General features: G+C 38.3%; 53 protein-coding genes, 3 tRNA genes and 1 rRNA gene (1 of these 57 running past the window's edge). 16 read left to right on the forward strand and 41 right to left on the reverse strand.

Annotation, left to right across the window (positions count from 1 at the left end; genetic code table 11):
* A 16S ribosomal RNA gene (locus BM146_RS13690) occupies positions 1 to 161 on the reverse strand; the annotation flags it as partial.
* Positions 162 to 1,054: 893 nt separating this feature from the next.
* Between BM146_RS13690 and BM146_RS13695 the strand changes: the two genes are divergently transcribed.
* The 9 genes from BM146_RS13695 (at position 1,055) to BM146_RS13735 (ending at position 8,053) form a co-directional block, all read left to right on the forward strand.
* Entirely contained in the window at positions 1,055 to 2,011 is a 957-nt protein-coding gene (locus tag BM146_RS13695; RefSeq protein WP_074890188.1) for an SH3 domain-containing protein, read from the forward strand.
* A gap of 476 nt (positions 2,012 to 2,487) precedes the next feature.
* On the forward strand, positions 2,488 to 2,889 hold the full coding sequence (locus BM146_RS13700; RefSeq protein WP_074890193.1) for a hypothetical protein: 402 nt from the start codon (positions 2,488 to 2,490) through the stop codon (positions 2,887 to 2,889).
* Entirely contained in the window at positions 2,886 to 3,281 is a 396-nt protein-coding gene (locus tag BM146_RS13705) for a hypothetical protein (RefSeq protein WP_074890197.1), read from the forward strand. The genes BM146_RS13700 and BM146_RS13705 overlap by 4 nt, the downstream gene beginning before the upstream one ends.
* 5 nt (positions 3,282 to 3,286) lie before the next feature.
* Positions 3,287 to 3,670 (forward strand): hypothetical protein, encoded by a 384-nt coding sequence (locus BM146_RS13710; protein WP_074890202.1) that lies wholly within the window; start codon positions 3,287 to 3,289, stop codon positions 3,668 to 3,670.
* Positions 3,667 to 4,167, forward strand: coding sequence for a hypothetical protein (locus tag BM146_RS13715; RefSeq protein WP_074890206.1), 501 nt, complete (start codon positions 3,667 to 3,669; stop codon positions 4,165 to 4,167). The genes BM146_RS13710 and BM146_RS13715 overlap by 4 nt, the downstream gene beginning before the upstream one ends.
* A gap of 354 nt (positions 4,168 to 4,521) precedes the next feature.
* Positions 4,522 to 5,172 (forward strand): sigma-70 RNA polymerase sigma factor region 4 domain-containing protein, encoded by a 651-nt coding sequence (locus tag BM146_RS13720; protein ID WP_074890209.1) that lies wholly within the window; start codon positions 4,522 to 4,524, stop codon positions 5,170 to 5,172.
* 54 nt (positions 5,173 to 5,226) lie between these two features.
* Complete coding sequence (locus BM146_RS13725; RefSeq protein ID WP_074890212.1) at positions 5,227 to 6,270, forward strand: hypothetical protein; 1,044 nt, start codon at positions 5,227 to 5,229, stop codon at positions 6,268 to 6,270.
* A gap of 13 nt (positions 6,271 to 6,283) precedes the next feature.
* Positions 6,284 to 6,697 (forward strand): hypothetical protein, encoded by a 414-nt coding sequence (locus BM146_RS13730; protein ID WP_074890215.1) that lies wholly within the window; start codon positions 6,284 to 6,286, stop codon positions 6,695 to 6,697.
* A 36-nt stretch (positions 6,698 to 6,733) separates the two neighbouring features.
* The gene (locus BM146_RS13735) at positions 6,734 to 8,053 is read left to right on the forward strand and encodes a tyrosine-type recombinase/integrase (RefSeq protein ID WP_083413555.1); all 1,320 of its coding nucleotides are present in this window, start codon (positions 6,734 to 6,736) and stop codon (positions 8,051 to 8,053) included.
* An 89-nt stretch (positions 8,054 to 8,142) separates the two neighbouring features.
* Here the strand turns inward: BM146_RS13735 and BM146_RS13740 are convergent.
* From BM146_RS13740 to BM146_RS13860, 25 genes are all read right to left on the reverse strand, one after another.
* Positions 8,143 to 8,230: transfer RNA gene (locus BM146_RS13740), tRNA-Ser, on the reverse strand.
* 120 nt (positions 8,231 to 8,350) lie between these two features.
* Positions 8,351 to 8,968: a methylated-DNA--[protein]-cysteine S-methyltransferase gene (locus tag BM146_RS13745; RefSeq protein WP_074890345.1), complete on the reverse strand. Its 618-nt coding sequence runs from the start codon at positions 8,966 to 8,968 to the stop codon at positions 8,351 to 8,353.
* A gap of 33 nt (positions 8,969 to 9,001) precedes the next feature.
* A complete protein-coding gene (locus BM146_RS13750) occupies positions 9,002 to 9,562 on the reverse strand; it encodes a Fe-S-containing hydro-lyase (protein WP_074890348.1) in 561 nt (186 codons plus the stop codon).
* A 100-nt stretch (positions 9,563 to 9,662) separates the two neighbouring features.
* Entirely contained in the window at positions 9,663 to 10,505 is an 843-nt protein-coding gene (locus BM146_RS13755; protein WP_074890222.1) for a fumarate hydratase, read from the reverse strand.
* Between the two features lie 112 nt (positions 10,506 to 10,617).
* Positions 10,618 to 11,022: an HIT family protein gene (locus tag BM146_RS13760; RefSeq protein WP_074890226.1), complete on the reverse strand. Its 405-nt coding sequence runs from the start codon at positions 11,020 to 11,022 to the stop codon at positions 10,618 to 10,620.
* On the reverse strand, positions 11,022 to 11,654 hold the full coding sequence (locus BM146_RS13765; RefSeq protein WP_074890230.1) for a rhomboid family intramembrane serine protease: 633 nt from the start codon (positions 11,652 to 11,654) through the stop codon (positions 11,022 to 11,024). The genes BM146_RS13760 and BM146_RS13765 overlap by 1 nt, the downstream gene beginning before the upstream one ends.
* Before the next feature lie 14 nt (positions 11,655 to 11,668).
* Positions 11,669 to 12,688 carry an SCP2 sterol-binding domain-containing protein gene (locus BM146_RS13770; RefSeq protein WP_074890235.1) on the reverse strand — a complete coding sequence of 340 codons (1,020 nt, stop codon included), beginning with the start codon at positions 12,686 to 12,688 and terminating at the stop codon, positions 11,669 to 11,671.
* A gap of 38 nt (positions 12,689 to 12,726) precedes the next feature.
* Positions 12,727 to 14,091 (reverse strand): DUF6382 domain-containing protein, encoded by a 1,365-nt coding sequence (locus tag BM146_RS13775; protein ID WP_074890238.1) that lies wholly within the window; start codon positions 14,089 to 14,091, stop codon positions 12,727 to 12,729.
* 8 nt (positions 14,092 to 14,099) lie between these two features.
* The gene (locus tag BM146_RS13780; RefSeq protein ID WP_074890241.1) at positions 14,100 to 14,528 is read right to left on the reverse strand and encodes a hypothetical protein; all 429 of its coding nucleotides are present in this window, start codon (positions 14,526 to 14,528) and stop codon (positions 14,100 to 14,102) included.
* The gene (locus BM146_RS13785; protein WP_074890244.1) at positions 14,521 to 14,946 is read right to left on the reverse strand and encodes a prepilin peptidase; all 426 of its coding nucleotides are present in this window, start codon (positions 14,944 to 14,946) and stop codon (positions 14,521 to 14,523) included. The genes BM146_RS13780 and BM146_RS13785 overlap by 8 nt, the downstream gene beginning before the upstream one ends.
* 7 nt (positions 14,947 to 14,953) lie before the next feature.
* Positions 14,954 to 15,847 (reverse strand): hypothetical protein, encoded by an 894-nt coding sequence (locus tag BM146_RS13790; RefSeq protein ID WP_074890248.1) that lies wholly within the window; start codon positions 15,845 to 15,847, stop codon positions 14,954 to 14,956.
* Positions 15,837 to 17,162 carry a DUF5702 domain-containing protein gene (locus BM146_RS13795; RefSeq protein ID WP_074890252.1) on the reverse strand — a complete coding sequence of 442 codons (1,326 nt, stop codon included), beginning with the start codon at positions 17,160 to 17,162 and terminating at the stop codon, positions 15,837 to 15,839. The genes BM146_RS13790 and BM146_RS13795 overlap by 11 nt, the downstream gene beginning before the upstream one ends.
* 94 nt (positions 17,163 to 17,256) lie before the next feature.
* Positions 17,257 to 17,475, reverse strand: a complete 219-nt coding sequence (locus BM146_RS13800) for a Flp1 family type IVb pilin (protein ID WP_330391838.1) — start codon at positions 17,473 to 17,475, stop codon at positions 17,257 to 17,259.
* 55 nt (positions 17,476 to 17,530) lie between these two features.
* Positions 17,531 to 18,937, reverse strand: coding sequence for a type II secretion system F family protein (locus BM146_RS13805; RefSeq protein WP_207649930.1), 1,407 nt, complete (start codon positions 18,935 to 18,937; stop codon positions 17,531 to 17,533).
* Between the two features lie 73 nt (positions 18,938 to 19,010).
* Positions 19,011 to 19,775, reverse strand: a complete 765-nt coding sequence (locus BM146_RS13810; RefSeq protein WP_083413556.1) for a type II secretion system F family protein — start codon at positions 19,773 to 19,775, stop codon at positions 19,011 to 19,013.
* Positions 19,720 to 20,955, reverse strand: coding sequence for a CpaF family protein (locus BM146_RS13815; protein ID WP_074890261.1), 1,236 nt, complete (start codon positions 20,953 to 20,955; stop codon positions 19,720 to 19,722). The genes BM146_RS13810 and BM146_RS13815 overlap by 56 nt, the downstream gene beginning before the upstream one ends.
* The gene (locus BM146_RS13820) at positions 20,939 to 21,964 is read right to left on the reverse strand and encodes a P-loop NTPase family protein (protein ID WP_074890264.1); all 1,026 of its coding nucleotides are present in this window, start codon (positions 21,962 to 21,964) and stop codon (positions 20,939 to 20,941) included. The genes BM146_RS13815 and BM146_RS13820 overlap by 17 nt, the downstream gene beginning before the upstream one ends.
* The gene (locus tag BM146_RS20520; RefSeq protein WP_074890267.1) at positions 21,961 to 22,359 is read right to left on the reverse strand and encodes a prepilin peptidase; all 399 of its coding nucleotides are present in this window, start codon (positions 22,357 to 22,359) and stop codon (positions 21,961 to 21,963) included. Before BM146_RS20520 ends, BM146_RS13820 begins: the two co-directional genes overlap by 4 nt.
* A 122-nt stretch (positions 22,360 to 22,481) precedes the next feature.
* Positions 22,482 to 22,958 carry a flagellar export chaperone FliS gene (locus BM146_RS13830; protein WP_074890270.1) on the reverse strand — a complete coding sequence of 159 codons (477 nt, stop codon included), beginning with the start codon at positions 22,956 to 22,958 and terminating at the stop codon, positions 22,482 to 22,484.
* Positions 22,959 to 22,995: 37 nt separating this feature from the next.
* Complete coding sequence (locus tag BM146_RS13835; RefSeq protein ID WP_074890275.1) at positions 22,996 to 24,249, reverse strand: flagellin N-terminal helical domain-containing protein; 1,254 nt, start codon at positions 24,247 to 24,249, stop codon at positions 22,996 to 22,998.
* 32 nt (positions 24,250 to 24,281) lie between these two features.
* A complete protein-coding gene (locus BM146_RS13840; protein ID WP_074890279.1) occupies positions 24,282 to 27,239 on the reverse strand; it encodes a DUF6240 domain-containing protein in 2,958 nt (985 codons plus the stop codon).
* A 91-nt stretch (positions 27,240 to 27,330) separates the two neighbouring features.
* Positions 27,331 to 29,256 (reverse strand): 1,4-alpha-glucan branching protein GlgB, encoded by a 1,926-nt coding sequence (gene glgB / locus BM146_RS13845; protein ID WP_074890284.1) that lies wholly within the window; start codon positions 29,254 to 29,256, stop codon positions 27,331 to 27,333.
* 28 nt (positions 29,257 to 29,284) lie between these two features.
* Positions 29,285 to 32,146, reverse strand: coding sequence for a tetratricopeptide repeat protein (locus BM146_RS19035; protein ID WP_083413558.1), 2,862 nt, complete (start codon positions 32,144 to 32,146; stop codon positions 29,285 to 29,287).
* Positions 32,147 to 32,186: 40 nt separating this feature from the next.
* A complete protein-coding gene (gene rsmA, locus BM146_RS13855; RefSeq protein ID WP_074890287.1) occupies positions 32,187 to 33,065 on the reverse strand; it encodes a 16S rRNA (adenine(1518)-N(6)/adenine(1519)-N(6))-dimethyltransferase RsmA in 879 nt (292 codons plus the stop codon).
* Positions 33,066 to 33,842 carry a TatD family hydrolase gene (locus tag BM146_RS13860; RefSeq protein ID WP_074890289.1) on the reverse strand — a complete coding sequence of 259 codons (777 nt, stop codon included), beginning with the start codon at positions 33,840 to 33,842 and terminating at the stop codon, positions 33,066 to 33,068.
* 185 nt (positions 33,843 to 34,027) lie between these two features.
* Between BM146_RS13860 and BM146_RS13865 the strand changes: the two genes are divergently transcribed.
* A tRNA-Lys gene (locus tag BM146_RS13865) sits at positions 34,028 to 34,100 on the forward strand.
* A 240-nt stretch (positions 34,101 to 34,340) separates the two neighbouring features.
* Here the strand turns inward: BM146_RS13865 and BM146_RS13870 are convergent.
* Positions 34,341 to 35,831, reverse strand: coding sequence for a radical SAM protein (locus BM146_RS13870; RefSeq protein WP_074890291.1), 1,491 nt, complete (start codon positions 35,829 to 35,831; stop codon positions 34,341 to 34,343).
* A 202-nt stretch (positions 35,832 to 36,033) separates the two neighbouring features.
* Between BM146_RS13870 and BM146_RS13875 the strand changes: the two genes are divergently transcribed.
* Positions 36,034 to 36,930 (forward strand): hypothetical protein, encoded by an 897-nt coding sequence (locus BM146_RS13875; protein ID WP_074890294.1) that lies wholly within the window; start codon positions 36,034 to 36,036, stop codon positions 36,928 to 36,930.
* Positions 36,931 to 36,965: 35 nt separating this feature from the next.
* Here BM146_RS13875 and BM146_RS13880 read toward each other — a convergent pair whose 3' ends face one another.
* Genes BM146_RS13880 through sufC form a run of 6 tightly spaced genes read right to left on the reverse strand, consistent with a single transcriptional unit; the run spans position 36,966 to position 42,551 of the window.
* Positions 36,966 to 37,514 (reverse strand): TetR/AcrR family transcriptional regulator C-terminal domain-containing protein, encoded by a 549-nt coding sequence (locus tag BM146_RS13880; RefSeq protein ID WP_074890296.1) that lies wholly within the window; start codon positions 37,512 to 37,514, stop codon positions 36,966 to 36,968.
* Positions 37,515 to 37,528: 14 nt separating this feature from the next.
* On the reverse strand, positions 37,529 to 37,975 hold the full coding sequence (sufU, locus tag BM146_RS13885; protein WP_074890299.1) for a Fe-S cluster assembly sulfur transfer protein SufU: 447 nt from the start codon (positions 37,973 to 37,975) through the stop codon (positions 37,529 to 37,531).
* On the reverse strand, positions 37,965 to 39,185 hold the full coding sequence (locus BM146_RS13890) for an aminotransferase class V-fold PLP-dependent enzyme (protein ID WP_074890303.1): 1,221 nt from the start codon (positions 39,183 to 39,185) through the stop codon (positions 37,965 to 37,967). Before BM146_RS13890 ends, sufU begins: the two co-directional genes overlap by 11 nt.
* 32 nt (positions 39,186 to 39,217) lie before the next feature.
* Positions 39,218 to 40,387: a SufB/SufD family protein gene (locus BM146_RS13895; protein ID WP_074890306.1), complete on the reverse strand. Its 1,170-nt coding sequence runs from the start codon at positions 40,385 to 40,387 to the stop codon at positions 39,218 to 39,220.
* 8 nt (positions 40,388 to 40,395) lie between these two features.
* Positions 40,396 to 41,808 carry a Fe-S cluster assembly protein SufB gene (sufB, locus tag BM146_RS13900; RefSeq protein ID WP_074890309.1) on the reverse strand — a complete coding sequence of 471 codons (1,413 nt, stop codon included), beginning with the start codon at positions 41,806 to 41,808 and terminating at the stop codon, positions 40,396 to 40,398.
* Entirely contained in the window at positions 41,805 to 42,551 is a 747-nt protein-coding gene (gene sufC / locus BM146_RS13905; protein ID WP_074890312.1) for a Fe-S cluster assembly ATPase SufC, read from the reverse strand. Before sufC ends, sufB begins: the two co-directional genes overlap by 4 nt.
* Positions 42,552 to 42,728: 177 nt before the next feature.
* On the opposite strand from sufC, the gene BM146_RS13910 reads away from it, so the two are divergent.
* The 3 genes from BM146_RS13910 to BM146_RS13920 all read left to right on the forward strand — a co-directional run bounded on the left by BM146_RS13910 (position 42,729) and on the right by BM146_RS13920 (position 44,238).
* Positions 42,729 to 42,799, forward strand: a tRNA-Gly gene (locus tag BM146_RS13910).
* Positions 42,800 to 42,872: 73 nt separating this feature from the next.
* Positions 42,873 to 43,769 (forward strand): putative manganese transporter, encoded by an 897-nt coding sequence (locus BM146_RS13915; protein ID WP_074890314.1) that lies wholly within the window; start codon positions 42,873 to 42,875, stop codon positions 43,767 to 43,769.
* Between the two features lie 10 nt (positions 43,770 to 43,779).
* The gene (locus BM146_RS13920; RefSeq protein WP_074890316.1) at positions 43,780 to 44,238 is read left to right on the forward strand and encodes a Fur family transcriptional regulator; all 459 of its coding nucleotides are present in this window, start codon (positions 43,780 to 43,782) and stop codon (positions 44,236 to 44,238) included.
* An 85-nt stretch (positions 44,239 to 44,323) separates the two neighbouring features.
* Here the strand turns inward: BM146_RS13920 and BM146_RS13925 are convergent, their stop codons facing one another.
* From BM146_RS13925 to BM146_RS13935, 3 genes are all read right to left on the reverse strand, one after another.
* On the reverse strand, positions 44,324 to 44,635 hold the full coding sequence (locus tag BM146_RS13925) for a hypothetical protein (protein ID WP_074890318.1): 312 nt from the start codon (positions 44,633 to 44,635) through the stop codon (positions 44,324 to 44,326).
* Positions 44,636 to 44,827: 192 nt separating this feature from the next.
* Complete coding sequence (locus tag BM146_RS13930) at positions 44,828 to 45,598, reverse strand: hypothetical protein (RefSeq protein WP_074890320.1); 771 nt, start codon at positions 45,596 to 45,598, stop codon at positions 44,828 to 44,830.
* Positions 45,599 to 45,626: 28 nt separating this feature from the next.
* Entirely contained in the window at positions 45,627 to 46,793 is a 1,167-nt protein-coding gene (locus BM146_RS13935; protein ID WP_074890322.1) for a DUF3810 domain-containing protein, read from the reverse strand.
* Between the two features lie 166 nt (positions 46,794 to 46,959).
* On the opposite strand from BM146_RS13935, the gene BM146_RS13940 reads away from it, so the two are divergent.
* Together BM146_RS13940 and BM146_RS13945 are read left to right on the forward strand one after the other, a co-directional pair.
* A complete protein-coding gene (locus tag BM146_RS13940) occupies positions 46,960 to 47,634 on the forward strand; it encodes a response regulator transcription factor (RefSeq protein ID WP_074890324.1) in 675 nt (224 codons plus the stop codon).
* 28 nt (positions 47,635 to 47,662) lie between these two features.
* Positions 47,663 to 49,075 carry a sensor histidine kinase gene (locus BM146_RS13945; protein WP_074890327.1) on the forward strand — a complete coding sequence of 471 codons (1,413 nt, stop codon included), beginning with the start codon at positions 47,663 to 47,665 and terminating at the stop codon, positions 49,073 to 49,075.
* Between the two features lie 204 nt (positions 49,076 to 49,279).
* Here BM146_RS13945 and BM146_RS13950 read toward each other — a convergent pair whose 3' ends face one another.
* The 5 genes from BM146_RS13950 to BM146_RS13970 all read right to left on the reverse strand — a co-directional run.
* Positions 49,280 to 51,241, reverse strand: a complete 1,962-nt coding sequence (locus tag BM146_RS13950) for a DUF4214 domain-containing protein (protein ID WP_074890329.1) — start codon at positions 51,239 to 51,241, stop codon at positions 49,280 to 49,282.
* 9 nt (positions 51,242 to 51,250) lie between these two features.
* Positions 51,251 to 52,531, reverse strand: a complete 1,281-nt coding sequence (locus BM146_RS13955) for a DUF6056 family protein (RefSeq protein WP_074890331.1) — start codon at positions 52,529 to 52,531, stop codon at positions 51,251 to 51,253.
* 145 nt (positions 52,532 to 52,676) lie between these two features.
* On the reverse strand, positions 52,677 to 53,372 hold the full coding sequence (locus BM146_RS13960) for a class I SAM-dependent methyltransferase (protein WP_074890333.1): 696 nt from the start codon (positions 53,370 to 53,372) through the stop codon (positions 52,677 to 52,679).
* Between the two features lie 129 nt (positions 53,373 to 53,501).
* Positions 53,502 to 55,886 (reverse strand): DUF4214 domain-containing protein, encoded by a 2,385-nt coding sequence (locus BM146_RS13965; RefSeq protein ID WP_074890335.1) that lies wholly within the window; start codon positions 55,884 to 55,886, stop codon positions 53,502 to 53,504.
* Between the two features lie 56 nt (positions 55,887 to 55,942).
* Positions 55,943 to 57,671, reverse strand: partial view of a DUF4214 domain-containing protein gene (locus BM146_RS13970; RefSeq protein ID WP_074890338.1) — the 3' portion only. 1,535 nt of this gene lie beyond the right edge of the window; the window shows 1,729 of its 3,264 coding nt (coding positions 1,536-3,264); its start codon lies beyond the right edge, outside the window; it ends in the stop codon at positions 55,943 to 55,945.

The raw sequence follows: 57,671 nt of genomic DNA on the forward strand, positions 1-57,671 counted from the left end.
CCCCAGTATGAGGCAGGTTACCCACGCGTTACTCACCCGTCCGCCACTAAGAATATACAATCATCTGCCGAAGCTTCTGAAGCGTATATTCTCCGTTCGACTTGCATGTGTTAGGCACGCCGCCAGCGTTCATCCTGAGCCAGGATCGAACTCTCACGTTTAAAAGTTTGATCAGGCTAGAACTTAAGCTTGGCTTTTGTTCTGTCCGTTATTTACTATTTCTTTGTTCTGAATAAATTCTCTTGGAATTTTTCAGGGTTGCATTACTGTTTATTTGTCAAGGTGCTTTGTTGTTGTGCTCTTCAGCAGCAACTCGTTTAGTATATCGCAGCTCCAGATGTTTGTCAACAACTTTTTTAAACTTTTCTTTTCTTCTTTTGAAAGCCGCTATTTTCCTCAGCTTTCACACCCCTCTCTCGAGCGGGCAAAAATTATTATAGCAAAGCCCCCCTCCAAATGCAACAACTTTTTTGAGATTTTTTATTATTATATCTCCCTACATCATTTAGTGATTATTATCTAATGAACCACTACTCCTCGGTGTCATATAGCACCACAAAAATGATTCACTTCATTAAAATTGCTTCACCGAGCTTATTTATCATAGAATAAAGTGGCCTCAAGGAATAAAACAAAAAAGCTCGCAAAATTGCGAGCTTTTTAAACGGAGAAAGCGGGATTTGAACGAATCTCAGTACGATCTCCAAATATTGAAAGAAAGGAGCTTCGAGCATCTTCTAACGGTTTGAATTTAACCATTTCTTAACCACACATATTATTATAGAAAGAAGAGGAATAATTATATGAACGAAAATAATAATAACGAACAATCATTTTTTGAAAGAACTGTAAACTCAGTTCTCTTGCTAAACATTCTGGTAATAACAAACCTTATACTTTTAATTACCATTTCTGCAAGTCTTTTGCGTATTGCACGTTTGATGGAATATGTAATACTTGGTATCAGATAACTTGAATTTTGATAACTAATAACTTATCATTGTGTAATCCCCTTCAAACATATAGAAGAGGATTACACATAACGGAGATTATTATGAATAAGAAAACTAAAATTATAATAATTGTATTAGCAGTAATGGTTGTTGGAGGAGCAGTCTTTGGTATTTACAAATATAATGCAGCTCAAGTCGAGCAAGTAGCCGAGGCACAGGAGACAATTGATGTTGATGCTCTTGCAGAGACTTATTACAATGAAAACAAAGCCAACATAAAATCAGACACTACATTAGAAGATTGGAAAACTGTCTTTAAAGACTATTGGGCAAGCACAAATGGTAATGAAGCAGCAACAGTTGCAGATTGTTTAAACTATTTTGCACCAGATACAATACTTCCTGGTGATGTAGATGACCCTGAATCAATGGAAGTCAAAGTAGATAAAGAGGATGCTGACATAGTAAATGCTGAAATGCTAGGTGATGATGACAATGCAAGTGAAGAAGAATCAGTTGAAACTGTTGAGGTAGAGGCTAATGAGGCAACTACTGAAGCTTCAACAACAGATGCATCTACTGATACTATTACAAATACAAAAGACTTTGAAGTTGATTATTATGACAAGTCAAAGACAATGTATGCTATTAGAAGTGTCAATGTACGTAAAGGACCAGATGCAAATGACTTTGAAAAGGTATTAACACTCAAAACTAATGATGCAGTAGAAGTCATTGGTGTTGTAGATGAATACAACGGAAAAGAAGTATATTGGACAGCAGTTAAGATAAATGGACAGGAATACTACATCAGCGGAGTTTATTTATCAGATAGTAAAGTTCAGACGACTACTTCTAGTGGAAATAGCAGCACTAGCAATAGTAGCCAGCAACAACAATCAAGTGGAAGTCAACAGCAGTCATCTAATTCAAATACATCATCAGAAAGTTCAGCAGCTGATAAATTAAGAGGTATACAGGAACACCAGTTAGATGTACAGTCAGGTGGTAGTGGTGATGGTGTTGCGGTTGGTGACCAAGGTATTAATTGGCATTAACAAAGCATAATTATTTTTTAAGTTTGGCAGTCACATTTTTGTGGCTGCCAAACTCAACTAAATAAGCTTATAAGTGTGATATAAAAAGACACCTGCTTGCACAGGTGTCCCAAGTAACAGAAGATAAACGCCTATAGCCCGATCAGGTGCGAAGCACACAGCCGATGTTTTCATGCGGAGCAAAGCGAAGCTGCGGAGCTGAAAACTCGAGCGGAGCGTCCTTTGCTCTGGGGCAACTGGCGTAATCTGGAAAGGTGGGAGCTAACATTGCCTCCCACCTTTGTATTTTGTATTTTTCCAATCCAATATCCCACAAAATCTGAATTCAATGCAGATACATCTGTTTCTAAAATGATGTATCTATATTTTTTATGTATTTCTAAAAACTTTTTCTATTTTTTTCGAGCAATCGTCTCAGGATTCTCATTTATAGATAAGAAAATAAAAACTTAACTTATTTAAAAGGAGAACAAAACATGAGCATGGCATTATCACAGTTACATCTTTCCACTTCATCTATTGCAGAAAAGACTTCTGCCAAGGACTTCCAAGCAGTTGAGGCACGTATCAACCATAAGTTTGACGCAGCCACCAACACACAACTTGAGGAAATTGACCGCATCTCTATTACAGTACTTGGCTATAGAGGTTCGACACCTGTAGTCAAACTCCCCATCAACCTTGTCAAAAAGGTCACAGAATTAAAGGAAAAGCTTGATGCAAATAATTCAGTACGCATTGCATTTGAAGGTCTCAAAATCAAGCCATATGCGCTAATTAATGATAAGGGCTCTCTAATCAGTGGTGTTTCCTGCTCTGCTGACGACTTCACAATTACCCAATGTGATGAAGACGACTTGGAAGGTCTCGAATTATGAGGTTCCAGTACAAGGGAGGGGCTAATATGCCCCTCTCCAACTATAAAAGGTCTTATATTCAATTAAAGGATATCAGCCCAACAAAATCTGATATTGCGATTTTAAAATATATCCGTGCAATTTCTAACAATAATAGCGGCATATTGACACATTACATTTATCAAATTGCTATTAAAAATAGTCCTGAGCTTGCCAACGTTTATATCGCGGCTTCTGCCGTAAACAAAGCCGTTACAAGCAAAATAGTTGATGCACTAGAACAGGACAAGCCTTTTCACTTAGCAGAAGTGTCATTTATCAATCTATGTATTTGGCAATATAGCTATTTGAAAAACGGAAAAAACATTGTAGGCATTAAAGGAACCGCAGATTCAGTTAAATTGGAGGTTTAAAAATCATGAAACACTCGAGGTTATTCACTATTCTGACTATATTCTCAGAGGTTACAGACTTCTATTCTACAACATTCTCACTTGAACTAGATAAACGCAGTTTTGATGAAATCATAGATTGCAAAAATAAAGTTGAATATGTATCAGTGCGCCTAATTACTTCTGATACATCTACTTTTGATTCGGAAAAACTACGAGACGCAATGAATGAATTCCTCTGCTTTGTCAATTGCCCTTTCGACAGAGCAATAAAAGGAAAATTATGTCTTTATGTTTCTGCATTAAAAGTCGAATCTAAAACAACTATGCACGCACATCTATTAGTGCTTGAAGATGCTTATTCATGGGAATTGTACAAAAAAATCAACACAGAAGGAGTCAAAATATGAAAAAGGAAATAAACAATTTAATCACCAACATATCTTGTTATGTACAGTCGCTTTATACGGATTATATTCACACTTCAAATGAAGCTGAAGGTGCTAAGGCTGTATATCGCCGTAATATCTGCCTGTATAATTTTATGCTTAAAATGCAGGCAGATTTATTCCAAGCTATGAAGGGAAAGAACTATTCTCGCTTAAGCCCTATCAGTGACCCTTCTCAAATCCGCATAGCTGACTACGTTCAGAAAGACGGAACATATCTATACAAATTCTCTTTATCAAAGAAATCATCCGATGATGAAATTATCGATGTTATCCTTGATAAAATTAGCGCCAATATAAATGCAGATATAAAGCAAGCTGCGTTCTCACTATACACAAGCTGTGGATCTGATATGCAATTTTATTATCCTTACCTTGCGAATGGTCTTTACGTCCTTAAACTTATCGACAACGGCACAGACATTATTATGATCTGCGCCACTCATCTTCAACCATAACAATATCCTCTCCTCTACAAAGGGGCTCTCTGACATCAGGGGGCTCTTTTGTTTTCTATATTTAACTCTTTCGATATGTTAATAAACTGCGCATACATGTAGGTAAATTTCAATACATGTTAGTTGTTTTTCCAAAATATATACATGGTCCACAATCATTAGTCTGCTCCTTTCTTACATTCCGATACAGTGACATACATTCCCAAAAATCAATTCCTACGTTATTACAAGCATTGCTCTTAGTACCTCATATAGAGATTTAAGAGTGATGCGACATCTGAAAAATGATGCACCGACATATAACGATACATTTGTCTATACCTCTTAAATCACAAAATTTTGGAGGTATAAATAATGAACAATATAATTGTCACCAGTTTATCAAGAGTAACAGCAACATCCACATCACTTGACGCAAACACCACACAAGAGCACAGAAGTTTTGGAGCCTCGTTGGCTACGGTTAAAAAAATAAGGAGAGGCGTATTTAAGGATGGCAATAATTACGTATCTTTCTTTAAAAAGGATGGTTATTCCTTTATCCGTTACAATAACACTTGCTGTGAGGTATCCGAATCACTTTTTCGCGAGCTTGAAAAAATATATGAAAACCAATCTTACACATCGTTTTCGCGCACAAAGAATGGTGATGAGCAGGAAAAACAAGATCAAATTACTAGCAAAAAAACAACGCCAAAAGAAAAAAATCCCAATATTCAACCACAAATTGTAATCGGAATTGATGATTCAATGCAAAAAGAATTCGTCGAAAACCATTTTATCAATCCAGAGGATGAAATACTCTTATACGAACTCCGAGATAGTATTGGAAAGTTTAGGGAAACGCTTGATACAAAGGAACTTCTGATTTTTGATTGTCTTATCATAAAAGGCATAAGTCTCGCAGGATATCAGAAAATTGCAGGATGTAGCTCTTCAACTGCCTCATATAGAAAGGCAAAAATTTATGAAAAAATGAAATGCTATTTTACAAAACTCGTTTAATTCTTCGAGCAACCTTCGTGCTTTTCACATTATTAGTCAAAAGGAGGTGCTCACATGCCAGAGACAAAGCCAAAAACTGATACGCAATCAAGGTCATACTCCCTGTGTTTTCATAACTTAGAGGACACAGGGTACACTCACGAAAAAATCATGCAGATACTACAGTCAATACCATCAATAAAGTACTGTTGTTTAGCAGAAGAAATCGGCGTGGAAAGTAAAAAGCTTCATGCGCACGCATATTTTTATTCTTCTAGTCCCATCCGCTTTAGTACTCTTCGAAATAAGTTTTTTGATGCAGATGTTAATATTCAAAAATCCCAAGGCACCGCAGAAGAAAACCGCTCATACTGTTTTAAAGTTGGCAAATGGGAAAATGATCCCAAATCCGATCAAAGGATTAACGGACGGCAATGGGAGTATGGACAACTTCCCGAAAACCATAAAGGGCAACGAACTGACCTTGAACAGCTCTACCAACTGATAAAAGAAGGTTTTTCCAATTCTGAAATCTTAGAGGCTATGCCTGACATAGCTCTAAGAAATATTGATAAGCTTGATAAAGTCAGACTCTCTCTCTTCTATGATAAATATTCAAAGGAGCGTAGACTTGACCTGACTACCCACTATATTTATGGAATAACTGGCGGAGGAAAAACAAGAGGAATTCTCGATATGCATGGAGATGAATCCGTATATAGGGTTACAGATTATGCTCACCCTTTTGATAGTTATGACCCCACTCGTCACTCTGTCATAGTTTTTGACGAATTCAGATCAAGTCTTAAGCTTCAAGATATGCTTTCATATTTGGACGTGTATGCTGTCTTACTACCGGCACGATATTCAAATAAAGTAGCAGCATATACTACAGCATATGTTGTTTCAAATGAACCATTTGAATCTCAATATGCAGATATTCAAAAGGTACCAGATAAGGCGGAAACATATGCAGCATGGGTACGCCGTTTTAATGGCTATGTAAAGCGTTATAACGCTGATGGAACTATAGATACATGGGACACCATGAAAGAGTATCTTGATCGCAATAAGTCTTGGCATACGCCTGAAGCTACAGACAACTTACCTTTCGAATAACGGAGGTTTTAACATGCAAGTTAAGGATTACAAATCACTTATGCAAAGATTCAAAATGTCCCCCAAAACAAAGCTGGCTATTCTGCAGGATATTAGTAACACTTTAACTAACAATAAATACTTCTCTGTGCTCCCTGAATCTATATCCACAGATAATACAAATATCTTTAAAGTCTGCGATGCAAAATGGGTGTACTCAACAGATAAAACATATAAATCGCTTGCTATCTATACAGATACCACATGTGGAAAACGCTGGATTCACGTCTACAGTGATGACAGCGCAATTAAAGACACATCAGAATCAATTTATTCCCAGCGGAAGGAATCTATAATAGTCGCCTTCCCAAACATATACTTCTATCCATATTCCATTGGAGGCAGAGGAATATCTCTTCGCTCCTGCGGAGTATTTATAGTCAAATAAAAAAACAAAAGAATAATAGCAGCCTTCCCCCAAATCATGAATACAGAATTAGGCGCTGCTCTAATAGGAGAAGTCTGTATCGTGAAAAGCATATTGAAATCCCCTTCAGATAAGATTAATATTTCTTTAGAAGATTCTTTAGAAGATGCTCGTAATGAATATATGAAGCACGAAAAAGAAATTATAATCGGTAACTATACTCTTCCTTCAAAACCTTCAAAAGATGGCTATTATAGAGTATATGTATCCGACAAACAGGCAAAGAACGGGAGAAAACAATTAAGCGCCAAAAGTCTAGAATATCTAGCAGATAAGATTTATAAGCATGAAAAAGGAATCGATGGTTGTGCTAAAAAAACTTTTTCAGATGTCTTTCATATTGTCGAAAGCGAAAAGCTTAGATATATAAAGAATACGGAAAAGTTATTATCAGCACAGAACACGGCATCAAAGCACCGCTTCGAATATAACCGCTTTTTCAAGGGTACAATCTTTGAAACATTGTTCATTGATGAAATCGACAAGCGTGATATTGAAAATGTTATTATAACCAACCTTCAAAAGTATGACATAAATAAAAAAGCTTTTAATGGTATGATTTCAATTATCCGCTCGGTATTTAAACTCGCATATTATGAGTATTGGATTACTGACAATGTTTTTCTTAGGATTGATTTACGAAAATTTAGCGGAATGCTTGCAGAAACCACACCAGCTTCAGATAGAGTCTATTCTGAAAAAGAATTATCTCAAATTCTAGATTATATCAGGCAATATCAGCAGGAGAATCCATCATATATGCCTGCATATGCATTAGAATTACAGATTCTTATGGGATTACGAAGGGGTGAAATCCCGCCTTTGATGTGGAGTGATATTCAAAACGGCTGTATTTCCATCAACAAAGAGCAGATCACAGTTAAAACTACTGCCTCTTGTAAACAGCACTGTACTATTGTTAATCACACCAAGACTCACAAGAACCGGCTTTTTCCTGTAACCAATGATATAGAGTCATTTTTGAAAAAGCTTAGGAAAGTACATCTCGTTCATAACCTGAATAGTATGTATCTGTTTCCTTATGCAACATCAACTGGTGTAATATCCAATAGTATCGTGTACTCATTCTATGCTAGAGTAATTGATAACCTCGGTCTGAAAAAGAAGGATTTAATTATGGGGCCTCACTCTTTCAGACGAAATGCTATAACTGATGTTGTTAACGCAAGCAACGGTAATATGACCCTTGCATCGCAGCTCTTTGGCAATAGCCCACTTGTAGCAAATCAAAATTATTATACTGGCGTTGATATGAATTCCGCTATTACTGCATTAAATAGCAGAAAATTGTCTTAACCAAATCTTAACCAGATTTTTAACCAAAATTCAAACCAATAAAAAACGGAAGTCCAGTATTTATCTGAACTTCCATCTTCTTAGCTAAACGGAGAAAGCGGGATTTGAACCCGCGCACCGCGCGAACGGTCTACACCCTTAGCAGGGGCGCCTCTTCAGCCACTTGAGTATTTCTCCATGCCTGAATCCCTCTACCAATATGTGGTTTTGAACTCATGCGTTTATGTTAATTAACCAAAACGCAAGTTTAATTATACAAATACGTGGACCCTTTGTCAATTGTTTTCTCACTATTTATTACATGCCATATTTCTTTAAATCAACTTTCCCATTTATAACTTCCACGCCTTCTTGCATGAGGAGGCGTTCCTGAACCCCTTCACCAAAAGCAAAATTACCCGCGAGTTTTCCCTTGGAATTGACTACTCTAAAGCATGGTATGTTATCCGGATCCGGATTATTATGCAACGCATTACCTACTGCTCTGCACATTCTTTTATTTCCAGCCATCTCCGCAACCTGGCTATATGTAGCAACGTGTCCCGTGGGGATTTTTTTCACAGCTTCATATATTCTTTTAGTAGGAGAATCTGTAATAAGGTCATAACTGTAGCCTATCATTCTTTTTATTTCTTCATCAGGGATTGTGCCATCCAGTATTACAGTGTTCCAGTGTTCTTTATTCTGATGATACGCCGGAATTACAGATTTATATGCTTTTCGCCATAAATCCCGCCAGGCCGGATCGACTTTTAAGTTGATATTTATATATCCATCTTTTTCATAAGTCCATAAAAAAGCCTTCTTACTCCCTTTTACTCTGACAAGCTGCCAATTTTGTTCTTTAAATGGTGCTTCTTTATACGTGTCCGGAAAAGATAAACCATATTGTATAACTTCCTCCCTAGTCTTCATTTCAATTCCTTTCCACATCTTAAGAATCAACTTCTAAAGTATCTTTTTGCCTGCAGTTTCATAGAGATTATTTCCCTTTGAATCAATTACTACAATTGCAGGAAATCGCTCAACTTTGAGTTTTCTGATAGCTTCGGTACCAAGATCATCGTAGGCAATTACTTCGGATTCAACAATTGCTTTAGATAAAAGAGCTCCCGCTCCGCCTATGGCTGCAAAATAAACTGCCCCGTTTCTGATCATGGCATCTATTACTTTATTGGACCTTTTTCCTTTGCCAATCATTCCGCTAAGACCGAGATCAAGAAGAGAAGGGGTATATTTATCCATTCTGCTAGCGGTTGTCGGTCCCGCCGAACCTATTGGGCGGCCTTCTCTAGCAGGTGATGGTCCCATATAGTAAATGAGATTTCCTTCCACGCTAATTGGAAGCGGTTTTCCTTCAGCAAGCGCCTTAGCCATTCGCTTATGAGCAGCATCTCTTGCAGTGTATATCGTCCCTGTGATATAAACCATATCACCAGCCCTAAGCTCCTTCATTTTACTTTTATCTACCGGTGCCTGTAATTCTATATCCATATTATTGTTTTCCATATTCTGTAAATTCATTTATCTCATTTTTTCTTTCAACTTTGTTTAGCAGCGCTTATATACTATATTCTTTTCTCCTATATTGTTCCAAGAACATATGAGATCAGATTGTTTTAGTCACATGCCTGTTCACATGACAGCATATATTTACTGCCACAGGAAGTCCTGCAATATGCGTCGCATAAGTGTTGATATTTACTGCAAGGGCTGTTATTTTCCCACCCAAACCAGCCGGGCCAATGCCTGTCAGATTAATCAAATCAAGTATTTCTTCTTCCATTTCACGAACATATTCTATATCTGAGTGCTCTCCAACAGGCCTTGTCAAAGCTTCTTTGGCCATTTCTGCACATTTCTCAAATGTTCCACCAATTCCAACTCCCACTACCATAGGTGGGCACGCGTTTGGTCCTGCATCTCTCACAGCCCTTACAACTGCTGCTTTGACACCTTCTTCGCCATCAGCAGGCTTAAGCATAAATACACGGCTCATGTTTTCTGAACCAAACCCTTTAGGCGCACAGGTGATTGTAACCTTATCCCCGGCAACTATATCATAATGAATAACAGCAGGTGTATTATCACCTGTATTCTCTCTGATCAGTGGATCGCTAACGACTGACTTTCTAAGATACCCTTTTGTATAGCCTTGGCGAACCCCCTCATTTATTGCGTCATTTAAATTTCCACCAACAAAGTGTACATCCTGTCCCACTTTAAAAAAGAACACCGCCATTCCCGTGTCCTGGCATATTGGAATCTGTTCATTTTCTGCAATCTGAAGATTCTCCTGAAGCTGGGCAAAGATCTTTTTTCCGAGTTCAGAATCTTCATCCTTTTCTGCTTTATCAAGCGCTTTCTGCATATCAGACGAAAGTCTGTAATTAGCACTGATACACATATCTTTTACAATTTGTGTTATTTCTGAAACGTTTATCTCGCGCATTTAAACCTCTTGTACGTTAATCATTTTAGTCTACCTAATGTATCAGCCATATATAATATGTGGATAATAGAAAAATAAGTAGACCCACAGTATGTGAATCTACTTAATATAATCAGCCAATAATTGTATCTTTAATCTTAACAAGCTCTTCAGCCGAAGGACTTGTAGGATTCCAAAGAATCTTTTGTCCGTCATTTTCATATCTTGGAATTACGTGAAGATGAAAATGCATAACAGTCTGACCTGCTACAGGTCCGTTGTTCTGCACAAGATTAAGTCCATCGCATGCAAGTTTCTCTTTCATAAGACCTGCTACTTTTTTAGCAACTTTAATTGCTCCTGCTGCCTTTTCTTCAGGAATTTCAAAAAGATCTGCGTAATGCTCCTTAGGAAGGACCAATGCGTGTCCCTTTGTTGCAGGGCCGTTGTCCAAAATTACTCTGAAATCGTTATCCTCATATATTGTGTTTGATGGAATCTCTCCATTTGCAATTTTACAAAAAATACATCCGTCCATTATGCCAAGCCCTCCATAACTTTATTATTGCTAAATACTATTATATTTATAACCCCCAGCACAAATCCTGTAAGAAATCCTCCCAGATGCGCCGGTGTATTTGCTCCCTTTTGAAAAAAGCACGCTTCAACTATAAAAACTAATAAAAACAACATTCTTACAGCGGTTCCTCTGTTTTTCAGAAAGGTCGTTCTGTTGGCAATGATCCAGGCAGCCAAGAATCCCACAATCCCCATAATAGCACCGCTTGCTCCAATAGAGAACCATGTGAGGTTGTTCTTAACCTCGTAGGCCATAGATAGGATATTGCCAAAAAATCCCGATAGCAGGTAAAGAACTACATAAAATAAATGTCCTGTGTAATTCTCAACAACCGCTCCAACAAGAATTAAAATCGCCATATTGTTGCAGATGTGATCAATATCAGCATGAAGAAACATGGCCGTAAAAATCCTGTAAAACTCTCCTTCACCCAATATTCTCTCTGTTACCATTGCGCCATCAGCATACATCCATTTGGTAATATGCTGACTCAATATATATATGATTACATTCAAAAGAAATATGGCAATACTTACGTAAGCTTGTTTATAGATTTGTTTCTGTCTTTCCCAAAATTCTTCTTCCTGCATATCTGTCCCCAAAATTATGAGCCTTTAGTTTCCATAAGTTCAAAGAGCTGGTCCATGCTTCTAAGGAGTTTAAAATCTCCCTTCATCTTTATACTTCCGGCCATAAAGGCTCTTTGAAATGTCATATGTCCATCAAGAATTTCCTCGAAGATTTTCTGGTCTGTGGAGATTACCACATCGCACCCTTCCTCTTCAGCCACACGACAGCTACACTTTGAATTGTTTATATCTATAATAATAGGCTTAAGCTTGCCACCCTCAACAAAGTTTATTCTATACTTGGCAGTCAGACCTGCTACAGGTGTGAACTTCTTTAAAAGAACTTTTGCATATTCCTCTGAGTTACCTGATGCTGCGCCATCCTGCCCCATCTTATCCCTAAAAATACTGGCAAGTTCCTGAAGATCTTCCTTTTGTTTTTTTACATATTTGTCATCTGACGCATATTCCGAAAGCTGCTCAGACTCCTGCGGTGTAAGATCAATGCTGTTGGCAATTGCCACTTTATTGATAACCGCCTGATTGCTGGCAGGGAAAACAGGCATCTTCTGATTTATAGTCCTGTAAATATTCTCAGCTTTTTTATCTATTATCTTGGAATACTCAGAACTGTTCTCAAGTTTGGTAGTATCCGCTATGTACCCACAGATTCCCTCGCAAGGAAGTCCGCCGAGCATTTCCCAGGCTGCCGCAAGGCTCATCATCCCTTCGCGTTCTCCGTGTGTTGTTGACATAACAACCGGTGACATATAAATCTGCTTTATTTTCTCTTTATCACCGTAAAGCCAGCAGGCATCCAAAAACTGCATCATGTACCCGCCAACGCCGAACCATTCAACTGTAGATGCCAAAATAACTCCATCTGCATCCTTTAAAGTGTTGGGCAAAGCAGTAATGCCGTTTCTCTGCTCATAGAGATTATACTGCTGAACCTTTACATTTAATTCCGTTAAAACTGCTGTAATCTGCGAGATAACGCATAAGGTAGGATCATCAATGATTCCCCTTCCTCCATAATAGATATTAATATTCATGAATACCCCTCCAACCAGTTAAAAATAGTATATCACATTTATCGGAGGTCAAAACATATTCTGCCTAATTTAACCTCGTCTCCTTCATCAATATAAGTCTTTTTCTGAGCCGCTATTTTTAATCCATTAACAAAAGAACCGTTGGTAGAGCCAAGATCGATAAGAGCAATGCCATTCTGGTCTTTAACGATTCTGCAATGCATTCTTGAGATACTGTTGTCGGGAATGATACTATCGACACAGCCCTGCATTTTCCCTATTGTTATAGGAAGTTTATCAAGACATATCCGTATTGTCTTATCAAGGTTTGTACTGTAAAGGGTCATGGCTTTTTCATCCGTATCTGTAAGGACAATTGTCGCTCCATCGCAGCAATCATTCTGATTCTCGTGTGTGTTTTTTTCGGAAAAAGATGAAGTTACTCTTACCGGTGCTTTATAGGCTTCATAATTTTCGTCTTCATAGTCATTGTAGTCTTCATAAGTCTCCTCAGCATCCACATCTTCCAAAGCTTTGTCTCCTTTTGAAATTTTGTGCCCATTCATGGTTTTGATCCCATCTATGAGCGCCACTGCTCCTGTGATTCCTGATACGAGCATAATTCCAATAGATAAAAGGCTCTCTTCCTTTGTGAGAATATAGTTCATCCTCACATACATTATCCCTGCAATGACCGCTATGAACATAAAAAAGAAAAGGATCTGCACTTTTCCACTAAGAACCCTTTTCGAGCGCTCCATTCTGCTCTCTTCCACGACTTCATCTTCCTGTTCTTCAATATCAAAATTCTCATACGCATTGTAATCCTCATTTGTGGTTTCCTTATTGTAAATAACAGGCTTTATTTCCCTGACTCCCTCGTTTTTCCCAAGGATATCTTCCAATATATCAAGAATAAGCATCTCTTTTATATGAGCTTTATCACATAAATCATAGATTATATCAACAGCCCCCTCGTCATCATGATCTACAATATCAAGAAGTTGCTCCGCAAATTCTTCAAAACTCTTTTGTTCCTTGAGATATGGGTAATACATAAAGCAACATTCTCCGGAAGAAAGATTTATGAACACATTTTTTGTATCAAGAACTATGCCCTCTTCTCCCATCAGAAATTCTGAAAGGTTCTCCATCATTTCTTTCATATCTGATAAAAGTTTTATTAGCTGCTCCTTGTTAAGCCCCTTAGCAGAGTATCTGTCTGCAATATTCAACATGGATGTAATGTCGTAATACAGAAAGCTTTCCTGATTGATTGCCCGCACATTACATTTCAAAAGTCTTTTCACTCTTCCACTTTCAAGGATTTTCAGCTGATATCTAGCGTCTTTATTACTATCATCATTGCCGCAATTGCAGACCATATAGCTATGCTTTAAATCTCTGTAAAATTTAAATTCCATTTCTTCTCCTATTCTAAGAATCCTTCCCCAATGTCTTTGTATCTCTTTATTTTTCTAATATGTTTGATGCAGGATAAGTCTTTAGCTTTGCCTGCTGCCATGTAATCCCAGCCAGTCTTGGGCATTAAGAAAAAATTGCCCATGGCGCGTGTTCTTACATTGGCATATCCTCTTACAATCACTTCATTTTCATTAACTTCTGTTTTTATAACAGGTTTAGTGCTCCCAAAATATTTATTTCCCAGCTTTTCATCTGTCTTCGTATATTCTTTTGTGTCTAAAATACTTGTCCTGAAAGCAAGGATATATGTATCTTGTGACAGTATGCACCTTCCATACAAGTAATAGGCAAAAGAAATAATGATAACAAAAACACATATGGCCATAGGCACAATAAGTGAAGCCTCCAATGTCATATATCCTTTTACTTTACGCAAACATGCTCACCACCATTCCTGCCAGTATGAACGGGATAAACGGGAATGTGTCATTTCTTTTGGCTTTCCTGATCACTATAAGAAAAATTGACATCACCCCGCTTGCAAAAAGTGCTATCGCCAGACCTGCAAAGAGCTTACTAATTCCAAAAGCAACACCTATGGCCATAGTTATCAGGCCATCGCCATAGCCTATACTTTGGCGACTTAGGACAGATAACACTACCAGTAAGACTCCCGGAATCAGTGATATAACAAGTTCTGTTACAGTTTTTTTATGCAATACCAAAGAAAGCACTCCATCAATGAGGGATATTCCCGCCATGCTTATGACAAGCCAAATAGAAATTTCTTTTTTCCTAATATCAGAAATAGCTGATATCGCCAGCAAAAAGAGCTGAATTACATTAAAAATCATATCTATCTTATCCGCATCCGCTGCATGGATGCCTTCCTCCTACTTCAGAAATCGGTATTGTATATATCTTTCTTTTTAGGCCCGGGCAGTCTACTTTACTGTGATATCTGTTTCCATAGTCGGTTATAAAAACATTTCCTCTCTTAACCTGCTGCCCACAGTATTCACAAGGGTAATACTTTGAGCCATCTTCATTTCTTGCATTTTTAATTCCGTCAAAATCGATACTTCTTGTACTTAGCTTCAAGTATTTACAGTTTATGTCCCTGTGATAAACTTCTCCATGTTCAGTGACATAGACCATCTCCTCTTCAAATGAGCATTCGCCTTGCTCCCCTTCCAGATCATATCCCGTCCAGGCATGGCCAAAAAATCTTCCTTCAACCGGAAATTCGTTGAATCCCACAATAGGAATCATTGGTTTTACCTTATAAGCAGCAACTATATCTATATAATCATTTCCCTGAAGAATCCTTGATGATAAAAAACTGATTTCACCATCAGAAACAATCCCCTTTTTCAACTCTTCTCCAAGGTAGTTTTCCACATTGTTTTTGGCATAAAGTGTGGATACTGCCCCCACCGCTGTGGAAAGTCCGGTATTTTCTGCTCCGATAAACTGCTCTGCATTTTTTTCATCAAAAGCAAGAAGCATCATTTCACTTCCTGTCTGGTGCAAAGCCGCCTCTATATCACACTGTATTTTAACGATATTAAAGAGCATCAGAATATTAGCAAAAAAGAACAAAAACAATGGTAACGCAATAGACGCCTCAAGGGTCATAGAAGCAGTTAGAGGCACTCCTTTTCTGATCACCTGGAGAAGCGATTTGATTATTCTTTTTATTTTTTTATAAGAAGTGCCTTTAGCTGCTCCTATTCTTCCTGTATTACTCCTCATAGCCGTAGACCCTATCGATTGTTGCGCCATATCCATAACTTGTTCCTATTTCTATCTCAGCCCTAAAGCAGTCAAGGCAATGATCTATTTTGAAATCTGCATTTCCCGATGTTTTCCTGATATCCATTTCCATAATATCCATAAGTCTCTGGGTCTTAATGTTAAAATCTGTCATAAACACTATCATTCTAAGATAATCTTTGTAATATAGCCCTTCTCCACAATCTCCACCATCGTAATCCCTAAAGGAAAACATTGCCTCAAGCCCAAGCTGCCAGGTGTCATCGCTTTTCGCCAAAGGAACTCTTCCACCATTAAACAGTATCTTTAAATCTGAAATACTCTCAGCAAAAGTCCAGGCAAAAAGTATAGAATACTTAACAAGCTCTTTTAGCTCCGGAACCAGCATAACAGCCGTCAAAAGAGATGCCATCATGTCAGCTGCCTCAACTTTTGGCCCGCAGTTAAAAAGGTATAGCATATTTGAAGCCTGTCTCCAGAACAAAAGCGTCCCAGCCACATGTCCGAGATTAGCATAGTCACTATTCTCACCATAGGCCAGATACTCCATCTGATATTTCAAAAGAGATTTCTCCATCTCAGCGCCATAATATCCGCATTTTTCATAGTAGTACTGCTCGATAAGAGCTCTTTTGGCTATAGACATATCAAGGTCATCATTTAGACCTGTCCCTTTATTCTTTTCTCTATGGGATGCGTATTCAGAAAGATTTACCACTGTATCAGATATTTGGGACCTGTCGCTAATTGCAAGATTTAGTGGTCCGATTCCTCTATTGGAATTCACTGTATCTGCCGGATTCCCGAGGCTTACCTGTTCCTCTTCGCCTTCATCATTTATAATTGTAGGAAGCTCTATCTCATCTATCTCTTCCTGATTTTCTCTTGCCATTGCATCAACATCCGTTGTATCAAAACCAGACTCCTGAAGAGTCATTACATTCTCCTCAACATCCGAAACAAGACTACCAATAACATCTGCGCCCATATACGCCAAAATCTGTCTATTGAGAACTGCTCCGTTATTATCTGAAGCAAAAGAATTACCGGTAATATTGGCATCTTTGCAGTACATCCCAAGCATTGTGTTCTGCCCCAGAACTTTGCCAGGAAGCGATAGCTCAAGATTTTTCTGAACATAGTTCCTTAAGTGCTCCTCTGTATTTACGATAGTATGACTTCCTGTTCCATAAGAAGTATCTACCATCAATAGGCCATACTGTTCGTAAAGCTGCCTGCTGTACTCTGCAAGTACAGAATTCATGGAGATGTCTGCCACGCATTCTGTCTTCATTTTTACTGCTCCAATCCTGGCTCCTTCGTACAAAGCCAGGATCAGAGACAGTATTATTGTGATAGATAATGACAAATATACAGTTAGGTAGCCTTTAGTTTGTAACCGCACGGGTTTCCTGTCTGATAGTTTTAAAGACATCTTCGACAATTCCTGAAATCTGTTCTTTGAACACAATTACCAGGCCAATCAGGACAACGATTATCAATATGACTTCAACTGTTCCCATTCCGGATTCATCATTCCAGAAATCTCTAATCCCCGTCATGATTCCTTTTCCAATCTCTTTTGTCTTTTTTACAAGTTTATTCATTTTTCCTCCTTTGCGTTAAACACAATATTTGTAAAAGCAAGTTTCCTGCATTTACTCAAAATGCCATGTATGCCGGGATCATGATCATTACCATGACCACCAGAAGCATAAGTATCATTGGAAGAAGGAGCTTTGTGCCCGCTTCTTCGCCAAGTTTTCGGACCTTGTCCATTCTTTCATTGAAAGCGTTCTTTGATTCATCATTAAGGACCTTTAAAAGCTCTCCGTTGCCCTTTCTCAAGTTTTGAGCAAGCAGTGTTGATAGTCTTGAATACTGCTGACTTGAGCACCTTGATCCAAATCTTTCATAGGCTTCAATTTCAGATATTCCACTTGCAAGCTCTCTACAGGCTCTCACAAGCTCTTCATACACAAAATGTTTTTCATCTCCTTTTTCCCTGCTCTTGATATAGTTTTTTCCAAGCTTTTCAAAAATATTTCTCACTGTCATTCCTGCCCCGAGATAAAGAACAAGCTGCGACACAAGCTGTGGGTAATCAGCCAGCATCTGCAGATTTCTCTTCTCCATTTCTGACTTTAGTTCTTCATCTTTTGCTATATAGCACATGCAGGCTCCCACAATTGTGAGCACCAGTATGAGAATACTGTTATCTTCAACCTGTTCTGACCAGACTATTGCTTCCCCTTCTATATCTTTGGGAAGTTCTATAGTTTCATCATAAGTAGTTTTCCCATCTGCTTCTTTCAGCAGATCTCCCAGGCTTTTGGCCAGTCTCTCCTTAGGCGAAAGAGCTTTTGGAAGCAAATTCATAACAAATTCCTGTTTCCAGGTTTGTTCATTGTACTTATAGATTGCTGTCGCGTTAAGTAACACACCTTCTTTTGGAATCTTGTCAGTCTCAAGCCTTCCGTCTGAATGCATGAGCTCATAGTCATCAAGTTTCCACGAAATCTGAAATGGATACCCGGGAACATTGTCTATTAAGTTAATATCATCTCTTATCTCACCAAACGTCGGATTATCTTTTAGTATTAGTTGTTCAGCCTCTTTACTTGCTCTTTCAAAGAGCTCATTTGCTTCCACGGCTGAGTAAAGTCTTTCATTTACCAGGAAATCATACTCACCAATTTCCTCCCCGGTTTCGCTCTTAGCCAGCAAGCCGGCTTCGAACTCACCTTCCCCATAGTTTTTTCTGTGAATAATGTTGCCCCCTTCAAGGAACTTACTATTTCTGCTACTTATGAACATTGCTGCCGCCAGAAAACAACCTGCAAGTACAATGACCAAAACAATCGAGATCTTACGGATAAAGTATTCTGTCTCCATCTGCTCAATGTCTTTTCTGTTGTGTAGGGCTGCGAGATATCCTCGTATTCTTCCTTCTTCTATTGGTCTTTTTTTACTGCAAAGCTTTTCATATATGAAAAGAGCTATCTTAAGAAATTCTCTGCTAATGCCTTCTTCATTTATTCCGGCAGGAAGCGTCATCTCTTTTGCCATGATCCATAAAACAAAAAGGATTATCGGCGGTATCAAATATAAAACAATCATTTCTTTTTTCCTTGGGACTAAGTTAAACTACAATATTTATGATCTTTTCAGATAAAAGATATGCCGCAAGATATGCGATCATACAGATAGTCATCAGAATAATTCCAAAAAGGTTATGATATAAGGGGGCAAAAAATCCTTTGCTGGTAAGGCTGATGTAAAAGATAATGAAAAATGGTACACCTTTCATTATCCTCGCCTCCATCCTCTTGGAACTTACAAGAACTTCGATTTCTTTTTCTACCTCTATCTTTCTTGATATTACAGAAATAGTCCTGCTTATTATATCCGTCAGATTTCCTCCGCTTCTTTTGGCAGCAGCAAAAACAACAGCAAATTCCAGAATGTCTTTGTTCCCACTTTCAACACCAAAGTTGTACAGAAGCTTTTCAAGAGGAATATTATTTTTTAGCCCTTTTAGAATTCTATGGAGATGATTACATATAAGACTCTTTTTTCCATATAGAAGTTCTATGTCTTTGGTCGCTTCTTTAAAGGCATTTTCAACAGAATATCCAGCTTTCAGATTCGTGAGCACTGAAGCTATTGCATCCTTAAACTGTATTCCTAAAAGCCTGCGGGTTCTTTCCTTCAAAACTTTTTTCTGATAGAAAAACCAGAAAAATGCAAGCGGCGATAATATCGCCATTGCCAGATATGAATCATAAAAAACTTTTCCAAATAAAACCACAATACCTATTCCCCGGAGTGCAATCGGGATGTCACTGATATCAGGACGGTAACTTAAAGCCTGCTGCCATGAGCTTTTCAGTATTTTTAAGTTCACCAACTTTCCTCCATGTTCCTATTATTCTCCCATTGTTATCCACACCTTTTTCCTCAAACTGAAATAATCTGTTTGTGCATATCCTTCCGGTTAGTGGATCCAGCTCTTTTTCCAGTTCACATATTTCAAGCAACTTCCTTGATCTGTCCCTCAGTCTTCCTAAATGTACAATTATGTCTATTCCTGATGCTATCTGGCCTCTGACGGCAGACAGCGGTATTTCCATTCCCATAAGGACCATTGTCTCAAGTCTTGAGAGCATATCTTTTGCACTGTTCGCATGACCTGTCGACATAGACATGTGCCCTGTATTCATAGCCTGAAGCATATCAACTGTTTCCTCTCCTCTGACTTCGCCAACTACTATCCAGTCAGGGCGCATTCGGAGGGAGGATTTGATAAGATCTCGTATTGTTATCTCTTTACATCCCTCTACGTTGGCATTTCTGGCTTCAAGCTGAACAAGGTTTGGAACTTCTCTTATCTGCAGCTCTGCATTATCCTCAATGGTTATGAGTCTTAAGTCTTTTGGAATAAAATTGGAAAGTGCGTTTAGAAATGTGGTCTTACCGGATCCGGTTCCACCTGAAATAAAAACGTTATATCCCGACTTAACCAGGACTTCCAGATATTCTTTAATATAATCAGACAGTGCCCCCAGCGTTATCAGATTGTCCATAGTAAATGGATTCTCAGGAAATCGCCTTATAGTTATAATTGGTCCATTTAGCGCTACAGGATTAAGAACCACATTGATTCGTGAACCGTATATTCTGGCATCTACGATAGGCGATGCTTCGTTAACTACCCTGTTGCAAGAGGCAACTATCTGCTGAACAACATCCTGTAGTTTTTCCACTGAATCGAAGTGGTTTGCACTCTTGAATATTGCTCCATTCTTTTCAATAAAGATATTTTCTGTTCCATTTACCATTATTTCTGTGACCTCAGGATCATCTAAAAGTTCTTGAATGGCATCCAGCTTTCTTATTGAGTAAAAGACCTGCATTCTTATCTGTTTCCTTTGTCCGGTGGAAACAGATAGATGTCTAATCTCATCGAAAAGCGCTTTATCAATAAGTTCAAGCATTTCGTCATCAGAAATATCTTTTGAAAAGTCCAAATCTCCAATAACTCTTTGCCTGACCCTGTGCTTAAGCTCGTCATCCTGCTTTGTCACTTACTATTTCCTCCTTCTTTAAAAGGTCATAGGTATACCTTGAAAAAGCAGGCGGGTCCTTTAGATCAGGAAGGTTTATCTTTATCATCGAAGCAAAAACATCTTCATATCCATTTTGTCTAAGAACTTCTTCATATATCTCCACTCTATAGGAATCAGCACTTGTCTGCCTTGTAATAGTAAACAATTTGTCACAGAGTTTTAATATTTCAAAAAATCCTTCAGGATACTCCGTAAGATCAAGAAGCACATATTTATAACCTGCTTCATGAACTAAAAGCTCAAGGAGCAGCTTTAGCGCATCGGCACTAATATCCCTGATCTGCATGGCAGTTCTGGCCGGCATTACAACATCAAGATTTCCCACTGTCTTTTTTATTTTTTCCAGATAAATACAAAACTTGTTCCTATCACCTTCAGAATAATACATAAGATCGGTGATACTTCCATCAGATTCAATGTTCAGGATTTTTGGAAGAGATGAGAAACTATCAAAGCTAAGCATGATCGTTCTTCCATAAGACGAGAGAATTTCTCCCATTTTCAGAGTTAAAGACGTTTGTCCACACTTGGATATTGGCGAATATAGTCCGATCACATTACCTGTATCGCTGTTAAATTCTGCCGTTAGCCCATCGAATGCCTCTGCTTTTTCTGCGCAGAAATCAACAATAGTATCAACGATCTTACCAGCCTTCTGATACTTTGTTGTATGAGCAATATTCTGCCCACCATAAAAGCTTTCCTCCTCCCTTACACCTCCTGAATCCTCATCCAGGATCAGTATATTCTTAAAATGCTCTGTTCCTGCTGCCCCAAGCTCTAATAGAGCTGACTCAGAAACCACAAGAAGTGATGTTTTATTCTTTCTGGCAAAATCCACAAGGATGTTCACAGATGTGAATGCTTCAATTCTAAATGTCAGTTTTAAGTTTTCTTTTAAATACTCATACAGCCTTCCGCAATAGGTCTCGTCAAGATCACAGAGCGTTAGCAGTGGCCTTGTCATAATGTACCTCCAATAGTAAACAACGCACTAATAAGCACTGGTACCGCAAAGTGTATCGTTCTTTTTTTGTTTCTCTTAAATATCAAAATAAAAAGTGAAATAATACCAGCTATCAGGAATGATAGAATGATGCAGGAAAAAGTGTCCTGCACTGACATAAAGGATGCTGCCGTCATGAATAATTTAACATCTCCTGCGGCAATACCTTTAAAAAGATATACCGGAAACAAGATAACAAACGAAAAAACGATTGCTGTCATTGCAGCCAGTAGAGATTCCAGCCCGCCCAAGGCTGCTGTGATGACTCCTACAAGAAATCCCGGAATCAACCAGAAATTATAAATCCTGTCTTTGTACAGATCGGTAAAGGCTGCTCCAGACAAGAGGGTTAACAAAACCGTATCTATATAAGCTCACTCCTTTCTGTTTTTCTTCGAGCTCGCGAGTATAGAATTTAGCAAATATAAGTTTTGTTGTAAACCCCCTTTTTCTAAATCAGCATTTTGCATAAAATATTTCAAACTACATAGCCTCTGTTCGTGGAAGCTGCTGTAACATCTTCATTTAAGCTGTGTTTTCCGTATGTAAGCCCTGCGTAGACCTTTTGAGTGTTATCCATCATAGGTCCGCTCTTATCCTTTTTTTCCAGCTCTCTATAGGCTTCGTGAAGAGTCTTCATATTTTTTTTCACTCGCCAAATTCTATTGAGGCTGTGATTAACTCCGGATACAATTAGCTCCTTTTTTGAAAAAATGTATATATTGTGAAGATTTTTCCCTAAATCTGTGTGCAGATTTACAGAACGAATTAATTCATCAAGGCAGCTTTGTGCTTTTAGTAAACTCTTTTCGCCATCAGCGTTTTGGCCTAGGCTTATTTCATCCATAGCATCATCAAGATAATCAATTATAATCTCGTAAAGTATGGTTATCATCTGGGTTTTATTGGCCTGAGTTATTTTTAAAGTATATTCTTGTTTTTTCTCCTGCGTCATATAGCACCTCGATTCGTAGCAAGTCAACGATCATAAGTTACTGCAAAAGCTGTAGCACCTGTGACGGTCTTTCATTGGCTTGTGCCATCATAGATGTTCCAGCCTGCGAAAGAACCTGCTGAGTTGAATAAACAGTCATCTCCTCTGCCATATCTACGTCCATGATTCTTGAGTAGGCTGCTGTCATATTTTCAACTGTCACGTCAAGGCTGCTTGTTGTATGTTCAAGTCTGTTCTGATATGCGCCAAGTCTACTTCTGATTGAGCTAATTGCTGCAATCGCATCTTTTACACTGTCGATTCCAAGTCTCGCTTCTTCTTGAGTAGTAACATCAAGGTTATTTATACCAAGCGTGGTTATTGATACTTTTGAAATTCTAATATCAAGCGTCTGGCCTTCATTAGCACCAATCTGCATTGTCATAGCACCTTTGGCTGTCAACTCCAGATACAAATCTCCTTCATATGTATCACCAATCTGAAGTTTTACTTCTTTTCCGTCACGATCAGAAAACGTAATGACATCCTCATTTACAGTCGCCATAATGTCACTTGAAAAATAATTTTCATAGTTTCCGTCTGATCCCTGCTTTTGAATCATCATGCCTGAAATAGTGCTATTTTTAGTATAATAATTTCCGTTTTCATCTAAGAGATAATTCTTTTCCACGCCTGTAGGTCCTATAACATTCTTTGAATGAGAAAATGATAATGGACTACCATCGGTATTAACTATACGATAATTTCCAGCTTCCATATTATCGGAATAACTTATAACTCCGATACTCATGATTGTTTTGTCAGCATATGTTTCTGTAGTGTCATCTGCTTTTGTAACTGTTCCGGTTCCTTTTACATATCCTTTTAAATCAAAAGACCCATCAAGAATATTCTGCCCATTAAACTGAGTAGTTGCAGATATTCTATTAATCTCATCTTTTAGAAGCGTTACTTCAGACTGAATTATTTTTCTATCATCATCAGTAAGTGTTCCTGTACTTGCCTGAACACAAAGCTGATTTATTCGTTGTAATATATCATGAACTTCAGAAAGAGTTCCGTCTGCCACCTGAACTATCGATATTGCATCGTTTGAAGTATCATTTGCTACTCCAAGTCCTTCTATCTGTGAATTCATTCTTCTGGACATCGCAAGACCGGATGGATTATCTTTTGCATTTGCAATCTTAAGACCGCTTGATAATCTCTCCAAAGACTCTGAAAGGAGTTTATCATTTTTCTGAAGTGAATTATGCGCTATCATAGCGGATACATTGTAGTTAACTTTCATTTTTACCTCATTTCTGCATGTACTTCGCCAATTTAAAGAGCTTCAATAAATGCCTTTGCCATTTTTAGTAATACACCTGTATTAGTTATTTTTCGTTCACCATCAGGTTTTGCATCAGTTGTACTGTTATTCTGAGTCAGCTTTGCTCCATAAAGGATTCCTATCTGATTTTGGTCTACACCCAGATCCTTTATTTTTTCTGAAAGCTTCTTGCACAGCTTTTCTTTTACATTACCAAGATATTCAGACTCTTCAATGCCTTCTGACATCGTAGTTGTGATCATGCCTTTTATCAGTCCGCTTTCCTCATAGAGGCTGGCTGTTATAAAACCGTACTCAAAGGTCTGAATACTTGCATCCATTCTGGATTTTTTTGTGCCATCATTTTTTAATGTGATATGCATCGAAATGCTATCTCCATCTATCTCAACAGGAACATCGAATGTGGCATTTTCGGATTCTTTTTTCATAACCGATATCTGCTTCTGCATGAGAGTGATTGCTCTTACATCAATATAGCTATCTTCTGAGTTCATCAAAGTCTCAGTAAGTTTTTCTGAAATCTGATCCAGCTTTTGTTTATAAGATTCTTCATAATTATTCTCATCAAGAAGCGTGAAAAGATCATCCTCTTCTTTTTTGATCGACCCGTCAAACTCCTTTGCCTTATCCCAGAATTTTCCTCTTCTTCGCTCTCTTTTATTTTCTATCACAGCTTCCAGATTGTTGAAGTTTAGCTCAACATGTTCTGTTTCCATTTCTTCTAAAGCAGCTTTAGCTTCCCTTGACGAAATCAATTCTCTGACATGCTTTAAATTCTCAATATTATATTTCTTCTCAAGTTCATCATCAGTTTCCTGCTCACTAAGCTTTTCAGACAAATCTTCCAGAAGTGTTTTATTCTGTGGTTTAGCAGCCTTTAGTTTTTCAGGTTCAAGATTCTCGTATACTATATCGGCATGAGCCTTATAAAAAATAAATGCCGATTCTATCTGCTCATCAATTCTTTCTCCTTCAAGGTTACTGATTCTCTCCAGACCTCCGAATTCCTCATCCACTCTAAAATCTATTCCCTTTGCCGCCTTTGCCTGTGTTCTTGTGGCGTCAAGAAGATTTCCTAAAGTCATATCTCTTTCGGTTTTTAAAAGATCTCCTATCGCTTTATAATCATTTGCCTTTATGTTGTGAAAGAGCCTGTAAATACCTATAAATGATTTTCTTTCTTCATCGGTTATCCCATTATTTTTTTCCAACTTATAAAGGAATCTTGCGTATTTCTCATCCGACTTTTTACCTGAGTCGTTCTGACCATTCCCAAACTGATTTTGATCAAGCCCTTTTGATAATTCTTCTATAGTCATGCCCAGAGGATTTTTTCCACGACGGATAAAATCCAGAACTGCTCCTGGTTTGAGCCTTTCCATCGTCTCTCTAAGTCTCAGATCATACGCCCTTACTTTTTCAAAATTCTCCTCATTTATCTCAAGGGTATTGTAACCAAGGATTCTTACAGCTCTTCTGTTTTCTTCAGTAATTTCTTTTCCCAGATCAGCAAGTATATCATCTACATTTTCAAAAGCTTTTTTTATGCTATCGCCAAGATCTGCTCTGGGAGCAGTTTCCATCTTTTCATATTCTTCTTGCGCTGCCCTGTATTTCTGAGACAGCTCAAAAGAAACATCACTGATTTCCAAGAGACTTGATGACTCGATACGATCAAGCATTGCCCCTGCTACATCTACCGGACCTTGCTTTATAATATCTACTCTCGTTACTGTCATTCCAAATATATATTCTTTATTGGCATCAGTAACATGAGTTTTTTCATCTATTATTTTACCTGCCTCTTCTTCGGACAGATTCTTTAGCTCTTCCTTTATAAGTTCGACAAGTTTTTCAATCGGTTTCAGGTCGATAGAAAAATCTTTATCAGCCAGCTTTGTATTTACAGCGGCACTCATTTTTATTCTGGTTTCTTCAAGATGCAGCCTCTTGGTCAACATCTTTTTTGCTGAACTTACAGGATCATGAAGGTTTGCTTCTTTTGCTTCTTTACCATCTGCCAGAGCTGCTGCAATGGCCTTAGCGCCAAGCTCAGTTGTAACCGGAAAATCTATTTCTTTAATATCAATTACCGCTTCGAGATTTTCCTTAGTAAGAGGTATCCCTTCTTCAATGATCCATTTAGCCTGCTCTATATTGTTCTCATCATTTTGGTCAAGGCCTGCGTCTTTGACAATTTTTTCTATCTGAGGAAGAACCTGCTCAACATCAAGGCCATCTGCCTTTTTGGCATAGTATCCATATGCATCCTGCGCATAGAAGCCCCGGCCACTTACATTTTGGCCGTTAGTGCTGTGTTGTGCCAGGTAGATGTTATTGATCGTAGGCTCTTTATCATTAAGAACAAGGTATTTGACTGCAGAATCATCAATTTTCTCAATATCTGATATCTGCTCAAATGCTTGCTTTGCTTCAGTTACATTTTTAGTTGTGACCGGGATATCATTTTCTGAAAAATTCTTTTGAAGAGCCGCAGCAAAAGACCTGCTTCCTGTGATTTTCTCAAGCTTATCCAGACTAAGATCATCATTGTAGCCTGTAATAACCGTTCCGGATTCTAAAAGAACACTTTTAATCTTGTCAACGATAGTTACAGTATCTGCGCTATTTAGATTTCCGAAATCAAAACCACCTTCAAGAACAGCTGCATAGTCCTCATCCGACATGGTATTTGATAAGAGAGCCATGTAATTGTGATTGTTTTGAACATCTGTACTCTGTGCAAGGGTTTGAATATCTTCAAGGCTTTTTCCATTCTGCGCATATGCATCGCTGCTAAAAAAGCTTGAATCCAGATCAACCAAAAAAGCTTTTGTAGCTTCTGCTTTGGTTGCTCCTGAAAAAATCTTATTACCTGCTTCCGTGCTTTTGATAATCTGTTCGCTAGCGGACCTCTTGTCGCCAATGGTCTGAAAATTTAAATTCATATATGCCTTTCTGCGAAAAAATGCTTGTACGAAAAAAAGGTGACGGATTTATCATCCATCACCTTCTATTTCGGCTCTTGCCAAAAAAATCTTAAGATTTCGTTTTTATTTTCTTAGACTGAAAAACGAAGACCTCTGCTCCATACGGTGGCAGGTCAAATGTAATACTGTAGTCTTTGTAATCGCAAAGTCCTTTGACAGCTTCTATTTTCTTTGGAATGTTGCTGCCAAATCCACCATATTTCTTTTCAGCGCTATCCAATATATGAGTATATGTTCCTGCAAAAGGAACTCCAACCATAAAGCCCTTTCTCTCAACAGGAGTCATATTCAGCACAAACAGAACATTATCCTTGCCATTTATAGCTCTTCTGTAGAAGCTGTAAGTACTGCGCTCCTTGTCATCGGCATTTATCCATTCAAATCCACCCCAGTCATCATCTACTTCATATAATGCAGGATATTTTCTGTACATCTTTAGAAGCTCTGCAACGTAATCCTTCATTCCCTTATTGAGATCATTTTCCAAAAGGAACCAGTCAAGCTCTCGCTTTTCGCTCCATTCTCTTTCCTGTCCAAATTCCTGGCCCATGAATAAGAGTTTTTTACCGGAATGTCCAAACATGAATGTGTAGCCGGCGCGAAGATTGGCATATTTATCAACCTGATAGCCGGGCATCTTCTCAACCATTGAACACTTTAAATGAACCACTTCATCATGAGATAACGGTAAAATGTATTTTTCAGAGCTGTTATAGCTCATGGCAAACGTCATCATGTAATGAGCGCCCTGCCTGAAATATGGATCAAGCTTCATATACTCACAGAAGTCATGCATCCATCCCATATTCCACTTAAATGCAAATCCCAATCCGCCTTCTTCAGGCGCAGCTGTAACCTTTGGCCATGCTGTTGATTCTTCTGCTATTGTAAGTACTTGTGGATAAGTTCCTCTAACCACGCTGTTCAAGTGTTTAAAGAACTCAATTGCTTCAAGGTTCTTGTTATCACCATATTTGTTTGGAACCCATTGACCGTCTTTTTTACCATAATCGAGGTAAAGCATGGAGGCAACCGCATCCACTCTAAGTCCGTCAATATGGAATTTCCTTATCCAGAAAAGAGCATTTGCAATGAGGAAGTTCTTAACTTCAGGCTTCTCCAGATTGAATATCTTGGTGCCCCAGTCAGGATGTTCTCCCTTTCTTGGATCCGGATGCTCATAGATACACTGGCCATCAAAGCAGGCTAGTCCAAATTCATCTGTTGCAAAATGCGCAGGAACCCAATCCAGAATAACTCCAATATTGTTTTTGTGAAGCTTGTTCACAAGGTACATAAAATCTGCAGGCTCACCATATCTTGCTGTTGGTGCATAGTAACCTGTGACCTGATATCCCCATGAGCCATCAAAAGGATGTTCTGCTATTCCAATTAACTCGATATGGGTATATTGCATCTCTTTTAAATATTCGACAATCCTGTCAGCGAACTCTCTATATGTGTAGAAACCGTCTTCTGTTCCATCCGGATGTTTCATCCATGAACCAATATGACACTCATAAATAGACAGTGGTTGGCGATTTATATCTTTTCCCTTATTGCGCTCAAACCACTTTGAATCACTCCATTTAAAACCTGAAAGATCCGTAGTTCTGGAAGCATTCCCAGGACGAAGCTCAGCAAAATTTGCATAAGGATCTGCCTTGTAAAGCTTTCTTCCATCCTGTGTTGTAATAAGGTACTTGTACAGTTCTCCAATACCTACCCCCGGAATAAAGCCTGTCCAAATATTCCCCGTCTTGGTTCTCTCCAAACGGTTTGCACTTTCATCCCAGTTATTAAAAGAACCTACTACATGAACATCCGCAGCATTGGGCGCCCACACGGCAAAGAAGTATCCCTTTTTCCCCTTTTCCGTTGAAGGATGCGCTCCAAGCTTTTCATATATTTCGTAATGCGTTCCCTGCCCAAACAGATACTCATCCGCCTCAGAAATAAATACTTTTTCTGCCATAAACAGCCCCCTCAAATTTTTAAAGTATTTAGTGCATAAAGTCTTTTTCTCTTAAAATCACCATGTCGTTTTCATCATAGCGCTTGTTAACAATAACATCTACAAAATGAGCGATCGATCTCTTTTCAGCATAGTAAATAGCGTCATCAATTATATCTTTTACTTCAGATACAGTCACTTCATGATCAAGTGTCTGACGCTCTGAAATTCTGGTATGAAGAGCCAAAATTCCAAGATTATCGATAGAGTATTCTCTCTCAAGCGCATACTGTCTTGCGTAAGCTACAAGTGAATCATCATCGAGAGCTTCTATATCAACCCTTACGTTGAATATCTGCTTCAGAGACGGGTTCTTATCAAGGAATCTGTTCATATCTTCCTTGGTATCTTCCATTACAATGATAAGACCTTTATTCTCCTCCTGAAGTATCTTAAGAAGTTCATTTACAGTCTCAGGTTCAAGATCTGCCGCTCTCTGTATGATCAACGCTCCGTTTGCCAGTTTATCGAAAATACTTGCTGTACTCTTTTTATTGAGAGTATTGGCTGTTATCTTGGCAACCTTGCCGCTAAAGTTGGAATCTGATGCCTGTACTGCCTTTATAAGTCCTTTCGCAAGGTTAACAGTTCCAGCTCCTTCTTCACCTGTCACAATAGCATTTCCGCTATACGCATCCATACTCATGTTATCAATCGCATTTATAATCTGACGTCTTGATTTCTTGTGATGGATATATGGTCCAAAGAGCTGCTTCTCTTCAGGAGTCATTGTTCTTACACGTTCTTCGAGCTCCCTGTTTCCAATGTGTCTCTTAGCTGCTCCATTATCATCTTTTTTATTCTTTTTGTCTTTTTTTCTATCTGACTTTTTGTTTTTATGAAGTCCTTTTGAGTTTTCAGACTCCTTGGATTCTTCGGACGAACTTTCGTCTTGATCATCATCCTGGTCTTCGTCGTCTTTTTCTACGGAAGATACTTCTTTATCCTCCTCTTCAGAAGACTCTTTGGATTCTTCATTTATCTCTTCTTCAGTCTCTTCCGAATCATCAGCTTCTTCTATTTCCTTTTTTTCCGGTTCTTCCGGCTTTTTATCTTCAGCCTTTTCAGATTCGTTTTCCTCTAAAAGATCCTCTTCTACATTCTTTTTAAGCTCTGCTGTTTCATCAAGGAAAATCTCTTCCTTGGTCTCTGCGCTATCATCCAGTTCCTCGGATTTGATAACGTCTTCCACAGCATCGTTTATTATGTCATCTTTATTCTTGGACCAATCGCCTCTGCCTGATGCTTTTTCATTACGCTCTTTCTTTAGAGCATCAGCGATGGCCTTCTCCATCTTTTCCTGAAGACCGGCCTTAGTCTTTTCATCGAAATCTACAAAAAGATCTCCTGTCTCTTCGGCTACAAGCTTCTTAACTCTTTCCAGCTGCTTTTCCTGTTGGTTCCTCTTATATGCTTCCCAATTGAGCATATACTCGTCAATGCTGATCTGACCTGTAATCTGCTTTTCTACTTCAGGTTCAGGCTCTACAGCCATTGAAATCTGGCCATCATATTCCTGTGAAAGGAAGTTGTCAAAGTGGCTCGGTGCCTGATACGCAGCATTCGGATGGATAACCGCTCCCGGAATTTCCTCTTCTAAAGGCTTATCATCATATACCGGTGCATGGTCTATTTTCTCCTCGCCTAAAATAGGGCCGTTTCCGCCATATTTAATTTCAATATTCATGGAAGGTTCATTATGAATATTATTCTCTTCAAGCTCTTTATCGTAGGATGCCTGAGCTAATATCTCCTGCATTCCCATATCAGAATCTTTTTCTACTTCAAAAATTTCTGATGTAATAGGCTGAACAAGGCTTACAGGACTTGTTTCCTGATCTGTTACCGGAGTGTAGTTTATCTCCTGATCCGGATCAGTATCGTTCATGACTGCCTTTAGATTTTCAGCAAGCGCCTCCTGAAGATTCATAGTGTTATACGCACTTACATCAACAGATGGCTCTTTTATCTCGCTGATATGCGGATAAACTATCCTCTCCATTTCTCTTGTACGACTGTCTAAAGAAAAGTCTGATGCATATGGCGCTTTTTCACGCGCACTCTGTTCTACAAAAGATTCCTCATGCTTTTGGGCATTATATGCCTCAATATCCGCATCTGTGACTGGCGGCATCTCTTTGGTAGGCTGCTTGATTTCAACTGTACGTGGGTCATCATTGCCAACCTGGTCCAAAGCCTTATCTATGACAACGCTCTTATCAACATATCCCCCATGTGCCTGTTTATATCGTATATACCTGTCCTGCTGTTCCTTGGACAGAGGCTCATGAAGTGCCTTAAGTTCAAGAGCTTTCATGACATAATTGCCATCTCCAAGCCACAAAAACATCTCATCGCAGGTTTCAATACACTCTGTTGTAAGTCCTACGCGATGGTACAAGTATGCAAGCTCATATACCCATTTTTCTTTATAATCGTGCTTTTTGTATTCTTCAAGAACAGCTATTCTCTCTTCAAGGCTTACATCCTGCGCTTCATAAAGTTTATATTGAAGGATATATCTTCCTGTATCTCTTGGTGCTATTCTTACGAACTCTTTATAATACTCAACTGCCTGAACAAACTCGCCCATTTTAATGGCAAGTTCGCACAACGAATAAACTATAGCCCTTCCTGTTGGATGCCTGTCATAAGCCATAAGGAGAACATCTCTGCTCTCTTCATATCGCCTGTTTATCTTATACAGATCGCTTATCATGCAAAGCATCTGTACACTTCTGACTTTTTTCCAGTCGATTGTGTCCGCTATCTTGACTGCTTCGGCAAACCTGCCTTCCCCCACCAGAGCTTTTATTTCGTCAGCTCTGATTTTGTACTCAACTTTATCCAAAATATCCACCTCTTTGGTGCCAAAAATACTAAATATAGTGTTAGTTTATCATAGCACCACTGCTTTGTAAAATGTCTGAAAGCTCCGCAAACTGTGATAATGCAAGAACTTCGCCCCTTGCTTTTTCGTCAATCCCCATTTTAACAAGAGCATCCTGAACCTGGTCTCTTGTGACTCTCAAAGAAGGGTTATTTGAAAGAGAATTGGACAGCGTTTTTCTTCGCTGATTAAAAGCTGTCCTGATGATCTCAAACATATACTTTTCATCTTTTACCTGTACCGGAGCGCACTCATGTTTTTTTAGGTAAACAACAGCTGATCCCACCCCCGGCTGTGGTATAAAGCAGCTTGGTGAAACATCCATAACACTCTGTGCCTCAGCGTAATAAGCAACTGCAAGGGATAACGAACCATAATCCTTACTTCCGGGCCCCATAACCATTCTGTCCGCAACCTCTTTTTGTACCATTACTGTGACGCTCTCGATAGGAACTCCGCTTTCAAAAAGCTTCATAATAATAGGAGTAGTGATGTAATACGGAAGATTAGCAACTACCTTGATAGGCCTTCCGCCATTGTACTCATTGACAATAGCCTCTATGTCCACCTTCAATACATCCTCATTTATAACTGTGACATTATCGTACTCTGAAAGAGTATCTTCCAAAACCGGAATGAGTGTTTTATCGATCTCTACAGCAATTACTCTTCCTGCTGATTCTGCAAGATACTGAGTAAGAGTTCCAATTCCCGGACCTATTTCAAGCACGCAGTCATCTCTGGTGACTCCCGCTGCATCAACTATTCCATCCAGAACAATCTCATTTATCAAAAAATTCTGACCAAATTTCTTTTTGGCGCTCATATTATACTTTGCCAAAACCTCTTTGGTTTTGGCGCCATTTCCTAAATATGCCATTTACACCTCCGCAAAAATACCATACATCCGCTTGGCATTCTCGGTTGTCTGTCTTATTACTTCTTCCCTTTCTATTCCCTTAATAGCTGCTATTGCATCTATAACATAGGGCAGATTCAAAGAACTGTTTCTCTTTCCTCTGAAAGGCTCAGGTGAAAGATATGGACAATCGGTTTCAAGAAGAATCTTTTCCATAGGAGTCTCCTCAACGACTTCTTTTAATTTCTTACCGTTTTTAAAAGTTATTACTCCGCCAACTCCAATATAATAGCCCATATCCACACAAATCTTAGCAACTTCTTTTGAATATGAAAAACAATGTACAACGCCGCCAATCTCCTCAGCATGCTCACTCTTCATAATCTCTATAGTGTCTGCTGCTGCATCCCTTGAATGAATGATGACAGGAAGCCTTTCCTGTCTTGCAAGCTGTAATTGCCTTCTAAACCATTTTTTTTGAAGCTCTGGTGAAGGATCAGGCCAATGATAATCAAGCCCTATCTCACCGATAGCAACACACTTGGCATCTGTACTCCATTCTCTTAAAAGCTCAACATTGTCTTCATTAAGCTCTTCCACCTCACTTGGATGTACTCCAACTGCTGCATAAATAAAATCATATTTATGTGCAAGCTCCAATGCCCTGGCTGTTGAATCAATACTTGCCCCGACATCTACCACATGGTCAACGCCTGATGCTCTGACAGCTTCAATAAGTTCTTCTCTATCTATATCAAATTGCTCATCATCATAATGAGCATGTGTATCAAATATCATTTTTTCTCCAAAAAATCCTTAATTTCGAGGTCACCATAAATACAATACCACAAAAAAAGCGCTCTGAAAACCGCATAAATACTCACTTTCTAAAAAAAAATAAAAAAAATTAAAAAAAGTACTTGCATTTATGTTTGGAACGTAGTAACATATCACTTGTCGTTGAGAGCGACACACAAACAAAAGCGCTGCTAGCTCAGTTGGTAGAGCACCTGACTCTTAATCAGGTTGTCCAGGGTTCGAGACCCTGGCAGCGCACGCCGAGTACTGTTTTCGCAGGTATAGCCTGTGGGGATGGTACTTTTTTTCGCGTCAAAGTGAGCCACGCAAGACAAATAAACAGGATACGAGTTCGTGAGGAGTTTACTCATCTAAGAACTTGTATCCTGTTTATTTGGTTTATGCGGCGAACGCCGCGTAAACGAGAAATTTGCAAAGCAAATTTCGAGTCTTGCGTAGCTCCATGTCGGCATGGCTTATTTTTTGGTCAACTGCGCATCATGCGCCCTTTATGCCTTCTTCACTTTCTGTTTTCGGCTTAGCTTCAAATGTTGCCAAAGTTCCGTTTTCTCTCTTCTCTTTGATGTAATTCTCATACTTCTTCTTGGTATGCTTCTGATGAGCCCAGATTTCATCAGCCACTGGTGCCCACTCTTTTGCATACTCATCACATTTTCCGCAAAGATGCTCTACATCCTCTTCAGATTCTTCATTTGTTCCATGCGCTCCCGATCTTTCAACCATTTCCCTAAGGACCTGTGGATTCTCAAGCATTGGACAAGGTCTTAAGTGATTGCGATTAAATGGCTGGCCTTTATGATACTCCATGAACAATGGGCTCTTTAGCATCTCAAGTATTGAGTGTGTATGAATATTAGTGTTAGAAAAGTGAATAAACACACATGGCTCTGCATCTCCACTGGAGTTAATATGGAAATAATTTCTTCCACCTGCAATGCATCCTCCAACAGCTTCTCCATCATTTTGGAAGTCCATTGGGAAAAAGCCGATATCGCATTTATCGCTTCTTAAGTATCTGATTTGCTCAATCATTTTTCGTCTCTGCTCAACTGTCGGCATAAGTTCAGGAACAGCGTTATTTCCAACCGGCATGTAATGGAAGAAGAAGCCAAATCTTGCTCCTTTTTCAGCGATAAACTCTATAAACTTTGGATCTGTTACAGCTTCAATATTGTTCCTTGTATAACAAATTGAAGTTCCATAGACTATTCCATATTTCTTAAAAAGATCCATTGCTTTCATTACCGCATCGTAATGACCTATTCCTCGTCTTGCATCATTGGTTTCAGGTGTTCCTTCAATAGAAAGCTGGAATGTGATATTTCCAAGTCTTACTACTTCTTTACAGAAATCTTCATCAATGAACGTAGAATTATCAAAAATTGAAAATTCCACATCGTTATGTTTCTCAGCAAGTCTTAGGACATCTTTTTTACGTACAAGTGGTTCGCCACCTGTCATCATATATAAGTAAACTCCAAGTTCTTTTCCCTGAGTAACTATCTTGTCCATATCCTCAAAAGAGAGATTGTGCTTCGGGCCATATGTTCCAGACCAACAGCCTTTACAATGCATATTGCAGGCGCTGGTAGGATCGAAAAGAATAAGCCATGGAATATTACAATTATATTTTTCTCTGTTAGCTCTTATCATCTTGGTTCCCCTGAAAAATGCTTCATATCCAAGATTGAGCATCATCATTTTTGCTACATGTGGATCTGTCTCATCTACCACTCGATTAAGAAACTTAACCCATCTGTTATTCGGATCCTGAAATGCTTTTTTAACGAGTTCAAGTTTCTCCTTGTCTGCTCCCTCACCCCAGAATTTCCCCGCTTCATCTACAAGTTTAAGATAAATTGCCGTCCTGTCCTCTGATTTATCCAGATGTTTTAAAAATCTGTCTATAAGAATACTAAACGCTTGCCTTTGAGCTTTGTGTGAAACTTTTTCCACAAATGTTGTCATAATATACCTCCGTCCTTTTTACACACGTATTGGTCAATCTCTCCCTCTTATTTGGATTATATAATCGGAATTTTGTTATTACATTGGGCAAAAAAATGGTCATGTGACATTTTGGGACAAATCACTCGATTTGTCCGTGTCCTTATATATTTCATTTATCTACTATATATGTTGAAGTTTAAATTAACCGAGAAGGAAAAAAATGGATTCAACAAAGTTAACTGTAGCCATGATTGACACTGCCGTCAGTCGTGGATTAAAAGATATGGAGAATGGTCCTAAAAGAACCATAAGAAATCTGGCGGATATGGGAAAACGGTTTTCTACTGGTAATTTTCAACAGGCTCTTTTTGAAGTATTTCAAAAGCTCCTCCAAAACGAAGAAAGTCCTTATTACGACCTTATTCAGTATGTTTTGCTTCACACTGATCATGAAAACCTTAAAAAATTTGGAATAAATATGGGATACTATAGTTGGACTCATTATGCCAAGGTTATAAGAGCAAATTCCAAAAAAGAAGGACGTATACTTCCATGGAAAGAAGACTTTATCTATTGCACTGATGATCAGCCAAATGCATCCACATCTTTAGCTAATATCCGAAAAAGGATTGCCGATGTCAGAAAAGAAGGCATCAATACCTTTTCTATCACACTGACAGGTCAATCCACACCACTAAACGATCTGTTTTCAATTTTTGAAGACTTTGATGAGAGCGCCTTTTTATTATTTTTAGGTGACACTCAGATTACTGTGGCACAGCAGGGAATGCTTAAAAAATGCGGCAATGTTTTGCTTTGTATAAATGCTGCTTCAAACGATGCTGTTTCCACTTGTGAAGCTCTAACATCATCCGGCAATCTTTATTCCATATATTACAATTATGTGGATCAGGATATCGTTTTATTGAAGGAAAGGAGTTTTTACGAAAAGTTAAAAGCCTTTCCTTCATGTATGCTCATTCTTATTCCAGCCAATGAGAGCGTGATGAGTGCAGGCCCTATAGTAAAAGAAATACGCCTGGAGCAAAAATCCCCTTATTTTATTTGGGATTTTCCTTATGACAACAATCTTATAAGTTCAATCATCTGTAAATAAATACAACCCGTATAGGCTCTTTTAGTCTATACGGGTTAATTTATGTTCTCATCTTCTATTACTTTTTCAGCCAGCCCTAATGTGAGTTTATGAATCTTTTCCATAAACTGATCCGGAGTAAGGTTCATTCCCTCTTTTACCCAACGCATAATTGCTGATAAAAAAGCATCGCCAAAAAAAGTTACAAAAAACTCTTCATCATCACCAATAACCTTACTGCCTTGCAAAAAGTATCGTGTTATTGGTTCAAAAGTCTCTAGAGCATACTCCCTTAACGAGTTCTGTCCATCAATTTGAAATGCTGTACTATAAAATTCTCTATCAGCATAAAAGCTCTTGCAAAGGTCATACATAACGTCCCAGCCTCTCTCATATGCTGAAAAGTTGAGCTTCCCTATACAACCAACATAGAATATCCAATTAACCAGATCATACTTGTCCTTGAAATGGTAGTAAAAGCTCTTTCTGTTCATTCCACAGTCATCGCATATATCAGATACACTTATCTTTTCAAAAGGCTTTTCCCGCATTAGCTTTTTTAGTGATGTAGCCAGTGCATTTTTAGTGATATTTGAATCTGCCATATTCCACCTACTACTTAGCTGGTTTGCGCCTTTTCCGGATTTTCAAGCATTTCCTGCATGGTATGCCATCCAAGAACTGCACATTTAACTCTTGCAGGCATGTGTGCAACATCCTGAAGCGCGGCTGCCTCATCAAGCTCTTCAAGGCTCGCCTCGTCAGTGATATCACCTTTGATCATGCCCATAAATAATCCGGCAAGTTTAATAGCCTCTTCTTTTTTCTTTCCAATAATCTGATCTACCATCATATCAACAGATGCCTGTGAAATTGCACAGCCACTGCCATCATACATACCATCTTCAATAACTCCGTCTTTTAACTTGAGCTGCAGTGTAATATCATCTCCACAGCTTGGGTTTACGCCACGAAGTATCAGATCCGGATTCTCCATTTTGCCCTTGTGAACCGGATGAAGATTGTGCTCATTTACTATTTCACGATAAAGCTGTTTAAGCTCCATAGCCCATGACCTCTCTTACCTTTGAAAGCTTATCAAGGAAGATTTCCACTTCCTCTTCCGTATTGTAAAAATAAACACTTGCTCTTGCTGTTGAACCCGCTCCTATGAACTGCATGAGAGGCTGTGCGCAATGATGTCCGGCTCTTATGCAAACATGATCATCATTAAGTACCGATGCCATATCATGTGGGTGAACTCCTTCCATTGTAAAAGTAACAATTCCGCAGTGTTTAGCAGGATCTTCTGAACCAAATACTTTGATATAAGGCATCTTTTTGAGGCCTTCCATCAAAAGAGTTGTAAGTTTTTCTTCCTGCTCTTTTATTGTATCAAATCCTACATTTTTAAGATACTTAATTGCTTGAGCAAGTCCAACTGCATCACCGGCATTAACTGTCCCAGCTTCGAACTTGTGCGGAATCTCTGCATATGTAGCATCTTCTCTTGTTACATATTCGATCATCTCGCCACCTGTCAAAAATGGCTGCATCTTCTCGAGAAGCTCATATCTTCCGTAGAGTGCTCCTATTCCCATCGGTGCAAGCATTTTGTGGCCTGACAGAGCAAAGAAATCTGCTCCGAGATCCCGGACATCAACATGCATGTGTGGTGCAGACTGTGCCCCATCAACCACCATAATAGCGCCCTTGGAATGAGCGAAAGCTGCAATTTCTTTTATTGGGTTAGTTACCCCCATAACATTTGAAACATGTCCAACCGCAACTATTTTGGCCCTGTCTGTTATCTTACTTTCGTATTCCTCTTTCGTAATTGTTCCATCTTCGGTAGGCTCCATATATACAAGGTTTGCCTTGCACTTTTTAGCAACCATCTGCCATGGCAGCATATTGCTGTGATGTTCCATTACAGTTATTACGATATCATCGCCTTCGTGAACGTTCTCAAGTCCATAGCTGTATGCAACAAGATTAAGAGACTCCGTTGTATTGCGGGTAAAAATAATCTCTTCCGGTCTGCTTGCTCCAATAAAATCCGCAACAACAGCCCTTGCATTTTCATACTGTTCAGTCGCCATCATGCTAAGATCATATAAGCCACGAAGCGGGTTTGCGTTAGATGTTTTATAAAAATCTGATACTGCATCCAGAACCTGCCTTGGTCTCTGAGAAGTTGCAGCATTGTCAAAATATACATAGTCGCCAGAATTTAAAATATCGAAATCCTTACGAAAGTCTCCCAAACTAGTCATTGTTTCTCCTATAATAACGAATTATTTTGCCCTTAAACAATTCCCTGAATATAATACAGAACTTTCTGCATGATCTCCGGATCTGGGATCATACGTGCAACGCTCTCAAGCCTTGCCTTGATAATGATCCTCTTTGCCTCTTCCTCATCAATGCCTCTTGTCTGCATGTAAAACAGAATATCCTCGCCAAGCTGTCCAATGGTAGCGCCATGTCTTCCATCAACATCCTCTTCCTGGCAAAGAATTACAGGCATTGTCTTATTCACTACATCCTCACTAAGAAGCAAAGCATCTTCCTGCTCATCGCCAACAGAACCGGAACTACCATTTTTAAAATCAATAGTTCCTCTGAAAGTTTTGGATGCATTATCCATGAGAACACCCTTAAACTGCATGAGCGCTTCAGTCTTTTTGCCTCTGTGGTCAGATACATAGTTTATATCAAGCGAATGGTCATCTCTGCAAAGATATCCCATATTGCTGTTAAATACAGACTCTTTTTCCACAAGATTTGTGTAGCATCCTGTCCAGCTCTTTTTAGCCCCAAGTTCAAGAGAAACCAGATCTATCTGTCCATTCTCAAAGCAAGCTCCACCTATATCATCAAAATGAATAAAACCATTTCCAAGAAGCTGAACTTTAATGAGTGTGATTCTGGCTCCCTCTTCTGCGAGAAGCCTTGTACTAACACCATGGAATCCAGTAGCATCTTTTTCAGATGAATATTCCATGATAACAGTTACTTCAGAATTCTTTTTTGCATGAATAACCTGTGAAGAAAGACTTCCCTGGCCATTTGTAAGATCATACCTGATCACAATTGGTTTTTTTGCTTTTACATTCTCAGGAACTGTATAGACTGTAGCTTTTACATCAATAGATATCATAAGCTCATCTATATCTATTCCCATTCCCGTGCGAATTGCCTGTTTTTCATCTCTGTATGACATATCGCCGTTTGGAACGCCAGGAACACCTGTCGTTTTTAGAATTTTGTCTTTATTTGCCCTAAATATTTCACCGGCTTCCTCAAAAGTTACATCTCTTTTTACTTCTATTTCATCAGAGATAACCGATTCTACAGGAGAACTAAGGCTATCTATTGTAATATCTCCGGCATTTAAGGTACTGTCATTAACATGCAAAAAATTGTATGTAAGAACAGGCAGTACATTAACCTTCATATTTATGTCTCTATTCATAGCTATCCTCACATGTTTCCACTCATCTCAAGCTTGATAAGATTGTTCATCTCAACGGCATACTCCAAAGGAAGTTCTTTTGAAACAGGATTTGCAAAACCGCTGACGATCATTGCCTTTGCATCTTCTTCTGAAATTCCACGTGACATCAGATAGAATACTGCTTCGTCACTAATCCTTCCGATCTTAGCCTCATGTCCTACATCCGCATCATTAGTTCTGATATCCATTCCAGGAACAGTATCTGCTCTTGAAATACTATCAAGCATCAAAGAATCACATGATACGGAAGCTTTAGCTTTTTTAGCACTCTTTTGGATTACTACGCTGCTTCGGTATGTTCCGATTCCGCCGTCCTTGGAAATAGATTTTGTTGATATTACCGATGATGTATGTTTGCCCTGATGAACAACCTTAGCTCCGGTATCAAGGTTCTGACCCTTTCCGGCAAATGTAATTCCAGTGAATTCCATCTGAGAGTTATCACCCTTAAGGATTGTCATAGGATAAAGATATGATGTATGGGAACCAAAAGAACCTGATACCCATTCCATTCTTCCGTTTTCCTCAACGATTGCCCTCTTAGTGTTGAGATTATACATATTCTTTGACCAGTTCTCAATTGTGGAGTAACGAAGTCTTGCGTTCTTACCGACATAAAGCTCAACACAGCCCGCATGAAGATTGGCTACATTATATTTAGGAGCAGAGCATCCCTCTATAAAGTGAAGATCCGCTCCCTCATCTACTATGATAAGAGTGTGCTCAAACTGGCCTGCGCCGGCAGCATTTAATCTAAAGTATGACTGAAGTGGAATCTCAACCTTTACTCCCTTTGGAACATAAACAAAAGATCCACCGGACCATACCGCTCCGTGAAGGGCTGCAAACTTATGATCAGTTGGTGGAACAAGCTTCATAAAGTGCTCCTTGATCATATCTGCGTACTCACTGCGAAGTGCTGACTCTAAATCTGTATAAATAACACCCTGAGCTGCAACTTCATCTTTTACATTGTGGTAAACAAGCTCTGAATCATACTGGGCTCCAACACCTGCCAGCGACTCTCTCTCTGCCTGTGGGATTCCGAGTCTTTCAAAAGTGTTCTTTATATCCTCCGGAACTTCTTCCCAACTGCCCTTCATATCTGACTTATGTCTTACATAAGAAGAAATTTTATCCATGTCGAGTCCCTCTATACTTGGGCCCCAATCAGGAATCTTGATATCGTTGTATAATTTCAGGCATTTAAGTCTAAAATCCCTCATCCATTCAGGATCGTTTTTTTCTTCTGATACCTTTAAAACAGTTTCTTCTGTAAGACCTTCCTGAAGACGATAGAAATCTTTGTCGTTCTCTACATCTTTGAAATCATACATACTGTGGTCTATATCTGCCACAACCTGCTTGTTATCGCTCATACAAACCTCTCAAATCCATGCTCGTTAATCTCATCTACAAGTGTTCCATCACCGGTGTGAACTATGCTTCCCTTTACAAGAACATGCGTATAGTCAACATGTAGTGACTCTAAAATCTTAGTACTGTGTGTAATAATAAGGAGTGCTCCATCCTTCTTTTTCTGGTACTCCTCAATTCCCTTGGAAACTGTACGAACTGCATCAACGTCAAGTCCTGAATCTGTTTCATCAAGGATTGCAAATTTGGGATTCAGCATAAGGAGCTGAAGTATCTCAGCTTTCTTTTTTTCGCCACCGGAAAAACCAACATTAAGATCTCTGTCTGCATATGACTCATCCATTGAAAGAAGCTCCATTGCAGCTTTAAGTGACTTCTGAAAAGCCATAAGCTTAACTGGCGCTCCTGTCTGTGCATGATATGCATTTCTAATAAAACTGCTAAGAGAAATGCCCGGAACCTCATATGGATTCTGGAAAGATAAAAACATTCCGGCTTTAGCTCTCTTATCTGCTGATATACGAGTGATATCCTCGCCATCAAACATAATGCTTCCTTCTGTTACCTGATAGTGAGGATTACCCATAAGTGTAAAACCAAGAGTAGACTTACCTGCACCGTTAGGTCCCATTAGTACGTGGGTTTCGCCCGGTTTGATGTCCAGGTTTATATTATTTAATATAGGAAGCTCATTATCAATTGAAACTGATAAATCCTTTACGGTTAAAAGAGACTGATCTGACATGATAAAAACCCTTTCTATTTATGAAAAATCTTAAACTAAAGCAATTCCTAGTAACTTGGTAGGAATCATGATAACACCGCCAAAATTGTCTGTCAATCGACAAACATCTAAAGTTTATCATAAAACCTCTTGACATACCACATAAACTTAAGTAAAATACATACTTGTCAGCACCATGCGGGTGTAGTTCAATGGTAGAACACTAGCCTTCCAAGCTAGATACGTGGGTTCGATTCCCATCACCCGCTTTACTGATATTTTTTTGGCATTTTTCTAAATGCTAATGATTTGCATTTGCATTTAACAGAGCAGGAGGTCTTTATGGATTTAATCATTGACGTTGTAGCTGATGCCGTAATTGATTCGGTTAAAATATTGCCATTTCTTTTTATCACTTATCTGGTAATGGAGTTTTTAGAGCACAAGACCGAGGAATTCACTTCTGATATAGTTCAAAAAACTGAGCATTTCGGACCATTGTGGGGCGGACTTATTGGTGTTTTCCCGCAGTGCGGATTTTCAGCTGCTGCTTCGAATCTCTATGCCGGCAGAGTAATAACTTTGGGAACTCTGATAGCTATCTATCTCTCAACTTCAGATGAGATGATTCCTTTATTTATATCAAATCAGGTTCCGCTAAACACTATGATCCCTGTTCTTGCCCTTAAGGCTGTTATAGGAATAATTGCAGGTTTCATAATTGACGCCGTTGTTCATTATTATCATCGAAGCCACAACAAAAGAGCTGATGATCCTGTAAGAATTGATGAGCTCTGCGAAAAAGAACACTGCCATTGCGATAATGAAGAATCAGCCGGTCTATGGGGAATTGTGAAATCTGCATTTGTCCACACTATCCACATTTTCATATTTGTACTTATTTTGACACTTGCCCTCAATTTCGTAATTGAGCTGATTGGCGAAGATAAGCTTTCTATGCTTCTTAAGACAAGCCCTATTATCAGTCATATCCTAGCCGGAATCATAGGTCTAATTCCAAACTGTGCAGCCTCAGTTATAATTACTGAACTTTATCTTGATCAGATGATCACACTCGGAACAATGATGTCTGGCCTCTTAGTTGGAGCCGGAATTGGACTTTTAGTTTTATTTAGAGTTAACCCGGAGAAAAAAGAAAACATAAATATCGCACTTTTGCTATTTGCAATTGGAACTATATGCGGTCTTTTAATTGATGTTCTTGGAATAACACTTTAATGGAGCAGTTATGAGTTGTAAGATACATGCTGAAAGCTATGATTCAATCATAGAAAGAAACTGGCCTGATGGCTTTAAAAAGACTCACCAGAGAAAAGATATATTCATTCTCTTATTTTGTAGTGAAGAACCTATGTCAGCTGCTGAAATTTATGATCAGCTAAATTCAGGTGATCCAAAGGAAAAATATGCATTTTCTACAGTTTATAGAAATCTTCTGGCCTTTGAAAAAGCTGGAATTGTAACAAAAACGGTTTTGTCCACAGAAGCAGAGGCAGTTTATGAGCTAAAAAAGAGCAGTCACAAGCACTACGCTATATGCACTGTCTGCCATAGAAAGATTCCTATAAAGACTTGTCCTTTACATGATATTTCAAAATTTGTTGAGAGTTCCCTTAACGGATTTGAAATAACAGGACATCAGCTTGAAATATTGGGAATATGTAATGAATGCCAGAAAAAAAAGTAATAAAAAAGCCTTTCAATCAACTGATTGAAAGGGCTTTTTTTATGTACTGGCTAAAGCAATTGATTATTAAAAAAATCTAATTGAATTAGTTGTTAGCTGATGTTGCTTCTGTAGCAGCTTCTTCTACAGATGAAGCGTCTGTTGCTGCATCTTCTGAAGTAGCTTCTGTAGCAGCTTCTTCTACAGATGAAGCGTCTGCTGCTGCGTCTTCTGATGAAGCTTCAACTGAAGCATCTTCAGAAACAGCTTCTACAGCTTCTTCTACTGATACTTCTTCAACAGCCTCAACTGATGTCTCTTCTACTGCTGTCTCTGTTGTAGCTGCCTCACCGCAACCTGCAAGAACTGCTGCTGAAAGTGTTAAAACTGAAAGTAATGTAACGATATTCTTCTTCATAATATTCATTCTCCTCTTCGTACTAATTATTCTAGTCTGCATAGCAACAATTGCTATACATAATAGTGTGCAATTGCTTCAGTACAAAAAAAGATTATATACTCCAAAAAGAATATTGTCACGGACATAACTGTGCATAATATCTTAAGATTTTCTTAAGATATTGTGCATTTTCCACAAAAATCATTACATTTAGCCTTCAGATGAGGTACTCGAAGCTTTAGATGAAGTTTCATTTTCGGTTTCTGTATCACCTGAAGTTGCATTACCGGAATCGCTTATAAACAATGATGCCGATCCTGTTTTTTTCTCAGAATCATATTTGAGTGTGACAGAAGTCTCATTGATTTTCAAACTTGCCAGATCATCGCAAGGCAGTGAAAAATCTGTATTGTTATCATTTGTAACTACAAACTCATATTCAGTACTGGCTTTTGTAAGATCAAGCACAACGCCCATAAGTGTGTAACCTGAATTAAGTGTTACATTATCGCCTAATAGATTTTCAGAATAAGTGTCCGTTGTTTTATCATGCAATACAACGCTCACAAGATTCATTCCTGTTTTATTAATAAGGTAGCACTGAACGTCTCTGTGCTTTTCAGCTTCTTTCTTTTCTTCGGTTTCCTTTTGAAGAACACTCTCAAAACCGCTCTTTAAACTCTGATACTGCGCTGTTATCCCATTTATCTCTTCTATAGCCGTATCAATCTTTGTATCATTATATTTCTTATGATCGATATCCTCGTATTTTTGGGCCTTTTCATCGAGCTCTTTAAGCACCTCTTCCATAGATGAATCGGTTATATCAAGATATGTTTCCTCAGCACTCTCTTTTGCCTCCATCATGAGCCCAAGTGCTGTCTCAAGCTCCATAACCTTTTCATCCGTAGGTCCACAGCCCGCTAAAAGAGCTGCTGACATAATTATGATTGTTCCAATTATTCCAATCTTTTTCTTCATTATGATTCTCCCTTTAGAGGATTTTTTATCAAACCCCCTCTGGGAAATTGTAATAGTAATCCATGATTAGTGCAACCACGTGCGAATAGCTACATTTGCCTGAAGATACCCCGTTTACTTTTAAATTGGTATCAATAAATGTTTCCGCTGCTTTCTTTACGGTTTCTGTTTTTACTACAGCCTTCTCTTCAACCTTAACCCACGCTTCATCTGTCATAAACTGGTTATCATATTTTACTCTGTCTGAAATTTTCACATGGGAATTGTACTCTTCCTTGCTCACAGCCTTATAAAAATCATTGTTTATATAGTTTAAAACTCCAAGATAACCGCTGTATTGAAATACCGGATCATCAGAACTGATGCAGGCAAGGAATCCAAGGAAATTGGCCTCATCCTCATATATGTACCCATGAGTATGAGCAAGTTCATGGCACATGGTAAAAGGTTTGTTCATTATAGACATTATGTCGTTATAATTTGCTTCCATAGAAAATGGAAAGTAATATCCCTGCATATACTGCTGACTCATAAAGTCCGAAAAGTGCAGTGCCTTAGGTGTCACATAATATCCGCCCAAACGCGGAAATCTATCAGAGATATTTGACATAGCCAAAATGGCTGTCTTTTTCATATCACCTTCATAAATAACATTTCCGTACTCATCATGAGGAACTTCTTTTGCAAGTTCATTACATTTTTTTACAACGTAGTCTCTTAGTTCTGCCAACTGTTGTATGTCACATTCTGTGGAGTCCGCTCCGGAAAAGAGCTGAATCTTAGATGTATGATAAAGAATAAAACAGTTAAGCGTCATAACTGTACAAATAATAGCCATTAATACAGTAGAAATCCTATATAGCGCACCAGAAATCAAGCCAAAAACCTTCTGTGCTTTGAAATATCTTTTACCAAAGGAGGCAACGGTATTGCCATAAATAAGGAAAACAGAATGCGCCAAAACAAAGAGTACTGAGAACAAAACAAAAAGGACAATAAACACAAGCATTATCTCGCCTATAGAAAACGGAAATGCACTTGTCAGTCTTCCATATAATAAAGTAATTGCCGGAAAAATATTTTGGACATAAAAATCAGAAAAAGCCACACTTTTCCATGCGACAAAATTAAGCAGAATACAGATTAAGATAATGAATAAAACCGGAACTGGTATTATAGATTTTCTTTCCTTCATGTAGCTTTCCCCCGAATATTATGTAACTATTGTAATAAAAAAATATGTACTCATGATGTCTAAAAAAAATCTAAAATGTTCATAATTTATACATATCTTTGTGATTTGTGCAAAAGTTCTTGTGATAAAATTAATGAAACATTTCTACTATATTAAGAGGTATTTTATGAGACTATTATTAGCAGATGATGAAAAAGAACTGACTAACGCGCTAGTAGCAATACTAAAGCACAGCAACTACACTGTTGATGCGGTTTATAACGGAAAAGATGCGCTAGAATACGCTCTTAGCGGCGAGTACGACGGCATTATCCTAGATATCATGATGCCGGGGCTCGATGGAATGGAAGTATTAAAAAGTCTACGTGAGAAAGGAAATTCTACTCCGGTTCTTTTTCTTACAGCAAAGACTGAGGTTGATGATCGTATCAAAGGACTGGATCTTGGAGCCGATGACTATCTTCCCAAGCCTTTTGACATGGGAGAATTACTTGCAAGAGTAAGAGCCATGCTCAGAAGAAAAACCGACTTTGCTCCCACAAATCTTACCTGTGGAAACCTCACTCTGGACCGCGCAGGCTATGAGCTCATTACTCCTGATCATGAAAAAATTCATCTTGCCAGCAGAGAATTTCAGATGATGGAAATGCTCATGACAAATCCCGGAAGGATCATCTCCATAGATACTTTTATGGACAGGATCTGGGCCGACGGAGACGCCGATATAAACGTAGTCTGGGTATATATTTCAAATCTCAGGAAAAAGCTGACGGCACTTGGAGCCACCTGTGAGATTAAGGCCTCACGTGGTGTTGGTTATTCCATCAACGAAACAAACTGATTTTTAATAACAGGCAGGTATGATATTCATGGTAAAAAAACTAAGAAAAAAATTTGTAGTTACAGCTATGCTTTCACTACTTTTGATCCTGGTCATCATGATCGGTGTAATTAACATCATAAATGTCAGACATATTGTTTCTGAGGCCGATAATCTACTGACTATGTTGGCTGATAACGATGGATACTTCCCGAATCTCAGAAAAAATATGATCTTTGATCCCAATAATCCGGATACCCTTGTTAGTCCTGATATACCTGCAGGTGATGCAACAAGCGATGGATCCACTACCGATGTGGCTGCAAGCGAGGCATCAAATGATATCACAGCACCACATCCAGGAGATCCTAATAATCCATTTCAATTTGACAGGCTGAACAATAATCGTGATGCAGAGATGCCCTATCAAACCAGATATTTCTGGGTAAAGCTTGATTCTTCTGGCAATATAACTGAAGTTAATTTTGGACATATTGCTGCTGTCAGCGAGGAAATCGCCTCTGAATATGCCATTAATGTAGCAAATGAAGGTAAACAGCGTGGGTACTACCACACCTACAGATACATTGTTTCAACCAAGAATGATGGCTCAAAGCTTATAATATTTGCCGATCAGAGCGCTGCTATTCTGAACGCCCTTACGCTTCTGCTTCAATCGGTTCTCGTTGGACTTTGTGCTCTTATAGCAATGTTTATTTTAGTTTATATCTTTTCAAGTCAGGCTGTTGCACCTGTTGTCGAATCTCTTGAAAAACAAAAAAGATTCATCACCGATGCAGGACACGAACTAAAAACTCCTCTTGCTGTAATATCTGCCAATGTAGATGTTCTTGAAATCGAATCTGGTAAAAGTGAGTGGACAACAAGCATAAAGAATCAGGTTGCCAGAATGAACGGCCTTGTTAAGAACCTTTTAACTTTGTCCCGAATGGACGAGGAAAGAATGCATGTTGTCTTCTCTGACTTTGACATGAGTAAGACCATAAAAGACACGGCTGTTTCTTTCGAAGCTCTAGCGACTTCAAAAGGTAAAAAATACCAGATGGATATTGAAGACGGGATCCATATCACAGGCGATAAAAATGCGATAAACCAGCTTGCGTCGCTTCTTTTAGACAATGCTATGAAGTACTCTTCCGAAAGTGGAAGCATCCATGTACTTCTTAACAAAGGCTCCAAATACATTACCTTCGAAGTATCAAATACCTGTGACGCCATACCTAGTGGTAACTTGGACAGGCTATTTGATCGTTTCTACAGAGCTGACTCCTCCAGAGCACGTGAAACCGGCGGCTACGGCATCGGTCTTTCTGTTGCCAGAGCAATTGCCACTTCTCACGGTGGCTCAATTGAAGCCCTAAGAGATGGTGATAAGATAATAAGATTTGTTGTGACACTTCCTAAACAACTACCGAAAAACATTCAAAAACAGAATAAATAAAAATCGAGCTTGATGTGCTGTAAATAAACCACACATCAAGCTCTTATATATTCTTGAACATAAAGTTCAAGAATATATCAACCATGCCAAATTGAATCGACTACGTCGATGAGGCATGGTTGACCCTTGTATCACCTTCTCACGAAACCCGCAGCAAGTGCGGGTTTCTGTAATTTCATTTAATAAGTCATACTATCTACGTTGTTACTTTCTTATAGCGTAGAAACATTTTACTGATGTAAATTCTTTTAGAGACGCAATTTCCTGTGTCAAAGTGTCTCCCGCCTTAAATTGTCCGTCTTCATCAATAAAATAAGTACTGTTTTCATAAATAAGATTATCATTTGAATCGAAGAATAACGCATAGGCTTGTAAAAACTTTACATTTTTCGTTGTGTTATTTGTTACAGAAACTTCAACACCTTCACTGGTCTGTTTCTCTGTTATAGATAACTTGTTTAAAACAGGTGAATACTGTGTTTTAAAACTCATTGTATATCCCAAGTGATCGATACCTGTTACAGTATCAAAGAATACCTGGGTCATGGTCTCTTCTCCAGAACCAATAATATCAACAATAGCATCTCCCGCGCCGATCATCTTGCCTGATGCATCATAAGCAGTAACATTGATGTTTATTCCTACAGTCTTAGAACTGTTATTTTTAACCAATAGATAACACTCTGTGTAATCATCCGGTTCGTACCAATACTCTTTAACATTAAAACTATCTGCATTTACTTTTGGAGAGCTATCCGAAGTAGTTCCATCGGACCTTCCAGTCAAGAAGTATTCAACATGATCAAAAGGCTGTGTGGATGTCATCTGCTCTGCAAGTGTTGCCCCTGGCCTAAATTGTTCATTACAATCCTCGTAACTACAGAATGAATAATCAACTACTTTCCCGTCACTATCCATAAATAGTGCATAAGACATTACATTTTGTGCGTTCACGCTGCTATTATTGGTAATTGCAAGAGTCAGGTTATTCGGGTTCTGACTTGCCTTAACAGCCAAATTAGAAATTATCGGCTGATATTGTACATCAGTACTTGATGAAACAGAAACATCAACCTTATCAACTTCCGCTGAATCTGAAAAATAAAACTCCATCAAGCTTGTTTCACCTGGTCCTAACACGTCAATCGAAGCTGTGCTTGTTCCAACCTGAGAACCTGATACATCTGTCGCAACAGCTTCACCATTTAATGTTACTGTTGAGCTTCCATTATTTTTGACTACATAGTAATACCAAGTGGCTATACCATTAGCATATAGGTATCCTTTATATTCAAATTCATTTTTATCTGTCCCATTTTTTGCAGGTTCCTCAATTGATTCACCAATATTTATACCTGCTCTTTCACATTGAGCCCCGAATTCCTGGCTAAAAAGAAAGCCATTTAAAATATGCTCTCGAGAATAGCCTTCTTCTAGCTGACTTATCCATGAAGCACGGCCGCTCTCATCTGCCTCACGACCAAGCATTGTCCTGTAAAGCATATCAACATACTCTGCATCTGTTGCATTCTTATTTCTGTATTCTTCAGAAAAAATAAATCCATACGCGATGTTTGAACCTGTTCCACCATTATCAAGATTGTCGCACCAGCTCTCAAGTCCTGCTTCTTCCGGCGCTCTGCCAAGACAATTTTGATAAAGTCTATAGACAAAATATGTCCTTTCATAATTGATATCTCTTTTGCTAGTAAGAGTTACTGTACCAGGATTAATACCATAACTTGCACAAAGGTTCCCAAACTCCTGACTTCCAACAAATCCATAAGCAATTGATGTTTTTGTCATCCCAACATCAAGATGTTTTACCCAGTCATTGTATCCATCACTATCAGGTGTTCTGTCAAGCATTGCAGAGTAAAAATCAGTTATTATTTCTCCATTACTCTTCGCCTTAGCTTCATATTCAGGAGAAAAAAAGAATCCTAACACAATATCTGCTGCGCAGCTATTTCCACTTCGAAGCCTTTCAGACCAATCCTGAAGCCCGGCTTCTTCCGCTTCTCTTCCAAGAACCACCCTGTACATTCTTGTAACAAAACCTTCAATATCCTGATCAGCGGCTCTAACAGTTGTGCTAAAACAAAGCAAGGATATTATACTGATGGCAAATGCCATAACGAATGAAACAAAAATTTTTCTTCTCATAACTATTTTTTATTCTTCTCCCTTTTTTGTAATACTTTCATAAACAATATTTATAAGCAATATACTACATAGTAAGAAACTAAACACTTGAAATGTAAATGTCCTAAAAGATGACGCGTATATTGTTGCAGAAAATCCCATCATAAAACGAGATCCAAATCCAAGAATATTCAAAATTATCAGGTTATAACATGTTTTTTCGTTAGTCTTTTTTATTGCCAGAACAGAAAAGAATAGTAATAAAAATATGAGTAAACTCATAAGCAATGAAACCGGTGCATCTTTAAACGGGAGTAAATCCGGCATGTTACAAGAGTAATCATAATAAGTAATGAAATAACTTAAATTTGTAGCTCTACTTAAAATTAACAAACTCAACATTGCCAAAGGAATTATCGTCATTTTTCTATTTTTCAAGTATACGATTATAAGCAGCAATACAGCAAAAACAATAAACAGGATTGGTTGTAAAAAGAATAAATTTGCAAAAGTCGTCGCTATACCACGATATAATTTATATCCTATACTCCAATCAGCATATTGAGGAAGCCAATATTCCATCTCTACTGTGCTATGTACTCTTCTTATATGTCCAGGAACAATGAGCATAAGTACATAAATTATGATAGAAACACACAAATATATAGCACTAACATTAAATATCTTTTTATAAGCAATATCCTTATCTCGGTTCCACAAATATAAGTATTCAATTGAAACCAATAAGAAACCACCAATAGCAACTACTGCTGTTTGATCCTGATTAGCGGTATATATCAGTCCTATTATTGATAATGGATAACATATTATGTTACCTTGTTGATTCCTCATTTTCTTAATTAATGGAGTTGCACCAATAAGCAATAGAATAATTGGATATATATAATTTGTTGTAGTTGCAATATATCCAGCAGAGCCCAAATAAGAAATGATAGGAAAAAGAGTTATTCCCATAGCTGATGTTATGAGCATCCTTATTGACCGATCCGTAAAAAGATTCCAAATAATATAAAGCATAATTCCATATATAAAAGAGTCAAATATCTTAAATACATAAAAAGGAAAGCAGTACAATATAAAAGCCATTCCGTCTGTCATGAACTTTCCATTCCATTGGAATCTCTCAACAATATATGAAAAAACATTGTTAAAAAAAACTCCACGAGCTATATTAACCTCATCATCTGACACAATTTGCATAGGCAAATGAATTAGAAAAATAGCCAACTCAAATACCAAGAATATAATGATATATAAGTATGTTGAATCTTTTTTTAAATTTTTAATCAAAATTTCTGCTCATCTCCTTTATAAAACTCATTACTACAGTTCAGGATTATATTTATTTTCCACCTAAACTGACAATTGGTGTAGCATAAACTACACCAATTGTCAAAGATCTCATTTTCTGATACATATATATAAATAAATTTGTTTATTTGTATACCATATAAGACTTAGTCAAGCCCCCAAGCATTTCTCTCTTTATCTCTGCTTCAGGAAAAAGTGTACGAAGATTTCTATAACTTAACAATTTTATCTCATCAGCAATTTTTAGGCTGTCCTCCCAATCTTTCCCCTGCGGCCAAAATCCAAGTTGATGCTTATTAATCATACTTGCCTTTAATTTTAATGGAAAAAATTGAAAAAACGGAACAAGAAAATGCGGCTCAATCGGAAAATACCTGTTAGGAGTCTGAAGGAAGTAATGTTTTCCAGCCCTCTTCATTTCCTTTGCCATCATTGCCCATTCTTTTTCCTTTCCAACATGCTCTATGCAACTGTTCGAAAAACATATATCGTATTCTTTGTCACTAATATCCTGCATATCAAGTGCATTACCAACAACGGCTTTGACATTTACCGGTAAATTAGGGAATGGATTAGCATCGATATTAAGAAGAGTTATATCCATCTGATCAAAATATTTACATCCCATAGACTGCCAAAACGTAATATCTCCACCTATATCCAATACCTTGATCTGTTTATTGTTCTTTAACTCTTCTGAAAAATACTGTTCGATAAAGCCCTCAAATATCATCATTCTTTTTTTTCTTAACTTATTGGCCATCCCGCCGGAATTATGTGAATTCGCCTGAAATTTAAATTTTTCTATTATTTTTGACATTGAACTAATTCCTTTATTTTTTATTCTTTACAAATTATACAACAGAATTATTTTTTTATTACTATATGTTTTCATCTCAAAATAAAAAGTACGCTTGGTGTAGTAATACTTCACCAAGCGTTTTCTGTCTTACAATCCATACTGCGCCAAAATGTTTGCAAATTCCTGAGAGTTAGCAAAACCTGAAGCTATATCATCGCGGCTGCGTCCGTTATTTAGCTGTGATACCCAGTCGTTGAATCCTGCTTCATCAGGCTGTCTTCCTAAATATGTGTTGTACATGACGCGCACGTAGTCTTCATTGGACAAACCGCGATTTGCAAACTCCTGTGAATGTAAAAATCCGTTGGTAGAGATATTTAGAATATTCTCCTTACTTGGATTTGCATTTATCTGTCCTGTCCAATCATTTAGACCAGCTTCGTCAAATCCTCTGCCTAGTACTTCAGTGTATAATCTGGAGACAAATTTCGTGATTCCTACATTCTTATCGCGATTTTCTGTGACTTGAACCTCGCCCGGATAAATTTCGTAACTTTCACAAAGTGATATAAATTCCTGAGATCCTACGAAGCCTTTTACTATTGCATTGTAGGTTACTCCGCACTGAAGAGCTTCTACCCAATCTCTTTTTCCACCTTCATCAGAACCACGTCCCATTATTCCCGTATAGGCTAACTCTACATAGTCATCATTGCTAAGCCCCTTGTTTATCATTTCAGGACTTAAGTAGAATCCCTGTGCTATATCCGCACCATTTTTTGCTCCGCTCCTTAACTGATTAACCCAATTATTCAGTCCATCTTCATCAGGTTCACGCCCTAATGCTACTTGATACATTCGGGTTACAAAGCCTACTACAGGATCAACCGGTTCCTGAATATTTACTGCTATACATACTGCATCAGAATCTTCGTAATCATCATTACCAAACACTTTGTACCAGACATAGTATGTACCGGCATAACATTCTGTTGGTATATTTTCAGAATAATAATATTCAGATGGCTCTGTTGTAGAATCCCATCCAGAAGCATATTTCAGTGTTCCACCACTAGCTTCACCAGCAGTTACAAGCTGTTGAAAACCTCTGTTGTACGTAAGATTATTGGCTACCGGTGCTTTTGTTACCACTGCTGTAGGCTTGGGTACCCAATGAGCATATACTGTCATATCTCCAATGAGATCAACTACCGTGCTTTCTACAATTTTAGTTCCGCCAACCGGATCGGTGTACCAGCCATCCAGTTTATACCCTTTACGTGTAGAATAAAAAAGCTCCTCGAGTGGTTTTCCATAATAATAAGTATCGAAATTTAATGCACTCGCTCCACCATTCCCATCAAAAGACAACGTCATGTAACACTTTGAAATATCAACCATATTGGATGAGTATTCTACTGTTTCTACCACCTTATTATCGTTCACACTTGTGGAAGTTGGTCCGCCATTTACATTACCAAATTCCTGAACCCAGTAATATGTCCCGTTTGTATAAAAACATCCAATACCTATTGTTGTATGTCTGGAATCTAGCATATTCCTTCTATGACCCTGATATTCATAAGGGTCATCTTCTTCTATCCAAGCTTCTAAAACTGAATCAGCTGTTCTATAGCCATATGCAATATTCTCTCCTCCATTCCTACGTGTTATAGACCCTTTGCTCCTCCCGTTAGGCCTAGTATGAGAATACATAACTGCAAGTTCTTTTGCCCTTTCCATTGCTGCTTTTTCCAGGTCATAATCATATTGAAGAGGCTGTAGCGATGTTGTCCCGGAAGTATTGAAATATGTTTTTGTACTATTATCTGAATTCCACTGCCAGACATTTGATTTTGTTCTGAAACCATTAACACTGTTGAACATTGATCTGGCCATGCTTCCACAATATGTTCCGGATACTAAGACCGTGCCCAAACTTGAATCAGGCCCAATATCCACATATTTGCGAAGGTATTCCGCACATGTCTCTGCATCATCGCATTTGTCCCAATACTCCACTTCCATTCCATCTTTAACAATTGCGCATACAGCGTAGGTCAATCGTCCACCCGGAATGTAATTCCACATGTATCGATATCCATTATATGCCCACACTATATTATTATCATTTGGAGCTTTAGAATTTTTAAATGAAGTAACTGTTTCTTTTGATGCCCCATCTGCTTCAATGGCAATCACCTGTATATTTTTATTTGAAATCCAATAACTTGAAGCGATACTTGAGAAAATACTATTTGAATTTCCACAGCTCCCATCACCGCGATAAAAAACAAGAAGCTGTGTTTTTGAAGCATAGGTTGACTCAGTAATTGTCTCTCCATCTATCGTCGGTAAAGAAAATGATGGTGCTTGGATATTACAAGATGTACTGACTCCCTTATCACTTTCCGCTAATTCCCCTACTTGTTCACTTGCTCTAGCTGTTGTACAAATTCCTAAAAAAATAAACATACTTACAACAATAGCCAGTAAAATAAAACCATTCTTCCTGATGCTTTCCACTTTCATCCCCAAATAACACTCCTTTTTCCACAACTTTTACTTCTAAATTCCCTCATTGTCACTCAGTCACTCAGAAAACCATATTCCCTCATAAGCGCCTCAAATTCACGCGAGCAACCAAAGCCTTGCTGAATGACCTCTGCCCTGGTCATCTTGCCACTGCTTAACTTATTAACCCAGTAATCATATCCTTCGTCTTCAGGTTCTCTATCAAGGAGGCTCCTGTAGCAGTCCTCCACAAATTCCCCATCAGACTTATTCTTCTCGACATACTCCTGCGACTCAAAAAAACCCTTCTTAGCAACAGATGCCGCACTCTCCATTCGAGTTATTATCCTGTCAATCCAGTATTCAAATCCTGTTTCATCAGGTGTCCTCCCAAGGATTTTTGCATAGAGCCTTGTTACATAATTGCGAACTTTTTCTTCATCAATCTGCTGGCCTGCTTCTTCCAGCTCATAGTCATCTTCTGTCAGCTCTAATGAACCTCTCTCTATATCATATACGCTACACACCGCAGAAAATTCATCCGAATTGGCAAAGCCTCGAAGAACATACGCTCTGCTATATCCCCGTCTCAACATACGTTTCCAATAATCCATACCCGAATCGTCAGGCTCTCTATCAAGAATAGTACTATAGAGTTTCTCAATAAATTCCTCGTCTGTGTCATCCTGAGCAATATACTCCTGACTCATGAAAACACCAGCTGAAAAATCAGCACCATCTATCTCATGTTTTTTTAATTGTTGCGTCCAATCATTAAGCCCCTCTTCTTCAGGCTGTCTCTGCAACACATAATAATACATGCGTGCCACAAAGGCCTGTACCGGATCAGAATAGATTAAAAAAGCGTTATCCATATGCTGTTGTAAATATTTATTTATTGCATCAGCACGTCTGTTAAAAAAATCTCTTCTCTCGTTTATAGTACTTTCATATTCTTCTTCAAAACTCTCTGCACCATAGAATCTTTTGTAAGACTCTTTCAGACCGTTGGTGTAATCCGCCTGAAACTTATCAATAATCTGATCTATCTCATTAGATGAAAAATAATCTCTTTCAATCTGCAAAATAGTCTCAGAAAATTTTGTTCTAAAATGTTGATTTCGCATCAGACCGGCAAATAGCGGATCCCTGTCTTTGGTCCATTTTATGCTGTCAAATGAAGCCCTCTCCATAGTCGCACAATTGACATCAAACAGCATCCAGCGCCATTTTCCATCCTCATATGCTTTATCGCTTGTTTCCCTGACTCTCCATGCCGAAGTATTATTATCAGGCCAGTCGCGATTCGAAATGTATATCTCTGTAGCATAGTAGCGAATAAAGCTATCAATATCGATCAGTTCACATGCCTTTTTATAATTCTCCTCATCCTCCATGTCATTATTTTCAATAAAAGCTCTCATCTGATTCCAAAGGGTTATATCCTCAGAATCACCTTCTTCAATACTTCCATTTTTTACCATCACCACATTATCATCTTTGACACCATACTTATCCTCGATGTATTTATCATCATACTTGTCAGTAAGAAAATACATTCCCCAGTATTCTCCATTTAAAAAAAGAGCGCACGGGATCATGTTAAAAACATCAAAATTTTCTTCAGCGCAGCATACCTCAGAAACTAAATAGTCATTAAACTTACAGGCAATATCATGTGCACCTGAAAATAATGTCATTCTCTTGGGGCCTTTACCGGTATTAAAAAGATCATATTTGAAGCGCTTGTTGCCATCATACTCATCTCTGGAATATAGATTAAAGCTCTTTTGGCTATAAGCC

Origin of the sequence: Butyrivibrio proteoclasticus (assembly GCF_900115735.1) — a bacterium.
Classification (GTDB): domain Bacteria; phylum Bacillota; class Clostridia; order Lachnospirales; family Lachnospiraceae; genus Butyrivibrio; species Butyrivibrio proteoclasticus_B.

What these genes read in the sequence shown, in the direction of transcription:
- BM146_RS13945 (WP_074890327.1), top strand. Translation starts at nt 47,663, where the DNA reads ATGGTAAAAAAACTAAGAAAAAAATTTGTAGTTACAGCTATGCTTTCA.
- BM146_RS13795 (WP_074890252.1), bottom strand. Translation starts at nt 17,162, where the DNA reads ATGAAGACAGAATGCGTGGCAGACATCTCCATGAATTCTGTACTTGCA.
- BM146_RS13915 (WP_074890314.1), top strand. Translation starts at nt 42,873, where the DNA reads ATGGATTTAATCATTGACGTTGTAGCTGATGCCGTAATTGATTCGGTT.
- BM146_RS13745 (WP_074890345.1), bottom strand. Translation starts at nt 8,968, where the DNA reads ATGAAGACTAGGGAGGAAGTTATACAATATGGTTTATCTTTTCCGGAC.
- BM146_RS13695 (WP_074890188.1), top strand. Translation starts at nt 1,055, where the DNA reads ATGAATAAGAAAACTAAAATTATAATAATTGTATTAGCAGTAATGGTT.
- BM146_RS13725 (WP_074890212.1), top strand. Translation starts at nt 5,227, where the DNA reads ATGCCAGAGACAAAGCCAAAAACTGATACGCAATCAAGGTCATACTCC.
- BM146_RS13830 (WP_074890270.1), bottom strand. Translation starts at nt 22,958, where the DNA reads ATGACGCAGGAGAAAAAACAAGAATATACTTTAAAAATAACTCAGGCC.
- BM146_RS13720 (WP_074890209.1), top strand. Translation starts at nt 4,522, where the DNA reads ATGAACAATATAATTGTCACCAGTTTATCAAGAGTAACAGCAACATCC.
- rsmA (WP_074890287.1), bottom strand. Translation starts at nt 33,065, where the DNA reads ATGGCATATTTAGGAAATGGCGCCAAAACCAAAGAGGTTTTGGCAAAG.
- BM146_RS13930 (WP_074890320.1), bottom strand. Translation starts at nt 45,598, where the DNA reads ATGAAGAAAAAGATTGGAATAATTGGAACAATCATAATTATGTCAGCA.
- BM146_RS13960 (WP_074890333.1), bottom strand. Translation starts at nt 53,372, where the DNA reads ATGTCAAAAATAATAGAAAAATTTAAATTTCAGGCGAATTCACATAAT.
- BM146_RS13760 (WP_074890226.1), bottom strand. Translation starts at nt 11,022, where the DNA reads ATGGACGGATGTATTTTTTGTAAAATTGCAAATGGAGAGATTCCATCA.
- BM146_RS13820 (WP_074890264.1), bottom strand. Translation starts at nt 21,964, where the DNA reads ATGACAAGGCCACTGCTAACGCTCTGTGATCTTGACGAGACCTATTGC.
- BM146_RS13800 (WP_330391838.1), bottom strand. Translation starts at nt 17,475, where the DNA reads ATGAATAAACTTGTAAAAAAGACAAAAGAGATTGGAAAAGGAATCATG.
- BM146_RS13950 (WP_074890329.1), bottom strand. Translation starts at nt 51,241, where the DNA reads ATGAGAAGAAAAATTTTTGTTTCATTCGTTATGGCATTTGCCATCAGT.
- BM146_RS13890 (WP_074890303.1), bottom strand. Translation starts at nt 39,185, where the DNA reads ATGACTAGTTTGGGAGACTTTCGTAAGGATTTCGATATTTTAAATTCT.
- BM146_RS13750 (WP_074890348.1), bottom strand. Translation starts at nt 9,562, where the DNA reads ATGGAAAACAATAATATGGATATAGAATTACAGGCACCGGTAGATAAA.
- BM146_RS13775 (WP_074890238.1), bottom strand. Translation starts at nt 14,091, where the DNA reads ATGGAATTTAAATTTTACAGAGATTTAAAGCATAGCTATATGGTCTGC.
- BM146_RS13965 (WP_074890335.1), bottom strand. Translation starts at nt 55,886, where the DNA reads ATGAAAGTGGAAAGCATCAGGAAGAATGGTTTTATTTTACTGGCTATT.
- BM146_RS13920 (WP_074890316.1), top strand. Translation starts at nt 43,780, where the DNA reads ATGAGTTGTAAGATACATGCTGAAAGCTATGATTCAATCATAGAAAGA.
- BM146_RS13805 (WP_207649930.1), bottom strand. Translation starts at nt 18,937, where the DNA reads ATGGCAAAAGAGATGACGCTTCCTGCCGGAATAAATGAAGAAGGCATT.
- BM146_RS13730 (WP_074890215.1), top strand. Translation starts at nt 6,284, where the DNA reads ATGCAAGTTAAGGATTACAAATCACTTATGCAAAGATTCAAAATGTCC.
- sufU (WP_074890299.1), bottom strand. Translation starts at nt 37,975, where the DNA reads ATGGAGCTTAAACAGCTTTATCGTGAAATAGTAAATGAGCACAATCTT.
- sufB (WP_074890309.1), bottom strand. Translation starts at nt 41,808, where the DNA reads ATGAGCGATAACAAGCAGGTTGTGGCAGATATAGACCACAGTATGTAT.
- BM146_RS13880 (WP_074890296.1), bottom strand. Translation starts at nt 37,514, where the DNA reads ATGGCAGATTCAAATATCACTAAAAATGCACTGGCTACATCACTAAAA.
- BM146_RS13705 (WP_074890197.1), top strand. Translation starts at nt 2,886, where the DNA reads ATGAGGTTCCAGTACAAGGGAGGGGCTAATATGCCCCTCTCCAACTAT.
- BM146_RS13860 (WP_074890289.1), bottom strand. Translation starts at nt 33,842, where the DNA reads ATGATATTTGATACACATGCTCATTATGATGATGAGCAATTTGATATA.
- BM146_RS13735 (WP_083413555.1), top strand. Translation starts at nt 6,734, where the DNA reads ATGAATACAGAATTAGGCGCTGCTCTAATAGGAGAAGTCTGTATCGTG.
- sufC (WP_074890312.1), bottom strand. Translation starts at nt 42,551, where the DNA reads ATGTCAGATCAGTCTCTTTTAACCGTAAAGGATTTATCAGTTTCAATT.
- BM146_RS13840 (WP_074890279.1), bottom strand. Translation starts at nt 27,239, where the DNA reads ATGAATTTAAATTTTCAGACCATTGGCGACAAGAGGTCCGCTAGCGAA.
- BM146_RS13925 (WP_074890318.1), bottom strand. Translation starts at nt 44,635, where the DNA reads ATGAAGAAGAATATCGTTACATTACTTTCAGTTTTAACACTTTCAGCA.
- BM146_RS13700 (WP_074890193.1), top strand. Translation starts at nt 2,488, where the DNA reads ATGAGCATGGCATTATCACAGTTACATCTTTCCACTTCATCTATTGCA.
- glgB (WP_074890284.1), bottom strand. Translation starts at nt 29,256, where the DNA reads ATGGCAGAAAAAGTATTTATTTCTGAGGCGGATGAGTATCTGTTTGGG.
- BM146_RS13875 (WP_074890294.1), top strand. Translation starts at nt 36,034, where the DNA reads ATGGATTCAACAAAGTTAACTGTAGCCATGATTGACACTGCCGTCAGT.
- BM146_RS13755 (WP_074890222.1), bottom strand. Translation starts at nt 10,505, where the DNA reads ATGCGCGAGATAAACGTTTCAGAAATAACACAAATTGTAAAAGATATG.
- BM146_RS13835 (WP_074890275.1), bottom strand. Translation starts at nt 24,249, where the DNA reads ATGAAAGTTAACTACAATGTATCCGCTATGATAGCGCATAATTCACTT.
- BM146_RS13790 (WP_074890248.1), bottom strand. Translation starts at nt 15,847, where the DNA reads ATGAGGAGTAATACAGGAAGAATAGGAGCAGCTAAAGGCACTTCTTAT.
- BM146_RS13715 (WP_074890206.1), top strand. Translation starts at nt 3,667, where the DNA reads ATGAAAAAGGAAATAAACAATTTAATCACCAACATATCTTGTTATGTA.
- BM146_RS13770 (WP_074890235.1), bottom strand. Translation starts at nt 12,688, where the DNA reads ATGAATATTAATATCTATTATGGAGGAAGGGGAATCATTGATGATCCT.
- BM146_RS13765 (WP_074890230.1), bottom strand. Translation starts at nt 11,654, where the DNA reads ATGCAGGAAGAAGAATTTTGGGAAAGACAGAAACAAATCTATAAACAA.
- BM146_RS13710 (WP_074890202.1), top strand. Translation starts at nt 3,287, where the DNA reads ATGAAACACTCGAGGTTATTCACTATTCTGACTATATTCTCAGAGGTT.
- BM146_RS13785 (WP_074890244.1), bottom strand. Translation starts at nt 14,946, where the DNA reads ATGATTTTTAATGTAATTCAGCTCTTTTTGCTGGCGATATCAGCTATT.
- BM146_RS13940 (WP_074890324.1), top strand. Translation starts at nt 46,960, where the DNA reads ATGAGACTATTATTAGCAGATGATGAAAAAGAACTGACTAACGCGCTA.
- BM146_RS13870 (WP_074890291.1), bottom strand. Translation starts at nt 35,831, where the DNA reads ATGACAACATTTGTGGAAAAAGTTTCACACAAAGCTCAAAGGCAAGCG.
- BM146_RS13895 (WP_074890306.1), bottom strand. Translation starts at nt 40,387, where the DNA reads ATGAATAGAGACATAAATATGAAGGTTAATGTACTGCCTGTTCTTACA.
- BM146_RS13935 (WP_074890322.1), bottom strand. Translation starts at nt 46,793, where the DNA reads ATGAAGGAAAGAAAATCTATAATACCAGTTCCGGTTTTATTCATTATC.